The organism is Pseudomonas sp. Marseille-QA0892 (assembly GCF_054950135.1).
Map to the genome: position 1 here is coordinate 915935 of NZ_CM143104.1, position 57671 is coordinate 973605.

Genomic DNA, 57671 nt, shown 5'->3' on the forward strand with positions numbered 1-57671 from the left:
GTGGGGTCAAGCCAGCCTGCCGCGTCCCAGAGAATACGCTCGATCTCCTCGTAGACCCGTCTGATGCGAGGCGTTGGGTTCTGCGCGTGGGCGATGAGCCAGAGCGTCTCCGACATTCGCGCCTGCGTCGGGATTCGTACAAGGCCTTCGGCCAGAAAGCACGGCAATACGCCAATGCCGATGCCGGCTGCGATCGCCGCGCGCTGCGCCTCGAGTTGGGTCAGACGGATGTCGGGCTCTCGCCCGGCAAGCCGCTTTAGCCACCGGGCCGCCGGCAGATCGAACTCGTCGGTCCAGCCAATCAGACGCGCGCGTTCGAGGTCGGTTTCCATGCCAGCCGCGGCATAGAGTCCCAGCGCCATTGTCCCCACTCGCTTGCGCGTCAGTGCGCCCTGTTCCGGCGACACCGTGCGTAGCGCAATGTCGGCGTCCCCCCGGGCGATGCCTATGGTCCGCACGCCCGTCAACAGTTCCAGGCTCAGTGCCGGATGTTGTGCAAGGAACGGCTGGAGCGCAGGGAGGAGAATGTGGGTCGCGATCGTTTCAGGCGCGGCGACACGCACATTACCCGCCATGCCGGTGCCCTCCGCGGCGGTATGCGCACAGAAGGCATGGATCGCGATTTCGACTCGCTCAGCTTCGGCCTCGAGTCGGCGCGCGTCCTCGGTAGGGATATAGCCCGAGGCGTGGCGGACGAACAGCTGTGTATCGATTGCGGATTCCAGGGCTGCGATGCGCCGCGCGACTGTCTGCAGGCTGACTCCCAGGTGGCGCGCTGCACCGCCGAGCCCGCCGCAACGGATGACCGCCGTGAAATAGCGCAGATCGTTCCAGTCCAGTGGGGTCTTCATCGTTGGAAAACAGCCTTACAAGTTTGGTTATGGGTACGCCAGCGCCGGTCTGGCGATGATGGGCACCCCTACGAAGAGGAGACCATCATGACACACGACAGATACGCACTCGGTAAGGCGCGGCTGGCCGAAATAGACGGCGAGGCAGGCGAGCGGGTCATTGCATCGCTGGCCGATATCGCCCCGGACCTTGGCCGTTACATCATTGAATTCGCCTTCGGCGATGTGTATCAGCGTCCCGGTTTGGACCTCCGGACGCGCGAACTACTCACTGTCGCCGCACTGGTCGCCATGGGCAACGCGCGGCCTCAGCTCGAGGTACACCTGCAGGCAGCTAGAAACGTAGGCGTTACCCGCGAGGAACTCGTCGAAGCCATCATCCAGATGAGCGTATATGCGGGCTTCCCCGCTGCCTTGAATGGAATCGCGGCTTTGCGCGCCATGGAGGCCTGCGGCCATGAGTGAGGCGCTGAACGTCGTATCGCACTACCTGAAAGCGTTCGCAGACGGCAACATCGACAGTGCATTGGGGCTCATTCATCCCGACGCCGTCTGGCATGTGGATGGAGATCCGGCGGTGGTGACGGTGGGCATCATTCGAGGTCGCACAGCCATCCGCGACTGGCTGCTTCGGTTCCCTGACGGCTTCCGTCCCCTGAGCTTTTCGATCGACCACACCTGGGCGGCCGACAACGAGGTGGTGGTGGCCGGACGTTTCCGCCACCAGGTGATGCCTCATGCAAGCCTCGTGGACAGCGACTTCGTCATTCGCTTCACCCTGCGAAACGGGCTGATCGCGCGGTATCAGATCTTCGAGGACTCGCTGCTGATTTCCCAGGCACGCCACCACGCATCCCCATCACGTAGCGCGCGTATCAATGGCAGTCTGTACGGGTGGGATGACGTCGGGCAGGGCGCACCGGTGGTGTTCCTGCATGGCCTGTTTCTGGACAGGCAGTTCTGGCGCGAGACGGTCGACGGTCTTGCAGCGAGTCAACGCTGTGTAGCCTTCGACATGCCCGGACACGGTGTCAGCGAATGGCGTGAGGGACTGTCTCTGGACGCGATCGCCGAGGACCTGGCGTTGTGGTTGGTCGAGCATGGGGCGAGCGGCGCCACCCTGGTAGGCCATAGTCAGGGCGGAATGATCGCGCTGAGGCTGGCGGCGAAGTACCCGGATCTCGTCGGGCGGCTCGTTCTCGTTAATACCAGCGCGCGAGCAGAAGATTTGGAGCGGCTGCCCATCTGGAGGCAGCGTCGCGCGGCGCTGTTGGGCGACGCCAATCTGCGCAAGACCGTCTTCGATGAGATCCAGCGGTTCACTACTGCCCCGGGTTGGCATGATGCCCATCCGGCAACCAGCCGGCAGGAGCAGCAAATCATGATGAGTCATGATCTGGCTGCCTTGACCCAAGCCTTGGACGCGGCAATTTTCGAGCGTCGTGACGTCCGCGGATTGCTGCGCGATATCACTGTACCCGTGACTGTGGTCTCCGGAGCGCTCGACCGAGCCACTCCGCCGGCGTTGGGTGAAGAGATCGCGGCGGGTGTTCCCAGGGGCCGCGCAACGACCGTCGAAGCGGTGGGGCATCACCTGCCAAAGGAGGCACCAGTCGCGATGATCAATGCCATCCTGGGTGCCTGATTGGCAGGAGCCGTAGCGTCCCGTCACACGCTTGCGCGAACGCGGGCACCCTTGCGTCAGTCTGTGAAAGAGATCATTGGTAGATGGGCTGGAGTCGCGTGGCCAGGCACGTACGCAATGTAGTTATCGGTATAGGCCTGCTAATCGCCGGGTTGCCGCTGGCCTATCTTGGCTGGCCAGCCCGCCAGCCATTGGAGGTGCCGTCTGCACAACGCCCCGTCGACGGCCGCTTCGAACTGGTGGATTCGCTCGGTCGCACAGTGACCGACGAGAGCTTCCGCGGTCGGTGGTTGCTAGTCTTCTTCGGCTTTACGTATTGCCCGGACGTATGCCCGACGACATTAGTCGACGTTTCAGCCGTGCTCGAACGGCTCGGCGAGGACGCCGACCAGGTTCAGCCCCTGTTCATTACAGTGGACCCGCAGCGGGATACCCCCGACGTGCTGGCGCGCTACACCGCCTTTTTCGATCCGCGGATTACCGGGCTGACCGGCACAGAGGCGCAGGTCACGCAGGCCATGAAAGCCTATGGTGTACGGGCCGAGCGTGTGCCGATCGAGGACAGCTATTTGGTGGACCACAGTACGCGGCTCTACCTTATGAGCCCCAACGGAGATTTCGTTACCGCGTATTCACCCGCGGATGGGCGTGGTGCCATCGCGGCCAGCATCGAGGCGCGACTCCATGAGCGCTAGGTACGACGCTAAACCAATCGCAAGCGAACAGTCTCATGTCTGACGCCCGCAGAAATCCTTGGCCGCTGTGGGCGGGCTTGCTGATACTGGCCCTGCTTTGGCTTGGCCCGTTGCCGGCGATGAGTCGGACCGCGTTCTCGGCTCACATGATTTTGCATCTGGGCGTTGTCGCGCTGGCCGCCCCGCTATTGGCGATAGGGCTTGTCCAGGCAGGCATCCGCCTGGATAGCACGATGCACCTTCGGCGCTGGATGGTCGTCTCGTTCGTCTGCGAGATGGTGGTCGTGTGGGGGTGGCATGCCCCTTACCTGCATGAGGCCGCGGCCCGTCATGTTGGTGTATTCATGCTTCAGCAGATCAGCTTCCTGATGGTGGGGCTTTCCCTTTGGCTGCTCGGGTTCGCGGCAAGGGCGAAGGCAGCCGTCGGCGCCGCGCTGATTCTCTTCGTACTGACGCTGATGCACATGACCATGCTGGGTACGCTTCTGATCTTCGCGCCCCGCCTGATCTATGCACCGGAGTTCTGCCTGGGCGCGTTCGGCCTGCAGCCGCTGGACGATCAGCGCTTCGGCGGAATACTCATGGCGACGTGGAGCGGTATCGTCTACCTGGCTGCAGGCATAGCGCTGGGGTATCGGCTGCTCGCCGAGCCAAGGCAAGAGGACTGATCAGGCTTCCTCGCTCATTCGCCTGTCCAGTCTGATCTCTTTCGAGGGTCGGTGGCCAAAGTAGGCGGCATAGCACTTGCTGAAATGGCTGGGTGAGACGAAACCACAGGCGACGCCGACCTCCATGATCGAAAGTGACGAGTGCTGCAGCAGCCGCCTGGCTTCGGTGACGCGCAGCTCAAGGTAATGCCGCTGGGGCGTCGTACCGAGCTGATCATTGAACAGGCGCTCGATCTGGCGACGCGACCGTCCTGCATAGCGCGCAAGCTCGTCGATGGGCAGCGGGTCTTCCAGGTTCGCCTCCATGAGCGCGACCACTTCCTGTATGGGTGTGGCGACATTGCGATAGCGCGACTGGCTGGCCGCTCGAACGCGAGACATATCGAAGGCAAGGATGTCCACGACGCCATTCACCAGCTCACTGTCGTATTGCGTGCCCATCCACTCCAGCAGCATGTAGAAGGCCCCGTTTGGACTGGCAGCCGTCAGGCGGTCCCGGTCGACCATGTGGGTCACGTTCATCACCTGAATACCACGGCCCATCTCGGCGAGCCCCAGCCGTTGCTCAGGATGGATGGCGCAGCGATAGCCGTTCAGCAGCCCCGCCTCAGCGAGAAACCATGCGCCATTCCACAGTCCCCCGAGCCATATGCCCGTATTTGCTGCGGATTTTAGAACGCCGGAAAGCCGTTTGGTCGTATTGCACGGTGTGCGCAGTCCGCCACAAACGATCAGGAGGTCGAGCGTTTCGGGGTCCAACGCGTCGAGTGACTGGCCTGCGCGGATAGGAATGCCGAGATCGCTGACGACGTCACTTTCGTCGAGGCTATAGGTGGTGTAGACGAACGCATCCGGTCGGATGAGATTCGCTGTGACGAGTGTATCCAGCGATTGGGTGAAGGCGGGCAGCGAGAAGTTTCGAAGCAGCACGAACCCGACGTGCAAAGCGGTATTGGCGGTGGCCGAGGCCGACTGGCGATTTCGGGCCTGAAGGCTGTTACTGAAGGTACGTTCGGGCATGGCAGGTGTCCGGTTTCCAGGCCATAGAACACCATGAAAGGGCCTGCGGTGGTAGGGCAGGGCACGGCCAGACGGGGGCTGCGTCGCGTCGAGACAGCTCGCGGTCGCAGTGAGTACCGTTGCGGCAGGTGGAGGCGGGTCCGGCGGCCGCAGCCAGGGCCATGGCGAGCCGGATGGGATGGGTCGATCAGCGCTGTTCGAGCGCGCCCTGGAGTGCGTCCAGTGCGGCTTCGTGCGTGCGCTCGAATTTCAGGGGCGTCACGCTGATGTGGCCCGACTCGATGGCGCCGGTTTCGCTGCCTTGCGCATCTTGATTGGCCGCTCGCCGCAGGCGTAGCCAGTGGTAGGCGAGCTCCCGTGGGTCCTGCCCGGAAATGACTTCGACGCCCTGCAGCAGACCTGCACCCTGACGTGTCGCCTGCAGCGGTCGGACCTCGTCAACCGGCACCGCAGGGAAGTTGATGTTGAGGATCGCATCGCGTGCCCACCCGGCTGCCAGAAGCGTACGAATGGTGTCGGGCGCATGCTGGCGCGCGACGTCCCAGGGGACGTTTGCCCGGTCGCGGTAGGCCTGGCTCAAGGCCAGTGACGGGATGCCCAACAGCATGCCGGTCATCGCTGCGCCGACGGTGCCGGAAAAGACGGTCTCAGTGCCCAGGTTGGCCCCGCGGTTGATGCCGGAGAGGATCAGGTCGGGCAGTGCGCCGCCCATGAGCTCGCCGATGGCAAGTGCAACGCAGTCTCCAGGGGTACCGCGAACGGAAAAGCGCCGCTCGCCGTGCTTCTTCGCGCGAAGCGGGGCATGCAGGCTGATGGAGTGCGAGGTGCCGCTCTGGTCTTCGGCGGGCGCGACCACCCAGACCTCGTCGGCAAGCGATTCGGCGACCGACTCGAGTACGGCCAGGCCGGGCGCGTCGATCCCGTCATCATTGGTGATCAGAATACGTTGGACGAGTGGAGCGTTCGACATTGGTGTTCCCATTTGGATTGGTCGGTGTGCAGGGTGATACCGCCGGCACCGCCAGCCACGTCCAACCCGCAGATGAGGCTGACGCCGCGCCGTGTGGTCTCCCCTGGGGAATGACGACAATACAGCCATCGTGTCAGTCCTGTATGACAACGCATCATTCCAATTGCCGCACCCGGGACCGAAAAGTCTGATAAGCCGGCGTGCCCATGAATGCCATGGCCGACTGGCGCGAGCCGTAGATGCTCAGATGCCCGGAGGTGTCGAGGCCGAACGGGACGTTATCCGCTGTGACATCCGAGGGCTTGCCGTCGATGTTGAACAGCGATGCGCGAGACAGGAACAACACGTTTGGATACCGGCTCGCCAGGCGCTCCAGTTTCTGGTTCGCCGCACGGCTAGCCCTGTCTCGCTCCTTGCCGAATCGTGAGATGTCGAACGGCAGGCCGAAGAGCAGTGTTCGCGCGTAGCGATCGGCGATGTTCACGTCGAAGTTCGTTGGCGCCGGCATTACCACGACCAGTGGCGCTTTACCTGCTGTGTCTGCTATCGCCTCGAATACACCGTCCATTTTGTGCTGCGTGTCGATCACTCCCCAAGAGCCGCCGAAGATGACGAGGTCGTACTTGCTGGCATTCACACGCAAAAATTCCCGGTTCTTCAGGCATTGGGTATAGCCCCGGCCCGTCTTCGGCCCAGTAAATTCGTCTGTCGTTGACGGGAAGCACCAGTCGCTCGAAACCGAGTGGATACTGAGCGATGCCCGTTTACCGACGTCATCCCAGAACGGACCGTAGTGACCGGCAAACGAATCTCCGATGAGCAAGGCATTGCGACGGCCCTTGAAGTCGCCCAGATGGCACGCTTGCCCGCGCGGGCCGATAGGCAGCGTCTCTATGCTCTCGACGCTGTAGAAACACCAGCCATTGGTCACCGATGGCATCGCGAGCTGGTAAGTCGCTGCCCGTAATTCCGGCGGCAGGCGTCCAGGGACTCCGTTGGTCGTGATGACGAGCATGCCAGCGGCGAGGATCGCGAAGGCGCCGCCAATCTTGATGGTCGGTGCGCTGCGGCGGATGAAACCAGCCGGATTCAGCGCGGGGAGCTCCACGAAGCGATAGGACAGGTAGCCCAGCACGATTGAGGCAATGACGAAACTACCAATCCAGGCGGGATCATGCTCGACGCTAAGGTAGGTTAGCCAGGCGGCAAAGGGCCAATGCCATAGATAAATGGAGTACGACGTTTTGCCGAGAAACTGGGCCAATGCGTTCTGCACGAGCCAGCAACGTTCGCTTTGCGCTGCGATAAACAGCGCGGCGCCGAAGACGGGGAGCAGGGCCATGTAGCCTGGCCAGGGCATGCCAGGAGTCGCCGACACGGCTGCCAGACCGATCAGACCCAGTCCCGACCAGGCTAGCGGGCCGCGCCATCGGCCGGCAATGCGAGGGGGGAACAGAAACACGATGCCGCCCGCGAGCATCTCCCAGGCCCGAGTTGGCAACAGGTAGAACGCGCCGTTTTGCCAAAGGTACGAGGCGACCAGGGATAGGCCGAATGAAAGCAGGGCCGCGAACACGACGAGCCAGCGCCACCGCTGAACCGGCAGGTAGCGTGCCAGCACCATCAACGCAATCGGATAGAGCAGGTAGAACTGCCATTCGACCGACAACGACCAGGTGTGCAGTAGCCAGAGATCGTGGGCGTCCTGCTGGAAATAACCGGTATCCCGCCAGAACAGCACATTGGATGTGAACGTCAGGCTTGTGATGACCTGGCTGCCCAGCGACATGAAGTCCCGGGGCATCATGACCAACCCGCCGACGACGAGCAGTACCACACACACCACCATGAGCGCCGGGATGATGCGGCGGCAGCGGTCCGTGTAGAAATCAATCAGTTTGAGACGGCCCTGTTCCTGTCTCGACACGATGATTCGCGTCATCAGGTAGCCCGAGATCACGAAGAAGACGTCCACGCCGATGAAACCACCGGTCAGCCCCGGCAGGCCGAAATGAAAAAGCACCACTAGCGTGACGGCAAGGGCTCTCAGCCCATTGATGTCGGTTCGAAAACCGGACGACGCTTCTTTTTGCTGTGCGCTTGGTTGAGGTGCATGGGCAGAGGGTTGGGTAGCGTTGAGTCTGGCTCTTTTAAACATATTCTTGTCTTCCTTCCTTGTTACCAGACGGGCAGTGCCCCGGTGAGTGTATGGGTAGGAAAACGACGCTACGGTGGGCGAAAGTCCGAACGAATCCCATAGCGATAGGGACGGATCGGGCGTGCGGGCAGACGGACCATGTCGAGCCTCTTCGGCGATCGTAAACGGTGCGCACGCCTCCAGAATGAACGAAGCGTTAGGGGCGCGGACGATGAAACCGTTTCGATGAAAATACGAAGACCGTCGCGCGTTTTCTAACGTCACGACGAGGGGGTGGCATCAGCTCAGGCGCGAAAAGGCCCGATGTGCCGAGGAGGCGGGTGCGCTATGGCGGCGTAACAGCCGAGGCGGTGCAGCGGAGCATGACAGGACCTGACGATCGAGTGATTTAACCGATGCATAAACCGACCGGGCGGCGCGGAGCAAAGTTCCGGTGGTCGGCATGGACAGACTGGGTCCCATGCGCAATGCACCAGGGCGGAAAGTCGGAGTTCGTAGCTTAATGGCAGCAAGAACCGTGGGAGATCGCATTTATGGCCGACACTATAAATGCATAAGGAGCCCGAAGGCTCCTTATGCATAAAGCGCAGATATGCGATGCAGATCACACCTTGAAGCGTTGCACCATCCGGTTCATATCCACCGCAAGACGAGAGACTTCGCCAGCGGCTACCGCGGTCTGGTTGGCACCGGCGGACGTCTGGATCGACAGATCGCGAATACTCACCAGGTTCTGGTCCACCGAGCGCGCCACTTGGGCCTGCTCTTCCGATGCAGTGGCAATGAGGAAGTTGCGCTCGTTGATATCCGTGATTGCACGAGCAATCTCCTCCAGTGCTTCGCCCGCTTCGCTGGCAATGCGCAGGGTAGAGGTCGCTTCGTTACGGCTGCGCTGCATCGCATCCACGGCGCCTTCGGAGCCGGACTGAATCCCGCCGATCATCTGCTCGATTTCGCGCGTCGACTCCTGCGTACGGTGGGCCAGGGCACGTACCTCATCGGCTACCACGGCGAAGCCTCGGCCCTGTTCGCCGGCACGGGCGGCTTCGATCGCAGCGTTCAGTGCCAGGAGGTTGGTCTGCTCAGCGATCGCACGGATCACGTCGACGACCTTGGCAATACCCTGCGCCTGCGCGGCGAGGCCTTCGACCTGCTCGCTGGTACGCGAAACGGTTTCGGCCAGGCTCTGGATCGCACTGACAGTCTGGTTTACACGCGACGCGCCTACGCCTGTGGATTGCTCGGACTGCTGTGCGGAGGCCGAGGCCGAAGCCGCGTTGCGGGCAACTTCTTCCACGGCCGCGGTCATTTCGTTTACGGCAGTGGCGGCCTGTTCGACTTCGCCGTTTTGCTGCTGCAGGCCCATGCTGGCTTCTTCAGTAACCGCATTCATCTCTTCCGCGGCCGAGGCAAGCTGGGTCGAGGCGTCACCGATATGGCGAATGGTGTCGCGCAGCGTGCGCTGCATTTGCGCGGTTGCGTTCATCAGATCAGTCATTTCGTCGCGCCCACTTGGCGCGATTTCGGCGCGGAGGTCGCCATCAGCAATGCGCTGGTTGACGTGCAGCACCTGCTTGAGCGGCGTGACGATGCTGCGGGTATATAGGATTGCTAGGACGATCGTCAGCACAGCCGAGAGCACCGAAATGCCAATCAACAGGGCAATGTTCGTTGCATAGGTGCTGGTCGCAGCATCGCCTGCGGCAGCGGCGCCCTTCGTGTTCCAGTCTTCGAGCACGCCAATCTTTTCGCTCAGGTCATTGGTCAGCGGACGGATATGGGTGTTGATGTACTTGATGCCTTCATTTGCGGGACGCGTCTGGGCAATGGTTACGATCTCGTTCAGCCGGGCGTCGTAGGCATTGATGCCAGCCGCGACATTATTTGCCAGCTCCTGCTCGTGCGGGCCGGCAACCAGACGCATGTAATCCTTAATGGCTTCCTGCATGGCAGGCCGGTTCTTAGCGATGGCGTCCACAGAAAGCTGTTTGATCTGCGGATCTTCCGTCGCAACGGCGCGCAGGGTATCCAGGCGCAGACGGTAAATCGTAGCGTTGAGCTTTGCTGTCTGGCTGATGCTCGCCATCCAGTTGAGCTCGACGTCCTGCTCGGCGTCACGCATTTTGGTGAGGCCCCAGGCGGCAATCCCTGCCAGTATGAAGAGAAGTGCCAGGATGGCGGCGAAGCAAAATGCCGAACGGGCAGAGAGTTTTAGGTTGCGCATGGCAAATACCCGGTGAGTGAATACTCCCGTGTATCGGCGTGCTGCTAAGGGCCTTTAGGGTGGCCTAGTGATACTGTCAAGTCGACCAGTTACCATTTGCGTAGATTGGCTCGCCATGAAATAACAGACCAGGCGAGCCATCCACTTGTTACCAGGCGAGGGGTTGCTGCTCGAAGTCAACGAAGTGGCAGCCGCCGCGGCCGTGGTATGCATCGAGCGTCTGGATCAGCCCGGCAGCGCTTTGCTCGACGGTCACCGGCGCACTGTCGCCGCCCATATCGGTCCTCACCCAGCCAGGGTGTAACGCAAGCACGGTGGCTTGTGGCGCATCATCGGAATGCGTCCAGCTTTGCAGCAGACTATTCAGTGCCGCCTTGCTGGCGCCGTAGAGCGGCATGCTCGCCGACCGGGCGAGGGCGACACTGCCCATCTGGGAGCTGGTGAAAGCCAGAATGCCGTCGGCTTTCAGTCGGTGCTGGATGGCACGCGCAATACGGATAGGCGCGACGGTGTTAGTCATGAACAAATCGGTGATCTCTTCGACCGTGGCGCTATCGATTTCCTTCGGCCCGGAAACGCCAGCATTGAGCAGGATAACGTCAAGGTCATGCCCAACCCCCGCTGCAATCTTGGTGGCGGCATCATCTGCCCTCAGGTCGCTGATGATTTGCTCAAGGCGCCCTGTATGCTCGCTGGCGAGGCGGTCCAGCGCTTCGTTCCCAGGTTTGCGCACAACGACTGTCACGTGATCGCCGCGCTTCAGGAAGCCCTGCGCCAATGCCAGGCCGATGCCACGGGACGCGCCCGCAATGAGAATGTGCTGCATAGTGGAGTCTCCTGAGAGGAATAGGTTGTAAGGAAGACCGGTCATTCAGTGCACGGCCAGGCTGCCGGGCGGGTCGACTTGGACGGTAACGTGGGTCAGCTTGTGACGGGCCTGAAGGTGTGCCGTAACGCGCGCGGGCAGCTGGAGCGGATCGGCGCCAGGCTTGGGCGTCACGTGTACGGTCGCGATGGTCCGATCGTCCGTAAGTGTCCAGGCATGAAAGTGGCCGGCGTCGTCGACGCCCTCCAGCCGCTTCAGCTCCTTCTGGATCACACTTGGATCGAGGCCCGCGGGCGTCGTTTGCAGCAGGACCTGGATCGACTCCGTTACAAGACGCCAGGCGGAACGAACCACAAGCAGCGCTACGCCGATGGACAGAAGCGGGTCGAGTATCGTCCACCCTGTCCACATGATGCCGAGGGCCGCGGCGATAGCGCCGACCGAGCCCAGCAAGTCGCCTACGACATGGAGCAAGGCGCCGCGCAGGTTGCTGTCGCCTCTGTTGCCCGAACTGAGCACCACGGCGCCGACGATGTTCACGACCAGCCCAATCACCGCCACGATCAGCATCGGCATGGCCATGACCTCTACGGGCTGCTGGAACCGCGAGATCGCTTCCCAGATGATCCAGGCAACCAGAAGCAAAAGCATTGCACCATTAGCCAGCGCAGCCAGCACCCGTACCCGGTCGAAGCCGTATGTCCGCCGCTTGTCCGGTGCGCGCGCTGCGAATCGGTAGGCCACCAGCGCCAGTGCCAACGCAGCGGCATCCGAGATCATGTGGCCGGAGTCCGCGATCAGCGCCAGCGAGCCCGCAAGCCATCCACCGACGGCTTGGACGACCGCGTATGTCGCCGTTAGCAGTAATACAAGGCGGATTCTCCGTTCATTGCCCGCAGTGACGGAAGGCGAGTGATCGCCATGCCCATGTCCGTGGTGGTCATGGGCATGGCGATGGTCGTGCGAATGATCGTGACTATGGCCCATCGAAGGTATCCGGCAGACGTGTTGGGTAGCCCGGCACGCAACGTTCCGTGAGGTTCATGTCGCATGTCGATCAATGCCACACCATAAACGTTCCCGGGCCAGGAGTGCCAACCGCTTCGCTTGCCTATGGCATTGCGGCGACGGAAGCAGAGCCGATAGGACGCCCGGACGGCCGAAGCCCCGGTCTTGAATCCAGGGTACGCGGCGCGTCAGCTATACCCAGCCTCAGCGCTTATAGGTTGGGGTCGCCGTTTTCACTGAGATCGGTGACCGATAGAGGCTTCTCGGCGTCGCTCTCAGGCACGCAAGCAGAGGAAGCTCAATTTTCGGCGCAGGTGACTCGGAGCGTTCGACTCCAGGCGCCCCGCCGGGTCAGGTCGCACCTGCAATCAGATCTCGTAGTTCGCCAATTCCCGAGCGATAAGGAGCCGCTGGATCTCACTCGTCCCTTCGTAGATCTGCGTAATGCGCATGTCGCGGTAATACTTCTCGACTGGATAGTCCTCCAGGTAGCCATAGCCCCCGTGGATCTGGATGGCTTTCGAACAGACATACTCGCCGATCTCGGACGCATACAGCTTGGCTTGCGAGGCTTCGCTCAGGCAGGGTTTGCCGGCGCTGCGCAGACGGGCCGCGTGCAGGATCATCAGGCGGGCGGCGTTGATGCGGGTATGCATGTCCGCCAGCATGTTCGCCACGCTCTGGTGCTCGATGATGGCCTTGTCGAATTGAATACGGTCGCGTGCATAGTTCAGCGCGGCTTCGAATGCCGCTCGGGCGATCCCCAGCGCCTGCGCCGCGATGCCGATGCGGCCACCCTCGAGGTTCGAGAGTGCGATGGCCAGGCCCTTTCCCCTCAACCCGAGCAGATTGGCTTCCGGAATGCGGCAGTTGTCGAGCGAAATGGCGCACGTATCGGATGCACGAATGCCCATCTTGTGCTCCGTCTTCTCGACGTTGAAGCCGGGCGTGTCAGTAGGCACGAGGAAAGCCGACAAGCCTTTCTTGCCCAGCTCCGGGTCGGTTACGGCAAAGACGATGGCAAGGCCGGCGCGCTTGCCGTTGGTCACGAACTGCTTGGCGCCATTGAGCACCCATTCGCCGTTCTCCATGGTCGCGCGCGTACGCAGGTTGTTGGCTTCCGAGCCGGCTTGCGGTTCAGTCAGGCAGAAGCAGCCGATGATCTCGCCGCTCGCCAGGCCCGGCAACCAGGCCTGTTGCTGTTCCGGCGTGCCGTACTTGAGCAGGGGACCGCACCCGACCGAACTGTGGACGCTCATCAGCGCACCGAGTGCGCCATCAGCTGCCGAAATTTCCTCGACGGCGAGCGCGTAGGCGACATAGTCGATGTAGCTGCCGCCGAAGTCTTCCGGGACGATCATTCCCAGCAAACCCAGTTGGCCCATTTGCGCGACGATCTCGTCATCGATCCACCCCGCGTCCTCCCATGCACGCGAGCGGGGCGCGATCTCGCCCTTGGCGAATTCCCGCGCCATGTCGCGAATCATGCGTTGGTCTTCGGTCAGTTCGAGGTCTTGCATGGGGTACTCCTGGTTGTTCTTGTTTTGCGAGCCAAAGAGGTTACGGATCGAGTCGAACATGGCGACGGTATGTCACGTGGGCTCGGGCTATCGGATCAGAAGGACCGTAGGTTGGAATCCCCATCGGGACTTCCACCGGAACCGCGAGCTTCTTCAAATCCATGCTCCCGTTTGTGCAAGTTGACGAACAAGCCGCGTGTTCCAGCCGCCCGTATCTGGTTATCCAGCGTGTTTGGGAGTGAAACCCTCAAAAAGCGCACCGACCTTTTGCTGATCGACCTCTTCGAAGCGAGCCGGTTTCCACTTGGGCTGTTTGTCCTTGTCGACGATAAGGGCACGGACGCCTTCCATAAGGTCACCGACTTCGAACCATTGGCGGATCAGGTGCGCCTCGAGATCGAATGCCTGGTGCTGGTCTAGCGACCGCCCTCGTGTGAGTTCTTCGAATGCCACGTTGACGGCCAGCGGCGAACGGCTTCGAATCGTCTCGAGGGTCGTTTGTGCCCAGCCCTGATAAGCCGGGTCGGTTTCGCCCTCCAGCGACTGCATGATGTCCTCGACGGAGCCTTGGGCGAAATGGCGTTCGATAGCCGGATAGAGCGTTTGCAGTTCCTGGCCGGAGAGTGACCGTGCGCCGTGTGCTTGAAGGAGCGTCTGCAGGTTACGCTCGGTGTCCTGCCATGCGATGCCGTCCAGGGCATCGAGCAGCGCGCCGAACTTCGCGTGTGGTACGTACCAGTCGGCCAAGCCAAGAGACAGGGCGTCTCCAGCGGAAATCTGATTGCCGGTGAGGCCCATGTAGAGGCCAGCGTTATGGGACAGCTGAGACAGGAAGTGGCTGGCGCCGACATCCGGGAAATAGCCAATGGCCGTTTCCGGCATCGCCATACGCACCCGCTCGCTGACGACGCGGATCGATGCGCCCTGGGCGAGTCCCATTCCGCCCCCGAGTACGTAGCCATCCATCAACGCCAGCAGCGGCTTGCGGTAATCGTGCAGATGGCGGTCGAGGGCAAACTCCTCCTCGAAGTAAACGAGGTGCAAGCCGTCCTGCGCCTTGTAGCTGTCGTACAACGCGCGGATGTCACCGCCGGCGCAGAAGGCTTTCTCCCCATTGGCGCGCAGTACGACGGCGCGGATGCCGTCGTCGTCCTCCCACGCGGTCAGGTGCTGCTGAAGCGTGCGAATCATTTCCATGGAGAGGGCATTGAGCCCCGCTGGGCGATTCAGGATCAGGTGACCGATCTGGTTACGAACCTCGACCAGTACGGTGGCTTCACTCATATGTCGTGCTCCGGTAGATAGCCTTTGATGATCGCCGAGAAGTCTAGCCCGCCATTGCCGTCGCTGCTGAAACGCTGATAGAGCTGTTGGGCCAGCGCCCCCATGATCACAGGCTGGCGAATGGCGCGCGCGGCATCTGTTGCTAGTCCCAGATCCTTGAGCATGAGATCCGTGCCAAAGCCGCCACTGTAGCCGCGAGACGCAGGCGCATTCTCCAGTACGCCGGGGAACGGATTGTTCGTGTCGGAGCTCCAGCAGCGCCCGCTGGACGTATTGATGATGCCGGCAAGCACCTTTGCATCCATTCCCAGGCGGGTACCAAGCGCCATCGCCTCGGCTACACCGATCATGGAAATGCCCAGGAGCATGTTGTTGGCGACTTTCGCAACCTGGCCGTTGCCGCTGTCCCCGCAGTGAACGATGTTCTTCCCCATGCACGCCAGGATGGGGCGAGCCTTCTCGAAGTCGGCCTCGCTGCCGCCTACCATGAAAGTCAGCGTGCCGGCTGCGGCGCCCCCGGTACCGCCCGAGACAGGCGCGTCGAGCAGCGCGTTGCCATGGTCGGCCGCCGCCTTGGCGACCTCCCGTGCGCTGATCGGGTCAATGGTCGAAGAGTCGATGAGCAGCACACCCGGGCGGACTTTTGAGAGCAGACCGTCCTTGCCGAGATAAACGGCTTTCACATGGGCAGAGGCGGGCAGCATCGTGATGATCACTTCGACGTTTGCCGAGGCGATGTCGGCAGGTGCGTCAGCGCCCGTGGCGCCTGCATCGACCAGGCCGGCGACCGCAGGAGCCGAGAGATCAAAGACGGTAAGTTGATGGCCCGCCTTGATCAGGTTGTGGGCCATCGGGCCGCCCATGTTGCCCAGGCCGATAAATCCGATATTCATGGTGGTTGCCTCTCGTATGCCGTATGGAAGCTCTGAGCTGTAGATGTCGCCCAGTCCGTTTCCAGGCTTGAGGCGACGTTCTTGTTTGCTACGGATGAATCAGCGTTCTCGGCGATCGAAGCGACTGATTGCGACCGCTACGCAGTCATCTCCTACCGTTAGCGATGCTTGAACTCCGCCTGGCGCTTGTCGACGAATGCGTTCATACCTTCCTTTTGATCCTGCGTCGCGAACACCGAATGGAACATGCGTCGCTCGAAGCGAACACCTTCGCTGAGGCCGATTTCATCCACGCGGTTGATGCACTCCTTGACCATCATCGTGGCGGGAAGCGACCGCTCGGCGACGGTTGCCGCGGCCTTGAGGGTTTCCTCGATCAGTTGGGCAGCGGGGAACACCCGCGCTACCAATCCGGCGCGTTCGGCTTCTTCTGCGCCCATCTGGCGAGCGGTCAGGCACATTTCCATGGCCTTGGCGCGACCTAGCAGGCGGGTGAGACGTTGCGTGCCGCCAATGCCCGGCAACACGCCCAGCGTGATCTCAGGCAGGCCGAACCTGGCCGTTTCAGAGGCATAGATGAAGTCGCACATCAGTGCCAACTCACAGCCGCCCCCCAGCGCGTAGCCGGAAACGGCAGCAATGAGGGGCTTGCGGCGGCGAGCGATGCGATCCGCCTTGGCAAAGAAATCGTCCAGATAGATTTGCGGATAGCTCAGCGGCGCCATTTCCTTAATGTCGGCGCCCGCGGCGAACGCCTTCTCGGATCCCGTGATGACCATGCAGCCGATTTCCGGATTGGCATCCAGGTGGTCCAGCGCCAGGTTCAGCTCATCGATGAGCAGTGCGTTGAGCGCGTTGAGCGCCTTGGGGCGGTTGAGTGTGATCAGACCTACACGCCCCCGGGTCTCCAGCAGCAGTGTTTCGAATTCCATGGTTTCTCCTTTCGTCAGCGACGCCGGATCGCGGCGCCGCGGGCGTGCATCACTTCAGATTGATCGTCGTGTTGACGCCGCCGACTTCGTTTTCGTCGAACCAGCGCTCGGTGACGGTCTTGGTCTGGGTGTAGAACTGCACGACCTGTTTGCCGTACGGCCCCAGGTCGCCGAGCTTGGAGGCCCGCGAACCGGTAAAGGAGAAGATTGGAACCGGTACCGGGATCGGCACATTAATGCCCACCTGGCCCACGTCGATTTCTTCCTGAAAATGGCGTGCGGCGGCGCCGGAGCGCGTGAAAATGGCCACACCATTCCCGTTGGGGTTGGCGTTGATCAGCTTGATGGCATCGTCCAGGGTCTGGACATGTACGACGCACAGCACGGGGCCGAAGATTTCTTCCTTGTAGATGGTCATCTCCGTGGAGACGCCATCGAAAATGGTCGGGCCAACGAAGTTGCCGTTTCCATAGCCCCCTACGTCCGGGTTGCGGCCATCGAGTGCCAGGGTGGCGCCTTCGCTCACGCCGCGTTCGATCAGACTGCTGACCCGGTCCAGTGCCGCGCAGGAAATCAGCGGGCCCACGTCGGTGCCATTTTCGTGGCCCGCGCTTACTTTCAGGCCTTTTGCCTTGGCGACGAGATCCGGCAGCCATTCGTGGGCTTCACCCACGAGGATGGCCACCGATACCGCCATGCACCGCTGGCCGGCTGCGCCGAACGCGGCGCCGGCCAGGTTGTTGAGCGTCTGCTCCTTGTTGGCATCAGGGAGGACGATGGCGTGATTCTTGGCGCCCATCATGCACTGCACCCGCTTTCCGGCCTGGCTGGCGCGGTGATAGACATGCGTGCCGACCCGCGTCGAGCCGACGAAGGAAACGGCCTTGATGTCCGGGTGATCGCAAATCGCGTTGACCACATCAGGGCCGCCGTGCACGACATTCAGCACACCGGGTGGCACGCCTGCCTCGAGCGCGAGTTCGCACAGGCGCATGGTGACCATCGGGTCCTGTTCGGAAGGCTTGAGGACGAAGGTGTTGCCGGTGGCTATCGCCATCGGGAACATCCATAGCGGGATCATGGCCGGGAAGTTGAACGGGGTGATGCCCGCGCATACGCCAAGCGGCTGGAGCAAGGTATAGGTGTCGACGCCGCTGGCGACATTGTTCGCCAGTTCGCCGAGCTGAAGGTTGCCGATACCGGCCGCGTGCTCGACAACTTCCAGGCCTCGGAATACGTCACCTTCGGCGTCGGCCAGCGTCTTGCCCTGTTCGGCGGTGAGGATGGCCGCCAGCTCCTTCATGTTTTCGCGGATCAGCTGCTGGTATTTCAAGAAGACCCGCGAGCGGGCGCCAATAGGTGTCTTGCGCCAGGTCTTGAAGGCTTCGGCAGCGCCCGCAACGGCGCGATTGACTTCATCGGATGTAGCAAAGGGGACGCGCGCCAGCACTTCCTGGGTCGCGGGATTGATGACGTCGCGCCATTCTGTCGTCTGTGATTCGACGAATTCGCCATTGATAAGCAGTTTTACGGTGGTGGTCATGGCTGCGCCTTTTGTAGTTATTGAAGCAGTTGTCCGTTGTTCGTGCCTTGAGAGCGACTGTCAGGAGCCCCGTCAGTAGCGCTGCATGGTCGGTGACATGGGTGCGCCGGGCGGCGATCAGGTACTGCGGCGCCACTGTGGAGGCATCGCAAGGTCAAGGTCTTGCTCTGTACCCCTGTTTCAGCCCGCCGCTTTCAGGTTCGGAAAATCCTCTTCGCAGTAGTCGTGCTGCAGTCGCGTCTCCGCGTTGCGCCGCTCGATTTCCAGCAGCCGCAACTCCACGCGCCGGATCTTTCCGGACAACGTTTTGGGCAGTTCACTGACGAATTCCAGCCGGCGCACCCGCTTGTAGGCGGCAAGGTTCGTGCGGGCGAAACCCAGCAACTCGGCGGCGAGCGCAGGGGAGGGTTCGTAACCGTGCGACAGGATCAGGAAGGCTTTGGGCACGGCCAGCCGGACGGGGTCGGGACTGGGCACGATCGCGACCTCCATGACCGCGTCGTGCTCGATAAGCGCGCTTTCCAGCTCGAAGGGGCTGATGCGGTAATCGGACGCCTTGAAGACATCATCTGCCCGGCCGACGAAGGTGATATAGCCGTCTTCATCGATGGCAGCCGTATCGCCGGTGCGGTAGTGATCGTCGCGCATGACTTCGGCGGTTTTCTCGGGGCTGTCTTCATAGCCAATCATCAGGCCGAGCGGACGTGGCGAGGTTTGCAGGGCGACTTCACCCTCGCTCGCCGGCTTACCGTCCGGGTCCAGAAGGTCGATCCGGTAGCCGGGTAGCGGTCGGCCCATCGAGCCCGGCTTTAGCCGCTGGCCCGGGGTATTGCCCACGACGGCGGTGGTTTCGGATTGGCCGAAGCCGTCGCGCAACGTCAGCCCCCAGGTTTCCTCGATCGTATCGATGATTTCCGGATTGAGCGGCTCGCCTGCGCCAATGACCTCACGCAGCGTCAGCCGATCGTGGTACGCAGCCAGGTCTTCCTGGATCAGCATTCGCCACACGGTGGGTGGCGCGCAGAGGCTCGTCACGGGATAGTTCGCCAGGCTTTCGAGCAGGCCCTTGGCGTTGAAGCGTGCCGTGTTGTGAATGAATACGCAGGCACCGGCGTTCCAGGGAGCAAAGAAGCAGCTCCAGGCATGTTTTGCCCAGCCGGGCGATGAGATGTTCAGATGAACGTCGCCAGGCTTGAGCCCGATCCAGTACATGGTGGACAGATGCCCGACCGGATAGCTCTCGTGGCTATGCAGCACCAGCTTGGGTTTCGACGTCGTCCCAGAGGTGAAATACAGCAGCAGCGGGTCACTGGCGCGTGTTGGCCCGTCCGCTTCGAACACGGCCGAGTAGCGCTCGGCATCGGTGTGCGCCTGCCAGCCTTCGGGGGCTTCGCCGACGCATACACGGGTGAACGTGCCCGGCATATCGTTGAATTTCTCGGTGTGACCTGCGCCGACGACCACATGTTCGACGCGACCGCGTTCGAGGCGATCCTTGAGATCGTCTCCCGTTAACAGGGCAGTGGCAGGAATGACGACTGCGCCGAGCTTGAAGGCGGCGAGCATGGTCTCCCAGAGCGCCACTTCGTTACCGAGCATCAGGAGCAATCGTTGGCCCCGGCGAACCCCTAGATCGCGTAGATGGTTGGCCACCCGATTGGAGCGCACGCGCAGTTCGTCGAACGAGTAGCGCTGGTCTCCATCCTGTTCGCACACCAGCCAGAGCGCCGGCTGGTGGTTGCCGTTCGCCATGGCGTCGAAGTAATCCAGTGCCCAGTTGAAGTGATCGAGCTTGGGCCATTCGAACCCCGCATAGGCGGTGGCGTAATCGCTGCGGTGTTGCAGCAGGAAATCTCGCGCGGCTATGAACGGCTGGGCAGACGTATTCACGTAGGGCCTCCTTCTTGTTGTTATTCGAAGTCGAGGTGGAACGTGTTGCTGGCGGAGGCCGAATGTCGGGCTGGCACCGCCGGGTCGATCCGAGTATAGATGTGCAAACTTTCCGTCAATAAGAACAAATAAACCGGTTCGTTATGCAGAAAACTCCCAATACGGCGAGCGAGATGAACTGGGATGACCTCAAGTTTTTCCTAGAGGTTGCCCGCACTCGTACCGCCAGCAGCGCAGCGCGGCGGCTCAACGTCGACTACACCACCGTATCCCGTCGTATCGGTGCATTGGAAAAAGCGCTGGGTGCGCTGCTCTTCGAGCGTTCCCGCACCAGCGGCTTCGTGCTGACCCCTGAAGGTTCGCACCTGCTGGGCTACGCCGAATCGCTGGAAAGCACCTTGCAGGCGGCTTGCGAAGAGGTGTCCGGTGCCAGCCTTGCGTTGTCGGGGCATATCCGTATCGGTTCGACGGAAGGCTTTGGCTGTTTCTTCATCGCACCGCAGCTGAGCGCGTTCCAGGATCGTTATCCGAATATCTCGGTTGATCTGTTGCCGGTGCCACACTTCATCAACCTGTCGCGTCGAGAGGCGGACATTGCCGTGACGCTGGAGCGCCCCGAGCGGGGGCCCTACGTGTGCTCAAAGCTTTGCGACTACCGACTCAAGCTGTACGCGACCCAGGGATACCTTGCAGCGAACCCGGCCATCGCCACGGTAGACGACCTCTCGAAGCACAGCTTCATTACGTATGTGGACGATCTGGCGTTCAGTCCGGAGTTGCTGTATCTGGAGCGCACCGTGCCGAGTGCCACCAGCATGTTTCGTAGTACCAGCGTGATCGCGCAATACACGGCTGCGCTGCAGGGGCGTTCATTGGCCATCCTGCCGTGTTTCATCGCAGCAACCGATGACCGCCTTCAGGAAGTGTTGCCTGACGAAATCCAGGTTACGCGGCAATTCTGGATCTATTACCGGGAGGACCTGCGAACGCTGCGGCGCATCACGCTGCTGGTCGACTTCCTCAAGACGTGTACCGAAACCAATCGCGCGTTTCTGATGGGCGAGACGCGTCTATTGGCGGTCTAGTGGGCAAAGAAAAGGGGCAACGGTGTCTACCGTTGCCCCCTAGCTCGCGCGTATCTGGTCAGGCTGCGCTGAGAGCCTTGGCAATGGCCTCGTTGAACGCTGGGATATCGTTCGGATTGCGCGAGGTGATCAGCGTGTAGCCATTGGCGGGGCAGGTCATGACCTCCTGATCAACCCAGTCCGCAGCCTTGGCATTGAGCAGATCGGTCTTCACGCTTGGGTAGGACGTGAGGGTCTTGCCTTCCACAACACCTGAATCGATCAACACCCATGGGCCGTGACAGATCGCGGCGACCGGTTTGCCTGCCTGGGCAAATGCCTTGACCAGGCGCTGGGCGTCCTCGTCCTGACGCAGCGTGTCGCCGTTGACCGTGCCACCTGGGATCACGATAGCGTCGAATTCTTCAGCGTTAACGCTGGAAATCTGTGTATCTGATTCAACGGTGCGATCCTTCTCGGTGTCCTGTTGAAAGGTCTGAGTGGTGCCGCCTTCGCAGGATGCGTGAACGACTTTCGCACCCATGCCACTCAATGCTTCAACGGGCTTGAGCAGCTCATCGCGCTCGATACCGGTGTTGGACGTGATGAAAAGGATCTTCTTGCCTTCGAGGCGGTTACTCATGATTCGACTCCTGACTGAACAGTGATTGAAATGCCTGGCGGCTACTAGAACGGAGGGTATCGAGCAGCCAGAAGTTCAGGTCGAAAGGCGAGCGGAGCATCTACCGGGCGGCTCCGCGTCGGTTACCGCGGGGCGATATTGATCGGCAGGCTCAGAGAGATCACGACCTGTTCACCCTCGTTGGCGAACGTGGCGTAACCGCCGAAGCTTTCGCTCAATGCCTTGACGATCGGCAGGCCAAGGCCCCACCCGCGCTTTTCGCTTCGGGTAGAAATGAAGTAAGGCGTTGCGAGGTTGGCAAGCACGTCTGCAGGGAGCTGGCCGTGGTTGCGGACCTCCAGCAGCAGGCGGTCACCGTCTAGCGTCTGCTTGACGTTGATAGGCGTATCTGGCGCGCCATGCTTGGCAGCATTGAGTACCAGGTTATCGAAGATGCGTAGAAAGGCCTGCCGATCCCAGAACAGGGCCAGCTCGGGTGTGTCCAGCGTTACATCGAGGGTGTTGGCGAACTGCAGACGTAGACTGTCGGCGGCGTCTTCTACCAGCGGGCCCAGCGTTACAGGCTCGCCGTTGAGCTGCACGCCGCCGCCGAGGCTCATATGGGAAATGTCCAGAACATTGGTGATCATCTGGTTCATGCGGTGCAGGTTGTCCTGCAGCGTCTGCAATAGCTCTTCCGTGCGCCGTGCCGGATTCTTCTGCATCAGGTTCACAATCATGGTCGCTGCGGTGAGCGGCGAGCGCAGATCATGGTTCAGCGAACGCATGAAGCGTTCGAGCATCACCTTTTCCGCCTGAAGGTTTTCACTACGGGCAATTGCCGAATCGAGTTGGCGCTCCATCCGACCCACGCGAGAGCTGGTCTTTAGCAGTGACCCGATCGTGGCAACCACCTCGTCGGGATTGATCGGGTGGGTGAGGTAAGCCTGTGCGCCCGTATTGAGTCCCTGCGCCTTGTCGCGTCCCGTGATAAAGGTAGCCGAGATATTGATAATGGCCGGAAGGCGGTGGCGACCACGCTTCTTTTCAATCGCGTGGATCAGCTCAAAGCCGGTCATGTCCGGCAGGTTGATGTCGATGATGACGAGTTCGACGCTGTCGTCGATCAACGCGAGCCCAGCACCACCGCTCGCTGCCTCGAGGATCTGCAGGTTCGGCTGTGCCTCGAGGATCTTGCGCAGGACATAGCGGTTGGCGTCGGTGTCGTCGATGATGACGATTCGGTGCGGCGGCCTAGACATGGCTCAGGCTCCTTGCCAGAGCGCATGTCTCGTTCAACAGACGTTCGGCGTGATCGGGTTGGTTCTTGAAGAGCACCGCGTGGCATTTGCTCCGCAGGTTGGCCAGCGATCGCTCGTCCAGGGGATGAGCAGTATTGATCAGCACGCGTTGATGCATGCTCCAGTCCATGCTTTCAAGGAGATCCTCGCCGCTGATGTCGGGAAGGTCCAGATCCAGCAGGATGATGTCCGGTCGAACGGCATTGAGCCGGTCAAGGCTGGCGCGAGCACTGTCGGCTTCGATGAGAACGGGGTTGCAGGGCTCGAGCACGCGGCGCACCAGATAACGGTCGGCTTCGCTGTCGTCGATAACCAGCACTGTCGTGCCGCTCAGGTCGGGCAGGGGGCTGCTGCGCGCCGGCTCGTACTGTCTGGGAATGCGCGTAGTGAATCGGCTGCCGCGGCCTTCTTCGCTCTCCAGTGTCAGTTCACCCTTGAGCAGCAGGGCGAGCCGCTGAGCAAGCGGAAGACCCAGGCCCGTCCCCTCGATATGAGTCAGGTGAGGCGACTTGATCCGACCGAACTCCTCGAAGATGCGATCCTGGTTTGCCTTGGCGATACCGAGGCCGGTGTCCTCGACCATGAATTCGAGCGTGGCGTCGTCAGTCTGGAAAACCTGAATGCGCACGTGCCCTTGCGGCGTGTACTTGAACGCGTTGGAAATCAGGTTGCGCAGAATCTGGAATAGTCGGCTTTCGTCGGTCTCTACCACGATTGGCATGCCCGGCGGGATCACTTCGAAGGTGACACCCGGGTAGCGGGGCGCCAAGGCAGACGCAAATTCCTGCAGGCGCGCCATGAAGGCACTCAGCTGAAAAGGCTGCGCGACAATGGTGAGGCGTCCAGACTGCACCTCAGAGAGCGCGAGCAGCTCGCTGACGAGATTGGACAGCTCCATGGCCGCGTTGCTGATGAAGCGAACCTGACGCATCTGTTCGGGGTTCAATGCACCATCCACTCCGCTTGCGAGCAGCTTCGAGACGTTCTCGATAATGTTTATCGGCGTCCTGAATTCGTGGGTCATGTTCGAGAAGAACCGGCTTTTTGCCGTGCTCGCCTCTTGCAGTTCCTGAGCCGTCTTCTCGAGTTCGGAATAGAGGGCCACAACACCCTGGTTAGTGTCCTCGAGCTCTTTGTTGGTGGCTTCGAGTTCTTGCTGCTTGCTTTGCAGCTCTGTGTTGGTAATCAGCAGCTCTTCGCTTTGCTGCTGAATCTGCTGATAAGGGTCGGGTGCCGGAGTGCCAGTCAGTTCCGAGATGAGCGCTGCGAGCGCGGCGTCGGACGGCATGGGGCGGGGCGTATGATACTTGTGCGCCTGGATCCGCGTGCCTTGGGGTGATGACTCGATGTCGAAGTCATCGAGCAGCTTCTGTGCGCCGTGCAGACCCACGCCCATGCCCGTGCGGGATCGATAAGTCCCACTTCGGATCGCATCGAGTTGGCGAATGCCAGGCCCTTGGTCCTCGGCCAGGATCGCGATTCCCGTCAGCCGGCCGTTGCGGTCGACGACCATGCTGAACGAAAAACTGCCGCTACCTGCGTATTGATAGATGTTGCGCGCCAGCTCCGAGACGGCGGTGGCCAGGCGAATCTGGTCGAGTTGCCCCCAGTCGAATGCTGCGGCTAGACGCTTCGCTATCTGGCGACAGTGAACGATGTCCTGTTCGAGATTGATGGGTAGCGTCAGCAGGGGCCGAACATCAGGCATGTTTAAGCACCAATACGGTCGCATCGTCGTTGTGACGGCGATAGTCCCGGTGTAGGAGCGCTGCGATCACGGCCGGGTGGCGTGCGACACTGCCCGGATGGTTTTGCAGTCCAAGTTTACTGGTAAGGCCGTCCGAATTGACGATCAACGACGCGCCAGGCGTCCACGGATAAGTGAATGTCTGGACGCGGCCGATTTTGTAACCCACCGTTCCGTTGTTCGAAATCAAACTTCGGGTTTCCGTTCCCATTAGACGACCTGCAACATTGCCGATGCCGCAGAAGCTGACCTGCCGGCGCTCGGTATCCAGTTCCGCGAGCGAAATGGCGGCGCCACGCGTACTCATCAGTGCATGGTGAAGGTTGTCCATCAACGTATTGAGGGGGTAGCGGTCCGCTCCGGCGAGGAAGACCTCACGCGCTCGCAGGCTTGCCGCCTCCGCATGAGGACCATGTCCGAGCCCATCGCAAACCATCAGGCGATTACCGAGAACCGCCCAGCCGTCACCGCACATTTCCTCGTGGGGATGCGGAGTACAGACGGCACCGCAAGTGAGTGTCGGACGGACATCTGAGCGGGCGTCGAGGTGAAAGCGGGCCAGTACGACCGTGCCATCGCCAGGCCGCGAGTAGATATCGAAGACGTCCGATTGGCGACGGATGGCACCCAGCCCGGCACCCAGCGTGCCGCTGGTGCTGTAGTTGTCGCTCAGGCAGCGATCGATGTTGCTCATGCCGGGACCGCTGTCCACCGCCAGCACGTCCAGGACATTCGCGTCGAGGGTGCACAGTAGTTGGCCGTGCCCCGCATGCCGCACCAGATTGAATGCCATCTCCTGTACGACGATGGTGATCCGCCCCAGAAGGGTTTTATCTCCCGTACGCGTTTCGGCGAGTCGCACGACCATGCGGCGCGCGCCGTCGACGTGCGCCTCTTCCGCAACCGCAACCACCCGCGTCGCAAGGAATGCTGTCATCGCCACTTCCACAATTCGATCGTCGTACCTTCACCAGGCCGGCTGTCGATCAGGAATTCGTCAACGAGCCGTTTCGACCCGGACAGGCCGAGGCCCAGGCCATTGCCCGAGGTGTAGCCGTCGACCATTGCCCGCTCGATGTCCGCGATACCTGGGCCGTTGTCCTTGATCACCAACCGCAGGGCTGGCTTGCCTGCGCGCAAGGTTTGTTCGATGAGGCATTCGCCGCCGCCGCCATAGATCAAGCCGTTGCGTGCAATTTCGCTCGCGGCCGTCACGATCTTGGTCTGCGAGATGATACCGAGACGGATGGCCTCGGCCGCCTTGCGAACCTGCTGACGGATGAGGACAACGTCAGTCTCCTGATGGAGAGGAAGCGTCTGTGTCTTCGCCACCGTCTGACTCCAAAGCCGCGTCGTTCTCGGCGACCAACTGTTCCAGTCGGCGCATGCCTTTCTCGGTATTGAGTGCCGTGGCGATCCCATCCAGGGAGAGCCCCAATTCCACCAGCGTGATAGCCACTGCTGGCTGCATGCCTACAACGATGACCTGTGCATCGAGAATGCGGGACACGTTCGCAATGTGCGAAAGCATCCGCCCGATGAATGAATCGACGATCTCCAGCGCCGAGATATCAATGAGCACACCCTTGGCGCGGTGCTTGACGATCTGGTGGGTGAGGTCTTCCTGCAGCTCCATGGCCAATTGGTCGTGCATGTCGACCTGGATGCTCAGCAGCAGGAAACGCCCCATCTTCAGGATGGGAATCTTTTCAACCATCGCAGTGCTTCCTAACGGTTAGCGGGCCGGGACAGGGTGGCTCCCTGCTGGCGGAGTGCAAGGCGGAAGGCATCGGCGAGCGAGGCCTTGGTGATCACGTCGCCCAATTCGACGCCCAGATGGACAATGGTGGCGGCAATCTGCGGACGGATACCACTGATTATGCACTGCGCACCCATGAGGCGCGCCGCAGTGACTGTCTTGAGCAGATGCTGGGCAACCATGGTATCGACGGTCGGAACGCCGGTAATGTCGATGATCGCGATGTCGGATTCGGTCTCGACGATTTTCTCGAGTAGCGATTCCATGACGATCTGGGTCCGGTTGCTATCCAACGCACCGATCAGCGGGATGGCGAGAATGCCGTCCCAGAGTTCGACTACCGGGGTGGATAGCTCGAGCATGCTTTCCTGTTGCTCGCGAATGACATGCTCGCGGCCAGACATATAGCACTCGACGCTGTATAGGCCGAGTTGGTCCAGCAGCCGGGTTGCGCTCCAGATTGTCTCGACCGGATCCGCAGCGTGCTGCTGAACGAGCTCAAAGATCGGTTCCTTGAGCGAAAAGATGAAGGTCGCCGTGTCCGACGGGCTGACACCGGCCCGGCTCTGTGAGAACGAAAACTGCTCGAGCAACGCCTTCACCGGCTGCCAGTGGCTGGCGTCCAGGTCGTCGGCGCCTTGTCCGGCAGCGATCGTAAGCGCGCGGAGGAAGTCACGCGAGTGCGTGATGATCGTCGACTGGTCGACTGCATTCAGTGAGCCGCCAGCCTTGCGTTGAACCTGCAACCAGGCGTCAAGGAGAGTAGCTTCGTGCGTGCGCAGCAGTTCGGCGATGGCAATACCGGGCATGGCAAATCCTTGGTTATCGATAATTGGACGCTATGTGAAGCGTGCTCGGCAGCATCTGGCGGTGCCGAGCGCGAGACGCCCTGGCAGGCATCGAACGCGCTGCTTCAGCGGGCTGGGTACGGGGCGCGGGCCGGTCATCCATGGCCTGCGATTACGGCGCTGAGCATACGTGAGACTTCTTCGGCCGAGTATGGTTTTCTAAGAAATTCAAAACCCTCGTGGCCTTCCCGGACCAGCACGTCGCTGTAGCCGGAGGTAAGAACAATGGGCATGTCCCGGTATCGACGCCGCAGCTCGCGCGCGAGGGCAAGGCCACCGATGCCTGGCATCATCACGTCGGAGAACACCGCGTCGAAGCGCGTGCCATTGCGGTCGATCCAGTCCAGCGCTTCCTCTGCACTCTTTGCCCAGACCATCTCGTAGCCAAGATCCGCCAGGATCTGCGATGCGAATTCGCCTACCTCCAGATTGTCCTCGACGATAAGGATGCGCTGTCCGGCGTTCTGGGCGGGACGCGCAACGGTCGGTCGGACGGTCTCGGCTGTGCGTACAGGTTCCAGGCTGGTTTCTGGAAGGTAAAGCGTAAAGGTGGACCCGGTGTTGAGGATCGAGGCGACATCGACGTCGCCCCCGGACTGTTTGGCAAATCCGTAAACCTGGGACAAACCGAGGCCCGTGCCTTTGCCGACACCCTTGGTCGTGAAGAAGGGTTCGAAGACATGCGCGACATGATCACTCGTTATGCCGGTGCCGCTGTCAGTCACCTCTATGGCAATGAAAGGCCCACTGGCCCCGGCGTGTCCGCGTATGGTTGGCTTCTCGACACCGCACTGAACAGCGAACCGCAGTGTCCCGCCGCCCGGCATGGCATCCAGTGCATTGGACACAAGGTTGGCCAGCGCGATTTCGAACTGGGCCGGGTCGATCTTGGCGTAGCAGGGAAATGAGGGTAATTCCGGCTTTATCTCGATACGGGGCGCGATGCTTTGCGAGAGGGAATCCGCCATCACGGCCAGTACGCCGGTGACTTCTACGACTTCAGGCCTTAGCGCCTGTCGGCGCGCAAACGCCAGCAACTGGCTTGTCAGTTTTGCTGCGCGGTCCACCGTTTCGGAGACGGTTCGCAAATAGCGTTCCTGTTTTTCACGGTTCAGTTCGGGTCGTTTCAGAAGGTCAATGGAGGATCGGATGATGGTCAGAAGGTTATTGAAGTCGTGTGCGATGCCTCCTGTCAGCTGGCCGACCGCTTCGAGCTTCTGTGACTGACGCAAGGCGGACTCCGCGGTGAGCAACTGTTGGGTGCGATCAGTTACCTGCTTTTCCAGGGTTGCGTTAAGGGCCGCCAGCGCGCCGGCAGCTTCGCGTACGCGGGCATCGGCCCGTACCCGCTCGATATGCGCCCAGGACCGCTCGGTGACTTCGCGAATCAGCGCGAGCGCATTCTGATCCCAGATGCGCGGCACGTTGTCGTGCATTGCCATCAGTGCGGTCAGCCTACCGTCCTTGACCAGCGGCATGCAGACGGTGGCGGTGATCCCGATGGACTGGAAGGTCTCGGCTTCGGATGCCGGCAGTTCGGTGAGATTGTCATTGATGACGAGCGGTACGCCGGCTCTCAGGTGCCTCACAGCGCGTTCGCCGAAAGCTGCAAGGCTGTAGTGGCCAACGATCGAGGGTGAGCCTTCGCGGAACCAGTCGCCCCGGATGGTAAAGCCATCCTCGTCGAGGTCCATGTCGGCGTAAGCACAATTGGACAGCGCCATATGTTCGCCCACCATGCGCGTCGTAGTACTCATGATGGCGTCTGGATGGGTGGCATCGGCTACGGCGCGCCCAGGCTGGTCGAGGAACTCCAAGCGCTGGTTGGCGATTACGGTTTCCGTCGTCTCGGTTACCGTATCGAGCATGCCCACGACATTGCCCTGCGGATCACGGATCGGGCTGTAGCAGAATGTGAAATATCCAATTTCGGGCGCGCCGCCACGCTCGACCGGGAGCGGAAAATTCTCGATGTAGGTAGCCTGGCCCTTGAAGGCTCGATCCGCCATCGGCTCGATATCGCTCCAGGCTTCACTCCAGACGTCGCTGAACGGTGCACCGAGAGCTCCTGCCTTGTTGCCGAGAATCCGAGCGAAGGCGTCGTTATACAGCGTGACCAGTCCCGGCCCCCAGACGATGGCCTGGGGAAAACGTGAGGCCAGGATGAGTACTACTGTCGTTTTGAGCACGTCGGGCCAATTGCCGAGTGGCCCCAAAGGCGTACGCTCCCAGTCGTAGGAGCGAATCCGCTGTGCCATCTCCGTGTCGCCTTGCAACCAATCCACGCTTTTACCAACTCTTCTACAATGTCATCCGAACGTGCGTCCCGCACGCCATGCCCAACCTCTATTGATCACATTCAGGTCACAAAAGGTCCGTAGCGACGATCAAGAGTTTCATCTTTGTGATGATCCACCGCACCTCATCGGCTGAATCAAGCCCAAGCAGGCTGGAACGTGAACAGGCTGTTACACATTAGCCTGCCACGACCAAGCGAGACGACCAAATGATGTCGTTTAGGCATTACGTCATTGATAGCATGCGCGCCCTATTACGTGAGGACGTTCAATGAGGCGCGTTGGAAATATCAGGACGCGGTTGGCCACTTTGGTGATTGCCATGCTCGCCGGCTGCTTGGCCATTGGCCTTTTGGGGATCAGTTCACTGCGATCTACTGTTGCGGGTCTCGATTCAGTCTATCTCGATCGGGTGGTGCCCCTTCGAGACCTGAAAACGATTTCCGATTTGTATGCCGTCAATATCGTCGATGCCAGCCATAAGTCGCTTAGCGGAGAAATGGCACCTGCCGAAGCCGCGACGTTGATGACCGAGTCGAAAGAGCAAATCGGTCGGCTCTGGAGCAGCTACCTCGCGACCAAACTGATCGACGACGAGAAACGAATCATTGCCCGGATCGAACCGCTGATGCGGGCGGCAGAGCAACCGCTGCGCTCCCTGGTTCGTTCGCTTGAGCGGAACCAGAGCGCCGAGGTTGCCGACTTCGTAGACAATCAGCTGTATGAACTTATTGATCCTCTCTCTGGCGCGTTCCATGATCTGATCGAAGTGCAGCTGGACGTTTCCAAACAGGAATACGAGGCGGGCCTGGCACGTTACGAACAAAGTGTACGCCTCACGTTCGGCCTGGTATTGCTCGTCGCACTGATCGGAGGCGGGTTTGCCTTCGCTACCGTCCGGAGCATTACGCGCCCGCTTGATGAGCTGCGGGATGCTTCTGCCCGTGTCGCAAGCGGCGACCTCACGCAGGACCTGATTCTGAATGGCCGGGACGAGATCACTGATGTACAGCAGTCCCTGATTCACATGCAGGCGAATCTGCGCGAAACGCTGACAGACATACACGGTTCAGCTACCCAGCTGGCGGCGGCAGCAGAAGAGCTGACGGCGGTTACGGAGCACTCTGCACAAACCATCCAACAGCAGGATGGACAGGTGCAGCTGGCCGCCACGGCGGTGACCGAGATGTCAGCTGCGGTTGATGAAGTGGCGCGCACAGCCGTGGATACGTCTGCCGCGTCCAGCAGTGCTGCGTCTTTGACCTCAGGCAGTCGAACCCAAGTCAGTAATACGCGGCACACGATCGATCTGCTGGGTGACAAGCTCGGTGAAACCGAAACGACGGTCGCGCGCCTGATCGAAGAGACAAATCGTATCGTCCAGGTGCTGGATGTGATCCAGGCGATTGCTGGGCAGACGAACCTATTGGCTCTGAATGCAGCCATTGAGGCCGCACGTGCTGGCGAAGCGGGGCGAGGCTTTGCCGTCGTGGCTGACGAGGTCCGAAGCCTCGCACAGCGAACCCAGGCGTCGACTGCCGAAATCGAGCGGATGATTGGGTCCATTCAACAGGCGAGCGAAGAAGCCGCGGAGCACATGCGCGAGAGCAGCGATTTTGCCAGACGGACCCAGGAAATGGCTGGCTTGGCAGATGGTTCGCTTGGGCAGGTGTCGGATCAAGTCGCGCATATCAATGACATGAACCTGGTGATTGCAAGTGCTGCGGAAGAGCAGGCCCAGGTGGCTCGCTCCGTCGATCAGAATCTAATCGCGATCGGCGATCTTTCACGCCAGAGCGCCGCAAGCGCAGAGCAGACGTCAGCCGCGAGCGAGGCGCTCGCTCAGCTTGCCGTCCAGCTCAATAACCGGGTCGGGCAGTTCCGGCTGTAGCGTGGGGTGAGCGCATCAGTCGGCAAACAGCTCGACCATCAATTGCCGAAGCCAACGGTTCGCCGGGTTCTGGTGCTGTTTGGCGTGCCAGAACAGATTGATATCGATTTCCGGAAGCCGGATGGGGTGGGGGAGGCTGGCCAAACCAAAGGGCTCGGCACATGACTCGGCATAGCGCTCTGGGACAGTGGCGAGCAGGTCGGTCCGCTGAAGAATGTGCCCCACGGCTACGAAGTGTGGTACCTCCACCCGGATATTGCGCTGAATGCCAAGGCGAGTCATATGCGTATCGACCTCGCCATGCCCCGTGGAAGCGGCAACGACACGGATGTGTCCATAAGCGCAAAAGCTCTCTGCAGATAGCACCTGCTGAGTAATGGGGTGATCCTTCCGGCAAAGGCAGACATAGCGGTGGCGAAACAGTCGACGAGTCCGGAACCCCGCCTGGAGGTCAGGCAGCAGGCCCACGGCCAGGTCGAGCGTTCCATCTTGTAGGGCCTCGTTCAGTGAAATCGACGTGTTGCGTACGGTGCTTATCCGGCAGCCAGGTGCCAGACGCGTCAGCGCGTCCATCAGTCTCGGTGTGAAATAGATCTCTCCGATATCCGTCATCGCGATCGTGAAGCGCCGGTCGCTCGTGTGTGGATCGAACGCGTCTGGCTCATTGAGCGCATCACGAAGGGTATCAATCGCGGCCATGACCGGTCCTGCAAGTCGTTCTGCGTAAGGCGTGGGCTGCATTCCGCTATGAGTCCGTACGAACAGATCGTCTTTCAGCGCCGTCCGCAGGCGTCTCAATGCGTTACTCACCGTCGGCTGGGTCAGCTCCAGATTGTCAGCAGCTGTAGATACCCGTCGATCTAGCAGTAGCTGGTTGAAGACGATCAGCAGGTTCAGATCCAGCTCGCGGATATCCATAAGGTGCCCATTCCAGAAGCGTTATTCAGCGGAAGAATAATGCGTATTCGACCTCATGTATTTATCAATACTGCTTCGGAACGCAGGATGGGCGCACTCCAAAAACAAACAGGCTCGAATCATGACTACTGGACGTTCCTTGCGCATTGGCATCGTTGGTGGCGGTATCTCTGGTGTTGCGCTTGCCCTTAACCTTTGCCGGCACCCCCATCTGAACGTGCAGCTGTTCGAGTCGGCGCCGGCGTTCGGCGAAGTGGGCGCAGGTGTATCGTTCGGTGCAAACGCGGTACGCGCAATAGATGGGCTTGGCCTTGGTGGCCCTTATGCACATGTAGCGGACCGTACGCCGGAGCCGTGGCAGGACGTCTGGTTCGAATGGCGGCGAAGTGAGGATGCCGGCTATCTGGGTGCCAGCATCGCTCTAGGCGTAGGGCAGTCCTCGGTGCACCGTGCCGATTTCCTGGATGTGCTTGCGAGCCGGCTACCGGACCATGTTGCTCGTTTCAACAAGCGTGCGGCGGGCGTGGAGCAGACCGACGATGTAAAGGTGACCTTCACCGATGGCACCGAGTATCACGGCGATCTGCTGATTGCCGCCGATGGCATCAAGTCGGGCATTCGTAACCACGTGCTGGAAGGCGAGGGCGCGCCCAGCGCCGCGCCTCGGTTCAGCGGTACATGCGCCTATCGCGGCATGATTGAGAGCGAATGCCTGCGGCACGCCTATCGGTGTAAAGGTATCGATGAACACTTAATCGACGTACCACAGATGTACCTCGGACTGGACGGCCATATCCTTACGTTTCCGGTCAAGAAGGGGAAACTCATCAATGTGGTCGCGTTTGTCTCTGACCGAAGCCAGGCGAACCCGCTTTGGCCGGAGGGGCAGCCTTGGGTAAGAGCGTGTACTCAACGGGAAATGCTTGGTGCTTTCGATGGTTGGTGTGACGCCGCCAGGACGTTACTCGAATGCATACCCAAACCAACGCTGTGGGCACTTCACGAACTCGAAGAACTACCGACCTATGTCCATCGAAACGTCGCGCTGATCGGTGATGCGGCGCACGCCATGCTGCCTCACCAGGGCGCCGGTGCCGGGCAAGGCCTGGAGGACGCCTATTTCCTCGCGAGCTTGCTGGCAAATCCCAAAGTCCTTGACGTGCGGGTCAATCAACTTCTCTGCATCTATGACGCGCTGCGCCGTCCGCGTGCCTGTGCGGTTCAAAGAACGTCCTGGGAGGCAGGGGAGCTGTATGAGATGCGCGATCCGCAAATAGGGCGCGAAGAGTCCTTGCTAGGTACGACCCTGGCGAGCCGATTCGACTGGATCTGGAACCATGATCTCGATGCAGACCTGTCGCTAGCGTTTCAGCGGCTCGGCTGGCCTGCCGTGAGCCATTGCTTGTAGCGGCAACTCGATCCGGCGCGGATCTTTCCGCGCCGGCTCAATAACAATCATAAGAAGAGCAAAGCCATGCGTACATTCAATGCGTCCGAGTTGCTGGACGAAGTCGCGTTCAACCGATTTCACGTTCGCGTGCTGTTCTGGTGCGCCCTGATCATCATCTTTGACGGCTACGATCTCGTCATTTACGGGGTTGTGCTTCCATCCTTGATGGATGAATGGGCGCTGACTGCGCTACAGGCCGGTCTTTTGGGTAGTTGCGCGTTGGTTGGCATGATGTTCGGCGCGCTTTTCTTCGGGTCGTTATCGGACAGAGTCGGCCGCAAAAGTACTATCACAACTTGCGTCCTTCTTTTCAGTGGCTTCACGGTCATCAATGGATTCGCGCGGACGCCGGAGGAGTTTGCCCTATGCCGGTTCCTTGCCGGACTGGGAATTGGGGGCGTCATGCCGAATGTCGTAGCCCTCATGAACGAGTATTCACCCAGGAAGATGCGCAGCACACTGATTGCGATCATGTTCAGCGGCTATTCGTTGGGGGGAATGTTGTCCGCGGGGTTGGGCATGGTGCTGATCCCCGTCTGGGGATGGCAGGCAGTCTTTTTCGTCGCTGCTATACCGCTCTTGCTCTTGCCGTTGATCATCCGGCAGCTACCTGAATCCGTCGACTTTCTGATCCGCCATGGTCGGCCTGAGCAGGCCAAGGAATTGCTGAGACAAGCGGTGCCGGCATGGAAGCCTACCCAGGATGATCGGCTCGAAGTCGTCACCAGCTCGGCCGTCAAGGCATCCGTGTCGAGCCTGTTCCACGGAGGGCGCACGGTTAGCACCCTGATGTTATGGATAGCCTTCTTCTGCTGCCTTTTGATGGTTTACGCTCTCGGCTCCTGGTTGCCCAAGTTGATGAACACGGCTGGTTATGGGCTTAGCTCGAGTATCGCCTTTCTCCTGGTATTGAACCTGGGTGCCATCTTCGGGGCGATCGGAGGTGGATGGATAGCGGACCGTGTGGGTGTAGCCCGATTGCTCGTCGCGTTCTTCTCGGTCGGGACGGTGGCGCTGGCACTACTGGCATTGAAATCGCCGCTGCCCGTGCTTTATCTGCTGATCGCGATCGCAGGCGCGTGCACGATCGGGACGCAGATTCTGGCGAATGCTTGTGCGGTACAGTTTTATCCAGCGCCGATTCGCTCCACGGGCCTGGGCTGGGCGATGGGGGTAGGGCGATTGGGCGCCATTATCGGCCCGCTTCTCGGTGCATCGCTTCATGCGGCATCCCTTCCACTGGAGGCAAGCCTTCTGGCATTCGCGCTGCCAGGGCTAATCGGAGCGTTGGCTATCGCTGTGTTTCTGTACCGCAGCCCCGGGAAAGAACGGCCAGGGGGGCAAGGATCAAGAATGGCTTCGGTATCCTGACAGTGTCGCCTTGATCGCTCGCGGGCTGAGCGTACGCAGAACAACGCGCTGGCTGGCCGAATTCGCACAAATCCGGGATGTAAAAAGCCCCTCGAGGCATGGCCAACGAGGGGCTTTGGTGTCCTGCTGTCAGGGCGTGCGACCCGGATCAGACGTTAGACGGTAAGTCATCTTTTTTAGGCCTGTAAATACGGCACATTAGGCAATTTCTCATTTTTCGATACCCGGTTTCGTACCCGGTTATGTCGTTTTCACTATGAACGCTACGTGCTCAAGCATGCGCCGACGTCGGCTGCTGCGAGAGCATTCGCTAAATGTAGCTGGTGTAGAGAGTCGGGTAGGGATAGGCCATTGCTGGCCCATCCCCCCCTAAGAACCGTACGTGCGGCTTTCACCGCATACGGCTCAAGCTTACGAAAAACCAAATAGCTTGGCCGGCAGCGTACGGAGGTGCGTCGGATTCTACAGCTATAAACCACTAAACCGTAGAGGTGTATCTTTTTGCCGACTATGAGCCAGCGCATGGCAGTTGGGATGAAGCAGTGTGCGATTACGTAAAGTATCCGAGCCGCCGTCCACACGCCTGATGACGTGGTGATCGTGCCAGCCCGTTTCCTTACTCACCGCTTGCCCGCAAAGGGCACAAAGCCCCTTTTGTCTGCGGAAGATACTGAGTATTTGCCCCCGATAACGCAGCTTGTGCTGCATCCGTTGAACCCTCAGTGCCTCCCACTTCAGCTCGTGTGCCGCATCGTAGGGTGTGTAACTCCCCGGCAGACGCTTGTGACGCACGATTGCGGTGCCCGCCAGTTGGTATAACCGACGATGCTGCCGTTCCCCCTTACCATTCTTGTAGGGGTACGCGAACACCCAGCTCTGCCCGCCTATGGATCGGAAGTATTTATTCCTGATCCAATCAGCCGACTTCCTTGGATGCCTGCGTTTCGCCCACCTCCAGATTCGCCAAAAGATCAGATGATCCAGCCTGCTGAAGGTTTGTTTTGCCACGACCGGGGAGTGGTATTGTGCCCACCCCTTCAGTACCGGGTTCAGTTGGCCGATCAACGCTTCCTGCGTCAGTGCCCCACTACTTTTGATGATCTCGCGCACCTTCCGATACAACGCCGAGGCGTTCTTCTTCGAGGGCTTGATCAGCAGCTTGGCCTTCCTGCGTGGTGACTTCGGCACGTACTTCCTGAAATTCCACCCCAAGAAATCGAATCCCTGGTGAATGTGCGTGATGCGCGTTTTCTCCCGAGATAACTCAACCCCTCGTACTGACAGGAATTGCTCTACCCAGGGCTTGACCTCTTCCTCCAGCAGCTCTTTCGAGGCCGCCAGGATCACGAAGTCGTCCGCATACCGTACACACTGCACCTTGGTCTTCTCGGCCTTCTTGATTCCCAGCTTCTTCGCCAGATGACGTTTCAGCTGAGTTTCCAGACCGTTCAGAGTGGCATTGGCCAGACAGGGCGAAATAATTCCACCCTGCGGCGTCCCGGCTTCCGTTGCCATGAGTTGTCGCCGGTCGATAACCCCGGCTTTTAACCACTTGCGCAGTACCTTGGTGTCCATCGGGACATTCCGACACAGCCATTCGTGGTTGATGTTGTCGAAGAAGCCCTTGATGTCGCCTTCCAGAATCCAGACCGGCGCCGTTTGGGGCGACAGCAGGTGGAAAAGCTCAACCATTGCGTCAGCAGTCGAACGATCCGGGCGAAATCCATAGGACTTCGGATCGCTGGTGCTTTCTATTACAGGCTCCAACGCTTGCAGATACAGCGCCTGCATGGCCCGATCCAACATCGTCGGGATGCCCAGCGGGCGCCTCTCATGCTTACCGGGTTTCGGTATCCAGACCCGCCGTAGCGGTTTGGGCCGATAACCCCGTTGTTTCGACAGACTTCCCACAGCACGGAGCTTGGCCTGGGGCGATCCCCAGGTTTCTCCATCGACGCCCGGAGTCTTACGACCCCGGTTCTCCGTGACTCGTCGTACAGCCAAACAGCGGCCGTAAAACGAATAGGTCAGCATCCGTTGCAGGCGTTTAACCCTGCGCCAGTTACCTTCCTGTGTTGCCTGCGCAATCTTTAGCTGCGTTTTCCGAACGGCTTGCTGAACGGTGGCCCAATCGAGATCGTGCCAATTCATCACTCCGCCAGAGGGCGCAGACGCGACCGGTGTTGCTGGTTGCGTTTTCATACAGTCCTCCTGAGATGAACGACATTCAGGACGGACTACTCCCCTATGGGCAGTAGTCGCCCATAGGGTCGTTTGGTTATCGCTGGAATCAGCGGCTCTTCTTGCGCTCGTAAACCAGATGCACGTCAGCCAGGGTTGCCCCTGCCGGTGATGTTTCGACCGGTATGCTACCCATTACAGGCAGCCATTCGCTTCTTGCATCCTCCCATTCCCCACACCCATCAGCGCCCCTTGCGGTTTGCCTGCCTGACCATGTTGTTGCTGGTCAGGCGAGTGGTCGGGATTGCCACGTTCCCCGAGTCGCATCTATTCCCCGTTTAGGCTTCGTCTTTCCCCCGGTAGTCGTATTGGTACCGCAACGCATCATCCCACTGCGCTGTCCGACTACATGCCGATTTTGGCTAAGGCCAATAATTGCCGTAGGCCTATTCGTAGTTACGAAGGTTCAGGCGACGATTCACATGCGTTAGCCATGCGGGTTGGGTCATTAGCCTCGTTACGTCCGTGCAATTCGGACGTATAGCGTTCTCCGTCACCGGATAACACCCTCATAAGAGCGAGACATTGTTAATCGAGCTTCACACCCCAGGGTTGGCCCCTGACGCATGCCGATCTAATGAACTGGCAGGTACATGCCAGGCTCGGTACTTCCTATACAAGCGAAGTTGAGCAATGCGATTCGGAGCTTTTCGCTCCGTGCTTGGTTCAACATCCCCCCAACGTCTCACGACGGTGAATTGGCTCACTGCCAGACGTGCGAGGATGAGTTCTGCCCGGAGGGCAAATTCACCCTCGGGTCAGACATTTTTAGTAACAATTCGATGATAGCTGAACGTTACTATCCTGTTTCTGTAACCGCTCATTGACCCATTTTAGGGTGTGAACAGATACAGCTTTTGTTATCCATCCCCGCCAAAACGAAGCGTTTCCAGGGTGTGGATTAACCAGGCTGAGCCGGTTTGTTGACTGCTTTTCTGGCTTAAACCCCCTGATAGCAAGGGATTAAGGTGCCTAGGCGCATTAACCAAACCAAGCACGACCCGTTCAACGTGTCGCACAGATGCAAGGATTATAGAGCGCCGTACTGTTTAATTCAGCCCTGGAGTGCCTGTTGCTGGACCTTCGCTGCCCGTTCGCTGTCGTTTTTCGTGGGTCGCAATCGTCCCAGCCAATATGACGGAATCGGAAAACTTTATGACCGGGCCATCCACACTCAATATCTCTGCCCCAGCCAGTTGATGCGTGGGCACCTTCAGTTCGAATCGCCCGTAAAAGATAGAGGTGGTTTTACTGTCAGCGTGTTCGCCGTGTACGGAAGCGGTCACCAGGGCCACGGTCAGGGCCAGTACGATCTTTTTCAACATAGGAGTCTCACCAGACCAGGGGGAAGGAGCAAAGATACGAGAACGCTCCAATGCTGCAAGAAAACGAGGCCCAGCCTGCCAAGCCGTTCATGTTCCAGTGAAATAGGGAATATACGGTATCCAGCAACAGCACCAAAAACAGGCACCCAGCCAGCCTCAGTCTCGAGCAGTCCGCCACCCTGTCACACAGCCATCCGGCCCGATACTCACAATCTGGTCACCCGCAGGATGCCAGTACTCCCATTCATCATCACCAGGGTGCGCGCGACGCACCCGCGTCGGCTCGCCCCAACTGCGCTTCACATCCGCCGCCTTCATCCCGACCCGGATGGTCTTCTGAATAATGGCCTGGCGCAACTCACTACTGGTAAAGGAGCGGCACTCGGCAGCAACCAACGTCGGCATACCTGCCAATACAAACGCAACCGCAACTGCATACAGCTTGAGGCTGTGCATGGTAGTTCCTCCTCACGTCCCTACCCCCCAACCCTGGGGAACAGCCCACCATCCTGCGTCAGCATCTTCAGAATCACCAACGCAAAGGCCCGGCTCTTGACCTCATTGTCCAGCACTTCCAGCGACAGCTTCTCATGGTCGGTCATGGCGTCCAGCACGGTATCCAGCACCCGTTTGGGGAACAGGCCGTGCATCACCTGATCTACCGAGTGATTCTTTACCTGCGCCATGACGTCTTCCTGCCGGCTGATGCGGCTAGCGATGCCCGTAAGAAACTGCAGCTGGTCTTCATCGCTCACCTCGGCACCGAAGATCTCGTTCAGGGCTTCGATGATTTCCGAGAGGCGTTTCTTCTCCGGATCGTGGGCCTTGCCGCTACCTACGGCGGTTGCCGGGTCCAGCGTGTAGTCTCCGCCTTCCTCATCCAGCCGCAGCTTATGTTCGGCGCGCTTGGTCAACCGGTAGTGAGTCAGCTGCAGCTCACCGACGTCCACGTCGTCTTCCTGCAGCCGATCAGCGCGCAGCAGCGGGTGCAAGTGTTTTGCATACACGCAGAGCTGTTCCAGCTCCCGGTCTTCATAGGGAATGATCTGGGAGAGAAACTCATACAGTCGCACAAAGCTCTGCAGGTTCTTGCGGAACAGGTCAAGCTGGTCGATCTGCTCACCCGCTTCCTTCAGTGCATGTTCGGCGTTCTTCAGGCCTGCGCTGTCGCCGTTGGCTTCGGCGGTGCGCTTGTATTCCAACGCCTGCTGTCGGGCCTCGACGCTGAACGCGTAGCGCTTGGCAAACCGCTCCCTGGCCGGGGCGCAGTAGTAGCTGAGTTTGCTGGCCGGGGCCTTGGGATCGAAGAATGCCAGGGCAAAGGCCTCTACCTCTGACCAGTAGTAGATGCCCTCGGCATCCAGCTTCTTCTGCAGATCGTAGATCAGCTGCGGGTCGGTGACATCGGTCAGCTCGGCCTTGGTGTAGTACGGCAGGAAGGCATCGAGAATATCCTGCGGCTCATTGAAGAAGTCGAGAATAAAGGTCTGCTTGCCCGGGAACAGGCGGTTCAGCCGCGACAGGGTCTGCACGCAGTCCACGCCCTGCAGCTTCTTGTCCACGTACATGGCGCACAGCTTGGGTTGATCGAAGCCGGTCTGGTATTTGTTGGCGGCGATCATCACGTTGAAGTCCTGGGTGTCGAAGGCGTCCGCCAGATCCCGCCCGTTCAGCCCGGCATTGAGCAGGCTGCTGTTCTCGGTCACCTCTTCGGGAATTACCTCATCGGACAGCACGCTGCCGGAGAAGGCTACCAGCGGATGCACGTCGGTGTACCCCATCTCCTTGACGTAGGCGATCATCGCCAATTGGTAGCGCACCGCTTCCTGCCGACTGCTGGTAACCACCATGGCCTTGGCCTGGCCGTCGAGCAGGTGGCGGATGTTGGCGCGGAAGTGCTCGACGATCACCTCAACCTTCTGGCTGATGTTGTACGGATGCAGGCGCACCCAGCGGGCGAGTTTCTGCCGTGCCTTCTTCGAGTCCACCTCCTCGTCGCCGCCGTCCGGGTGTGCGATCTTCCAGGCGGTGCTGTAGGTGGTGTAGTTCTGCAGCACATCGAGAATGAAACCCTCCTCGATGGCCTGGCGCATGGAGTACAGATGAAATGCCTCGGGCTTGTTGTCAGGGCCGCGATACCGAAGAACAGCCCCAGCGGCAGCAGATCCAGCACCATGGCCGACAGCGCAAAAGGCAGGCGGCGCAGGGCCTTGACCTCGGACTCCACAGGTGCGGCAACGCCGGAATGGGTATCCTCCGGCACCGCCTCCTGCGGATTGATCAAGACCGACGGTGGTTCTATCGGGACCGCCTCGACCTGCTCCAGACCATCGCGCTGGGTCTGCACCAGGGCAGTACTCTCATCCGTCGGGTCCAGTGCTGCCTTCACCACCGGATCGGCAACCTGGGTCGGCGCCGCGTCTGGCGGCGCCTGAACATCCGCCTGCCGGGCATTGTGCAGCAGGCTCTGCATGGAACGGCGCAGCAGCCTACGCAGCAGCCACTCCAGACACAGGCCCACACCCAGCACCAGCGCCATATCGGCAAGCGCCTGCAGCAGCAACAGGCGCCCCTGCTCATTGAAAAAGGTGGTCTGGAACCAGTTGGGCAGCTCGCCCAGCGCCTGGGTCACGCGCATCAGCTGGACCCGCAGCCCCGCTGCCCAGTCCCCTACCTGATCCAGGGTGCGGGCAATAAGCCCATCGGCCTCCAGCGGCACGATCGCACTCAGCGGCGTCTCCTCCTCCACCGCCACCTCGGACTCCTCTGCAGACTCCTCGGCCGCCCTCTCCTCCAGCGCGCGCAGCACCTCCTCCCGGCTCTCGTCGTCCTGCAGGGCATCAAGCACTTCCCGGGCCTGCTCGGGCGTTACTTCCTCAATGACCGAGGACTGCGCCTGGACCAGCGGCACAACAAGCAGAATCCAGAACAGTGCAAGAAGGGCAGATATTGGCTTGAGGAACATGCGGTTCATCCCGTTGAAGTCGAATTCCGGCGTTGTGAGGTTGCGTCCTGCTCATTCGAGTCGCAGGCAGCGCTCCGGTTCGATGGGTGTCGAGCCCGGGCCTGCCAGACACACATGATACGCGTCGGGGCAGCCCAGCGGCATCCGCGGGTACCCGAGCGCTTTACTCACTCGTCATCAGTTGGACCAGCTCCCTGCGCCCCTGCAGGTTCGGCTCGTCCTGATTGCGTCCGGTCAGGCATTTCTCCAGTGCCGGCACGGACACACCGGCATACCGGGCATACCGCCCCTCCTGCGTACCGTAATGCATCAGATTGGCGGCGATTACCACGTCGACATAATCGGGCAGCAGGCGGCCGCTGTCCCGCAGGACGGTCTCGTGCCAGCGGGCCATCTGTATCAGATCCTCCGGCATATCCCAGTGCCGCAGCAGCATGGCTCCGACCAAGGGGTGCAACATCAGCTCGAATCTGAGCCGCTCTATCCCGCTCAGCTCGGGCTGCTGACGCAGAAACTCGCGCAGCGGCAGCTTGCCGATGTCATGCAGCAGCCCGCCGAGGGCGGCCAGCTCCGCATCCAGATAGGGGAAGGACTCGGCCAGATCGCGGCACAGGGCACTGATATGCAGCCCGCCCTCGACAAAACCGCGCAGGCGCCCGGGGTCCCCGCCAGCCCGACCCATGGTCTGCAACAGCGCCAGCTGCGTCACCATCGAGCGCACCAATCTGAAACCCAGCAGCACAATGGCCTGGCGCACCGAAGACACCGGAACACCTCGACGCATGATCGAACTGTTGGCAACCTTGACCAGACGCGCAGCAATGGCCGGATCCCGCGAAATCTCCCGCTCCAGCTCCTCCACCGAGCAGTTGCCGGACTCGGTCAGCGCCCGCACCCGGATCACCACCTCCGGCAGCGAAGGCAGCACCAGCTGGTTGGCCGCAATAGCCGCCTCCAGCCGCCGCAGCAGCTCCCTTGCCCGCTGTTTCATGTCCATATCCCTACTCCTTGCGGTCCGCCCTTGTGACCAGCCAACAGCATTACACACAGGGCGCGTAGCAGCTCTGAGTGATTATTACACGGACCGAAGGTCATTATGGCGCTCGCGCAATTGTTCAACAGCCTGCTGGACAATTTCGGCATCCGGCTTGGTGAGGACGAGAACCGGCACCTGAAAAAATGGCGTGGCCGGTGATAGAATGGAGCCTGCTGCTGGACGCTGATACATCATTCCCGATAAACAACACGCTCAAACCGTGCAATTCGTTTTTCTGCAATCCGCTCAACATCGCTCACTCCCATAAACCCAAGAATCTCATCACGAGAGAAGCCCTCCGGAAACAGCATGAGCAATTGCTACGGCTCAGCAGCGCGAGTAGCGAATATCAGGCATGAGGGAGGGGGGGGGCGGTAATCAGGATGGCCGGCGATAGCGCCACCAGGCCAATACGCCGAACACGACAATCAGCACCAGCAGGTTCGCCATTTCCCACGCCGCCTCGGCAAAGCTGGCGCCCAGCTGGTTGAACTTGACCATGATGTTGATGCCCGGTGTCGATGGCAGAAGTTTGGCCAGCCACAGCAGCCATTGCGGTGTCGATGTGGCTGGCCAGGAGAGGTTGGACAGGAAGAAGAACGGCAGGGAGGTGACCAGAATAAGCTGGTAGGCCCGCTCGCGGGTGCGGAAGAAACTGGCAATGAACATGCCCAGGGCCACCACCGCGCCAACGAATAACAGACCGCCGACCAGCATGCCCGGGAAGTTTCCACCTCGCGGGTAATCCTGGTACCAGAACATGAACCCGGCGTAGTAGAGCATGTTGATGAAGCCGATCAGCAGGCAGGCGCTGGCAATGCCGATCAGCTGGGTGCCGCTGAAAAACAGTTGTCCCCTCCGTTCGCGGCGGGTTCCCGCCATCACCGCAATGCCCATCAACAGGGTTTGCTGCACGATCAGTTCGGCCACACCGGTGACCAGCGCACTGCCGTAACCTTCCCGCGTGTTGAACAGGGGCCGCTGCACCAGGTGCAAGGGCGGCTGTGCTGCGGCCCCGGCGAAGGCGGCCTGCCTGACCGCCGCTTCGCGAGCAAAACCGGTGATGGCGTCGCCCAGCCCGGTGAGCACGGTATTGGCCCGCCCGAGCCAGGCGCCGTTGGCATAGATGGCAACTTCCCCCTGGTCGCCACGCAGGATATCCCGCTCGAAGCCCCTGGGAATGACCACGAAACCCTCGGCCCTCATGGCGCTCACCTGAGCGATGGCTTCCGTCTCGCTGGCCACCAGCGCCGTCACCTGCACGGCGCTGACACGCTCGATATGGCGTATCAGATCCCGGCTGAGGGCGGTGCGATCCTGATCGACAATCACTACCGGTTGTTCGCTGGCCACCTGTTGCTGGTAGCCCGTGGGATAGAAGAACGAGTACAGGATAACGGCGCCCACCATCACCATGACCACGGCGCGATCGGTAAAAACAGCGCGAAAGGTGCTGGCAAAGGCCTCCACAAAAGCAGCGTGATAATTCTGCATGGCCGTGCGGGTCATCGTTGCCCCCAGGTGGAAGGATCAAGGACCGCCCGGCGATAGGCGTGATAACCGATGGCTCCCGGTATCAGGATAAACAGCACCAGCGCCCCCAGATGGGTGAAGGTCACTGTCGCTGGTGCTGCCAGATAGCGTTCCGCCGCATCCAGTTTCACGTAGCTGGTAAAGGGCAGGAGGTAGTGCCAGGTGCGGGCGAACAGGGAGGCACCGTCGATGGGAAAGTTGGCGCCGCAGAAAGCCAGCGAGGTACCGGCGTACAGGCCGACGCCCGACAAGGCGGTACCCATATTGCGTATCACGCCGGACAGCAGCAAGCCGATGGCGGCGTAGGCGGTGTACAGCAATACCTGGCCTGCCAGCAGCGCCATCAGTGAGCCGGCAATACCATCGCCGCGGATGACACTCACCCACAGCACCGCCGCAAAACCGTAGAGGGAGAATATCGGGATATAGATCAGCCATTTACCGAGAATGGCGCCCGGCAGGCTGCCGCCGCACTGTTCCAGCCAGCGTCCGGCAGTGCCATCGCGCAGTTCCCGGCAACAGGCACTGGTGACGGCCACGCACAGCATCAAATGCAGAACCGCGGGCAGCAGTAATCCCAGCAGGAACTGTTCAAAGCTGCGCGCCGGGTTGAACAACACGGTTACCTGGACGCTGACAGGGGGGGGTTTCAGTTTGTCCACGCCCTGTTGTAATGCGGTGTGCTCCAACACAATCCGGCCGGAGAGGTTCTTTACCGCCGCATCGATATCGCGAAAGGCAGTGGCACCTGCGGTGGTGAGGGCGGCGTTATAGAACGCGAACACCGTTGCCGGTTGACCACGCTGGATCTGGTCGTCGGTATCGGCGGGGATATGTATTACCGCGTCCACCTGCATGGCACGGACCAATGGCCAGGCCTGATGCAGGTCCAGCGGATGCGAGCGTACATCCAGTGCCGGGGCTGCATCCAGCGCGCGAATCAATTCGCGGCTGACAGGACCGCGGCTGTCATCCACCACGGCCACCGGCAGCGTACGGGGCACGGCGCTGTAGAACATCGCCGCGAACAGGATCATGCCCAGCCAGGGAATCCAGCTGATCAAGGCCATGTCCCAGGGCGAGTGACAGAGAAATTGCCATTCGCGTCGCGCCGAACTGCGCAGCGATGCACGAAAGCCGGTGGCGGCTCCGTTCAGGGTTGTGGCCACGGAAACAGCACACTCATGCCCGGGCGAAAGTTGGCAACCGGCTGCACCGGTCGGGCGCGTACTTCAAAGCTTTTCACATCGTAGCCCGCTGATTGCCGGGTGGCCCGCCAGGTAGCGAAATCGCCCGCCGGGCTGATGAAGTACACCTCAAAATCAACCCCGCTCAACGCCAAGGCGGGAATGTCGCCCTTGAGTGTGTGCCCCATGCTCACAGCACCAAACTGATCTTCCCGCAGGGTGAGGGACACCCACATGTTGTCGATATCCACCAGGGTGAACACCGGATAACCGGCAGGTACCAGCTCGCCCACGTCGGCCAGGCGCTTGCTGACTTCGCCAGCGGCTGGCGCCAGTCCCAGGGCTTCATTGCGGGCAGCGGTAACCTCGGCGACCGCTGCCTCAGCCTGGCGTACCTGGGCGTCGGCCGCATCCCTGTCTTCGCGGCGGGCACCGGCCAGGGCCTCGTCGTATTGCGCGCGTGCAGCCCTGGTCAGCGCTTCGGCAGCGCTGGCCTGGGCCAGGGCCTCATCGCGCTGCTGTCGGGTGACCACGCCTTCACTGTGCAGGCGATCGAGACGCACGGCCGTCGTCCGCGCCAGGTCCGAGGCGGCTTTTGCACGCTGCCAGTTGGCCTCGGCGGCACTGATCTGCTCTACGCGGGCGCCTTCGCTGGCCTTTGCCGCCTGGGCGCGGGCTGCATCCAGCACCGCGGTGGCCTGGCGGAACTTGGCTTCCACTTCAGGGCTGTCGAGGGTGAACAGATGCTGCCCGGCACTGACGCGCTCACCTTCGCGCACATGCAGTTCGGCGATCCGCGCCGGGATCTTTGCCGACACCTTGACCGAGTCGGCATCGGCCATGCCCTGTACCACTCCGGGGGCGGTGCGAAAAGCCAGCCAGAGCCCGACGATGACGACGGCCAGCGCCAGGAAAACAGCCAGCAATAACAGCAGGCGAGGGAGGGCAGAGCGGGTATTGGTCATGGTGAAAGCACTATGTCGGCTTGGCGAAGGTAATCGCTATAACGGTTGGTCTGTCCGCTGACATCCAGCAGCTGAATCAAGGCAAGATCGAACTCCCAGGCCGCCAGGGCACGATCAGTACGGGTTTTGCCCAACTGGAGGCGGGCATCGATCACATCGAGGGAGGTTGCCTGCCCCTCCTGGAACGACAAGCCCTGCAGGCGCAGGTTTTCTTCGGCGCTGGCCAGCGCACTCTCCAGCAGGGTGAACTGCTGGCGCGCGCTGTCGACTGCCAGCCAGGCGCGCGCCACACCGATTTCCAGCTTGACGGCGGTATCGCGCAAGCCGTGCTCCACCTGCAACTGCTGACTGCGCGCCGCGCCCACCTGGCGATGGCGATCGGTATTGGAAAAGAGCGTGTAACTCACCCCGACACCAAAGGCCCAATCGGACTCGGTGAGCAGCGCATCCCCGCGTTTCAGGTCATATTGGCCGAACAGATATACGCGCGGTTTCCAGTTGGCCTGTTCCGCCAGAACCTTTTGCCGGGCCTGCTCGCCCACCGCGCGCAATTGCTCCAGGCCGGGGTGCTGGCGCACCGCAGTCTCGACAAAGTATTCAACAGGTTCAAGGGGTGCCTGTACTACAAACAGCGGCGACAGGGGTTGGATGGGAACGTCACTGCGCAACAAACCGGCCAGTGCCGCTTGAGCTCCGCGCAGGTCATTGACTGCCTTGGCGTATTCGCGCTCGGCATTATCCAGTGCCACCTGCGCCTGCAACAGCTGGGCGCGAGTGGCAAAACCCTCCTGTTCCAGTTTGCGCGCATGTTCGTAATGCTCCTGCAGACCGTTGCGGACCTCCAGTCGCACCGCGACAACCTGTTGCGCCAACTGCTGCCCGAAGTAGGCCTCCACCAGTTGCACGGTTTCATCCTGGCCAGCGCGGGCCAGCAGGGCATCGGCTTCGTCCGCTGCTGCATTGGCGGCGGCCTTGGCAGCGCTGATTTGCCCGCCAGTCCAGACCGGCATCGTCGCCGTCACGATCGGCCGGGTGCGCCAATCCTTTTCTGCGAACTCCAGCGGACTGGAGATATCGAAAGCCTCGGCTACCGGCTCCAGCGAGCCCAGTGGCAGCTTAAGGTTTTTCTGGAAGTGCAGGCGGCGGATATCAATGGACACATCCGGGTAGGACAAACTGCGGCTGGCCTCAGCCAACTGGCGACGACTCTCCACCTGGCTGCGGGAGCTGGCCAGGGCATCGGAGATATGCAAGAGGCGCTCTTGTGCTTCTTCAAAATGCAGGGCCAGCGGTTGCGCCTGTGCACCAAGAGAGACGAATGCGGTAAGGGAACTCAGTGTCACCAGCGCCAGCAGCCTGCGACCAGGGGATAGCGGCATGTTGTCTCCTTTCATTCCTGGCAAGCAGTCGGGTAGGGATAGGCCATTGCTGGCCCATCCCCCCCTAAGAACCGTACGTGCGGCTTTCACCGCATACGGCTCAAGCTTACGAAAAACCAAGTAGCTTGGCCGGCAACGCACGGAGTGTTGCGTCGGATTCTACAGCTATAAACCACTAAACCGTAGAGGTGTATCTTTTTGCCGACTATGAGCCAGCGCATGGCAGTTGGGATGAAGCAGTGTGCGATTACGTAAAGTATCCGAGCCGCCGTCCACACGCCTGATGACGTGGTGATCGTGCCAGCCCGTTTCCTTACTCACCGCTTGCCCGCAAAGGGCACAAAGCCCCTTTTGTCTGCGGAAGATACTGAGTATTTGCCCCCGATAACGCAGCTTGTGCTGCATCCGTTGAACCCTCAGTGCCTCCCACTTCAGCTCGTGTGCCGCATCGTAGGGTGTGTAACTCCCCGGCAGACGCTTGTGACGCACGATTGCGGTGCCCGCCAGTTGGTATAACCGACGATGCTGCCGTTCCCCCTTACCATTCTTGTAGGGGTACGCGAACACCCAGCTCTGCCCGCCTATGGATCGGAAGTATTTATTCCTGATCCAATCAGCCGACTTCCTTGGATGCCTGCGTTTCGCCCACCTCCAGATTCGCCAAAAGATCAGATGATCCAGCCTGCTGAAGGTTTGTTTTGCCACGACCGGGGAGTGGTATTGTGCCCACCCCTTCAGTACCGGGTTCAGTTGGCCGATCAACGCTTCCTGCGTCAGTGCCCCACTACTTTTGATGATCTCGCGCACCTTCCGATACAACGCCGAGGCGTTCTTCTTCGAGGGCTTGATCAGCAGCTTGGCCTTCCTGCGTGGTGACTTCGGCACGTACTTCCTGAAATTCCACCCCAAGAAATCGAATCCCTGGTGAATGTGCGTGATGCGCGTTTTCTCCCGAGATAACTCAACCCCTCGTACTGACAGGAATTGCTCTACCCAGGGCTTGACCTCTTCCTCCAGCAGCTCTTTCGAGGCCGCCAGGATCACGAAGTCGTCCGCATACCGTACACACTGCACCTTGGTCTTCTCGGCCTTCTTGATTCCCAGCTTCTTCGCCAGATGACGTTTCAGCTGAGTTTCCAGACCGTTCAGAGTGGCATTGGCCAGACAGGGCGAAATAATTCCACCCTGCGGCGTCCCGGCTTCCGTTGCCATGAGTTGTCGCCGGTCGATAACCCCGGCTTTTAACCACTTGCGCAGTACCTTGGTGTCCATCGGGACATTCCGACACAGCCATTCGTGGTTGATGTTGTCGAAGAAGCCCTTGATGTCGCCTTCCAGAATCCAGACCGGCGCCGTTTGGGGCGACAGCAGGTGGAAAAGCTCAACCATTGCGTCAGCAGTCGAACGATCCGGGCGAAATCCATAGGACTTCGGATCGCTGGTGCTTTCTATTACAGGCTCCAACGCTTGCAGATACAGCGCCTGCATGGCCCGATCCAACATCGTCGGGATGCCCAGCGGGCGCCTCTCATGCTTACCGGGTTTCGGTATCCAGACCCGCCGTAGCGGTTTGGGCCGATAACCCCGTTGTTTCGACAGACTTCCCACAGCACGGAGCTTGGCCTGGGGCGATCCCCAGGTTTCTCCATCGACGCCCGGAGTCTTACGACCCCGGTTCTCCGTGACTCGTCGTACAGCCAAACAGCGGCCGTAAAACGAATAGGTCAGCATCCGTTGCAGGCGTTTAACCCTGCGCCAGTTACCTTCCTGTGTTGCCTGCGCAATCTTTAGCTGCGTTTTCCGAACGGCTTGCTGAACGGTGGCCCAATCGAGATCGTGCCAATTCATCACTCCGCCAGAGGGCGCAGACGCGACCGGTGTTGCTGGTTGCGTTTTCATACAGTCCTCCTGAGATGAACGACATTCAGGACGGACTACTCCCCTATGGGCAGTAGTCGCCCATAGGGTCGTTTGGTTATCGCTGGAATCAGCGGCTCTTCTTGCGCTCGTAAACCAGATGCACGTCAGCCAGGGTTGCCCCTGCCGGTGATGTTTCGACCGGTATGCTACCCATTACAGGCAGCCATTCGCTTCTTGCATCCTCCCATTCCCCACACCCATCAGCGCCCCTTGCGGTTTGCCTGCCTGACCATGTTGTTGCTGGTCAGGCGAGTGGTCGGGATTGCCACGTTCCCCGAGTCGCATCTATTCCCCGTTTAGGCTTCGTCTTTCCCCCGGTAGTCGTATTGGTACCGCAACGCATCATCCCACTGCGCTGTCCGACTACATGCCGATTTTGGCTAAGGCCAATAATTGCCGTAGGCCTATTCGTAGTTACGAAGGTTCAGGCGACGATTCACATGCGTTAGCCATGCGGGTTGGGTCATTAGCCTCGTTACGTCCGTGCAATTCGGACGTATAGCGTTCTCCGTCACCGGATAACACCCTCATAAGAGCGAGACATTGTTAATCGAGCTTCACACCCCAGGGTTGGCCCCTGACGCATGCCGATCTAATGAACTGGCAGGTACATGCCAGGCTCGGTACTTCCTATACAAGCGAAGTTGAGCAATGCGATTCGGAGCTTTTCGCTCCGTGCTTGGTTCAACACCCTACAACGTCTCACCACGGTGAATTGGCTCACTGCCAGGCGTGCGAGGGTGAGTTATGCCCGGAGGGCAAATTCACCCTCGGGCCAGACATTTTTAGTAACAATTCGATGATAGCTGAAGGTTACTAACCTGTTTCTGTAACCGCTCATTGACCCATTTTAGGGTTTGAACAGATACAGCTTTTGTTATCCATCCCCGCCAAAACGAAGCGTTTCCAGGGTGTGGAATTAACCAGGCTGAGCCGGTTTGTTGAATGCTTTTTCGGGCTTCAAACCCCCTGATAGCAAGGGGTTAAGGTGCCTAGGCGCATTAACCAAACCAAGCACGACACGGTCATACGTGTCGCACGGGTATGGCTACGATACAAGGGCAGCTTGGTCAATCGCCCCCTTGTCGACCATCAGCTAACAGCTGGTAGCAGTTTGAGCTGCCTGTGGCTAATACTCGGCCCACGTGGCCAGCAGCAGATGCAGGCCAGTCGCCAGGCGTGTCAGCGCGAAGCGCAAGCTGTTGCCTGGAAATGAGCGTTTCAAGTTGGCGGCTCACTTGCTGCTCAGTATGAAAATACCCACCTGCGATGCTTCAATTCGTTTGAAGTGTTGCACTTAGTTCATGCAGCTGCCAAGAAAATCAGCCATCGACTACAAGCCGGGCGCAGTTCGCGATTCAGGTAGTTGACCAGTAAAACCGCCTGCGTTGTTATTCGTCGATGTTAGGGGAGACCTCAACAGGGCCGGATACATCCATGTCCTCTACTGTGACTATTCTCTCCAGCATCCCATTTGGAACGATGTAAGTTTTCCTGTTTCTTTTGATTTCATTTATATTTTCAGAACGGCTTTTAATAGGCTTGCAAGTTTTTTCCTGCGATTCGACAAAGTCGTCATTTGAGTTGGATAAGGTATCCGCGGCTTTTGTATCTTCAGTTGAGCTGCTTTTATGCTCTGGGAGATTCGGTGGCGAACTTGTCTGAGGGGGATTGTTTTTATAATTTTCTTTGTAGCCCCTCAATGTGTCGCTACGGTTACCCTGTGGTTTTTTTGCTAGCCGTACGCGTGGCTGCTTCGCTTGCTTTTTGGTATGGGTTTGGTATGCCTTTTTTATCAATATTTCTAATAGTGCTGTTGCGCTTATATTCAGCTCGCTGGCCATTTTTTTCAGGTTTTTTTTGGTCTCCCCATTTAATGTAAAACTACAGACTAAATGACCTTCCTGCTTTTTGTTATTCCTGTTCCTCTGCTGTCGCCAAGCATCTTTCATGTCTTTCAGAAGTTCTCGCGCGCCAGCGCTTTGCTCAATTTTTTTGCCTGCATGTAGCATTTGTTCATGTGAAGGCAGCTCGTCTGGACAAATTTTTTGCTGATAATAAAAAAGCTCTTGGTAGCCCTTTGCCGACAAATATTCTATTGCCCAATAACGTTGATCTATATCTCGTGGATCGAGCCATTCCAGACCGATTGCTCTTTTTCGTCCCAAGGGTTTGAGTCCGTGTTGTAGGGGGAGACCATCCTAGCGGCCACAGCGGGTCCGAACAATACGTTATCAGATAACGCTATTGCGTAACGATAATCTTTAGGATAGGGTCCGATTTGGATATAAAACCGGTAGTCATATGTGTTTCTTACGTCTATGCGGGGCCAGTAGCGCGGGTCTTTCCCCTGAAGAGCGGCTGGTCCTGGCCTCGTTCGCGATGCATTTTGGGGGCCGTGGCCCCGTGAAGATGACCCTTCGAGAGTTGTCCGGGCGCTTAGGAATATCTGTTCGTGTCGTTGCGCGGGCAGTTTCGAGATTGTCGGCTGAGGCACATCTTGTTGTTAATAAGGTGTCTATTGGTAGAGGGCGTCCTTCAAGCGCGTATGAGTTATCAGCGATGATGCAGGCTCGCTTAAGCGAGGGGCGGGGAGACATTTGTCCACCCGTTTGTAAGCGGGTTATTAAAAATCTCCTCTCTGCTAATAATGAGCAAAGCGGTAAGGGCTGCGATGGCGTTGTTCAGAGCAACAGTATCGGCTTCAAGAAGCCCCCGCGCAGAAGCGATACCGATTCGCCTAGTGCTAGCGCTAGATGGCTTCTAGCTGTGCTGTTCAGTTATTCGGATGACCTTGGTGTCGTTCGTGGCGTAACGACGTTAGAGCTTCGGCAGGCAACCGGTATGGGCAAGGCGAAACTTAAATCGCAGTTAATGGGTCTTGTAGATAGAGGGTTGATAAGAAGTTATGTTCCGGGGGCGTCGAACACGTTATTTGTTGGAGCCAAGGTCAGTACGACCTACTTTCTTAATTTGAACCACCCGTTCCTTGGGGTCGGTAGAGATGTCAGTGCGGTTCTGGCGCTTAAGGAGTATGGTTGCGATCGACGCGAACTTGCGTGTATCACTGCTCGACCTATCGTGGAGCGTTTTCTTCGCGGGATTGAGGACCAAGCCTTCGAGATTTTCTGCTTGCGGGTGGACGGATATGCATCATTTTTACTCACCCGTCGCTGGGTTGAACTTTCAAACCCAAGGTGTCCTGAATTAACTCAATCGGTAGAGGATATGGTCTCGGCTGATTTCCAGAGGCCTAATGGAAGCGCAGTCGGTGGGGCGGGTGTAGATGTGGCCGATTGGGTAGTGGTGGTCGAGCATATTGCTTGGTTGGCGGTAGAGCGCGCTAGATGGATCCGAAAACTAGTTATGCGCATGCCTTCAGGTGGGGCTGATAGCACGCACATTCAAATTATTCCTGCTCCGAAGCATGATAGTGAAATTCGCGTTACCGTGCTTTTAATGGGGAGCCCCCCTATACCCCACGTCAATTGCTTGGTTATCAACTATACCCTCCCTCGTGTTTGTAGTTTGTATGAGGAAGAGGCTGAAATTCCTATTGATGAGCGCTACAGCTTTGGCTTGCTGACTCGGCCAAAAGATTAGGTTCAAGTCATTTTTTACACCCACTGCACATCCTCTGAGCCACAGAGGAGCCTGCTCATGCGAATCATCCGTCTGAAAGAAGTAATCGATTCCACCGGCTTGGCCCGGTCGACCATCTACAAATACATCGGGGAGGGCACCTTCCCGAAACCAGTCTCGCTGGGCGATCGCTGCGTCGGCTGGGTTGATAGCGAGGTCCATGATTGGATCCTGGCAAAAATTGAGGAACGGGATCTGGCTGAAGGCGCACCCGCGTGCTCAAGCGGCCATCTGAGCGTGGCCTGCTAGGGAGAAATGACCATTACGCCATGACCAGCCACGGCTGGTCATGGCGTTTATGCCGCAGCTCAGTGTGCTGCGCTCCCAGCTAACTCTCCCTGAATGCAATGTGAAAGATCGCCGGCAGGCTTGGCAATGTTGCTCCCCATTGCCCCGCCTAGCCGGGATGCTTGTTAGCTGACACCACTGCATCTATTTATATAGCTATTAGCTATATACCCAACACTCTACCGACCGATACTAATCACCACTACCCATCACCACTGACTACCTGAGGGAAAGAAGACCAGTAAAAAGAAACACACCCACGTACTTGGTATGCGACATCACCAACTAGGTACTGAACCATGAACAACCGCAAGCTCAACACCTACCTCTCCCAATCCGACATAGCCCTACAGATCGAGTCACTCGTCCACGCTATCGAGCATAGCGACACACCTGCATTCCGAATCACGCACAAGCGCTCAGGCTATGAGCGTGTTGAAGAGACCAGGCTCTCCCGCTACTTCACCAACATTCGGCAGATGTACGACCTGTTCGATGACCGATTGCCCTACGACTACAGCGAGCACCTATTAGCGTTCCGGGAAGCGTGCCATGACATCGGCCTTGAGCTTGCACCCGATGGTCCTAGGTGCTTGAGCAGGGGGCTCAGCCATCCGCAGAGCATGAACTTACTCACTGAGCGCATCCGCGAGTTGACCCGTCAGCAGTGGTATCGGCGCAGGGGCGGGGACCGCCGAGAATTGGCCAAGCAGCAAGAGAGGGAGATCACTGCGTACACGGATGCGGTGCTGAGTCGCTACTCACGCACGACAGTCGTCAGGCTTGATCTTTACTACCGGTCTGAAGCGCAGACCAGGCTACGAATCGAGCAGGTTTTTGACGATCTGGATGCTCTGATTTCCAAGCACAGCCGGCATCCGGCTTTCGAGCACCTCACCGGATATATCTGCGCGATAGAACAGGGGGATCGTAATGACGGAAGGGGCTACCACATCCATGCTGCCTACTTCTTCAATGGCAATGTGGTGTGCCGGGATGTCTGGAAGGCGATTGAGATCACCGAGCTGTGGGAGGCGATCACGCGTGGCCAGGGCTATGCGCATAGCTGCAACCACGACAAGGAACAGTATGGTGACGAGTGCGGCATCGGCCAGATCCACAGGGCAGATCAGTCGATACGGCCTCATACGCACAAGGCGATGAAATACCTGGTCAAGGATGGTCAACACTTGCGCTTGAAGCCTGCAGGGGCTCGCTGCCTGCGTAAAGGCACGCTGAGCCGTGTGCGCCGGGGCTGGCACAGTACTACTGAGCCCGTCGCTGGTTCTTCAGTCGGTAGCTCTCACCGCTGATTTGTCGAGGAAGCCGGCAAAACTGCCTTCGCCATTGCCATTGCCATTGCCATTGCCATTGCCATGGCTAGGGCCGCAGAACCTGGCGCTCCTCGGCCAGGCGGACGGCCGGCTTCACCCCCAAAAGTCCGCTGCGCTAGGTACGCTGTGAGGGTCTGCATCCCGCCGCTCCAGCTGATATAAAATCAGTTCCGAGCCGGCCATTGACTCCTGCGAAATGGCCAGTTTTTGCGCAAGCATACGTTGCACCGGTGGCAACTGGAGCGTATTCAGCCACTCTCTTGCAGCCTGTTGGTTCGCGAAGTCAGCCGGTTTGTCCAGGCCGGTGGAAGTTATGCGGTGGATGGCTTCATCCGTAGGTAGCACCATCGCACAGGCACGGCGCTGGGTTAGGCAGTTCATCAGCCCCTGTGGGTCATAGTCAGCGAAGCAGACCACCTCATGGACGCCTGCGAGCGCCTTGGTCACCGCTGCCGGTGTGAACTGAGGGCTGCCACGAAACAGCATCGGAATTTCGACGATGTCTTGAGGCCAACGATAGCGCGCCAAGTGGTACATCACTGGCAGGTTCTCAATCAGCACCACCCGATGAGTTCCGTGCAATTCTTCCGCCGGCACATTCAAAGTCGACCCGGGCGGCAGCTGGTAGGTGCCGGACGCTAGCGTTAGCGCATGGGTGGGTGACCCGACCATAACGATACCGGCGGAAACCGTCTGGCTGGATAATTTCTCGTTGCGGGTCTTGAGGGCGAGCTCCATCCGGTCCCCCTTCAGCTCAGCCGTGGTTTGCTTCAGAGGGTCGAAGGATGTATGGCGCTTGATTAAGGCGCGGAGTGTCGAGTGATCTTGCTCGGAAAGCTTCAGGCTGGCCCCGGAGCTGGACGGAGTGCCAATTCCGTAGCTTTGGTGCAGGCAATACCAGGTCTTTGTTAAGTTGACCTTGCGGTCGCAGCGGCGCAAAGCATTGGTGATTGTCTCGATAGTCCGGGCATTGAACTCAAGCATCCTATTTTTACCCTGCGCGCTGAGAGCGAACCAGCTTGAGATCCAAAACCAGCCGGTTGGCTGAGGTCGGAGGGAAGGGCGCGAATTCGGCCTCTAGCCGATAATTCAGACGTTTCCCCAGCTTCTTGCTCATCGCCTCCTGCAGCTGGATGTAGTTGTCCAGCGCATACAGCCAAATTCGCAAATCCACTTCCGTGTCGCCATGAGCTTTCCAGTAGGCGGTGGCCGACTGAGATTGGCGGGTGTCGATCAGCTGGCGAAGCATGACCCCGAGGTGGCGGCGGGCGAAGGGGGTTTCCATCGCCTCAGTTGTCTGCTCCTGCACCGGGACCACCACCGACTCACGGGGTTTGCCGCTCTCGATAGGAGCCACTCGCTCCTTGGGCTGCGGCAGGCTGGCCATCAGCTGCTCTATCGCCTCGAAACCCTCCTCGGAGCTGCCATGGGTGTAGGGGCTCCCGCTGATCGTCAGCGGCTGGGCTGGCAGGCAGGCCAGGGCATCGGCCTGCTCCAGCAGTGGATCGAGATTAATTGGGTTGCCCGCCAGCAAGAAGGCATCCACTGCGTGCACCACCTGGCGAAGCCGGCTGCGTTTGCGCACCGTCAGGCTCAGCTTGTCGAGCCGATTGATCAGCTCGTCCAGCTCGCTTCTATTGCGCATCACGGCGCTGTGCAGGGAGCCCTGGATCTCGCTGGTCAGCAGGCGAACCAGGGTGCGGTCGCGGCCGGTGAGCCTGTGCAGGCTGCGGAAAGAGAACAGTTTCAGCTTGTCGTGCAACCGGCGCAGGCGGCCCATCGCATTCTGGATGTCACGCAAGCGGTCGGAGAGGCGGGTGGAGTAGCCGTAGCCGCCCTCGATGAAGTTGCGCGCCAGCAGGTACTCATCGCGTAGGTGACTGATCACCTGGCGCGTAGTGTGTGACAAGCGCTTGAGATGACGCTCCATGTCCTCAGGCGAGTTGTCGGCCTTTGCCGCGTGGTAGGACTCGCAATGCTGCTGGATCGAGATCAGCGTTTCCTTGAGGTCGGGCGCGGCGCGTTCGAAGCCCTGGATGGAGACCTGGGCGCCGATATCCAGCAGCAGACTGCTGAGGTGCAGCATGTGGTTATCGCTGTCGATCAGCCCCTTGCTCACCAGCCAGGCGGCCGTCTTGTTTTGCCGATCCGGTTCGGGAATGCCAGTGTCGTCGGCGGAGGCCAGCTCCTCGAGCAACTCGGCGTTGTCCATCAATGCTTTGCCGAGGGTCTTCCAGTCTTCAGCTTTCACAGAAGGCCCCTTTGCGCCAGCACCTGCGGGTCATCCACGACGTTGTTTAGAGACAACCGGTGGTGGTCAGCCAGCCAGCCGAGGATGTGGTGCAGATAGCCCATCCGGCCGGTGATGATGTAGTTGGACGACTCGCTGCTGCGCTTGACGAGATATTCAGCATCGGCCATGGCCTTGAGCACCCTGCCCAGCTTGTCCTTGGTGTCCTTA

The 57671-nt window shown here is 59.7% G+C and carries 45 protein-coding genes and 3 pseudogenes (2 of these 48 running past the window's edge); 12 read left to right on the forward strand and 36 right to left on the reverse strand.

The window, feature by feature from the left end; genetic code table 11:
• On the reverse strand, positions 1–851 hold the 5' portion of the coding sequence (locus ACY8D3_RS04130; protein ID WP_462381878.1) for a LysR family transcriptional regulator. 43 nt of this gene lie to the left of the window's left edge; the window shows 851 of its 894 coding nt (coding positions 1–851); the start codon lies at positions 849–851; the stop codon falls past the left edge of the window.
• Between the two features lie 84 nt (positions 852–935).
• Here ACY8D3_RS04130 and ACY8D3_RS04135 point away from each other — a divergent pair, with 84 nt between their 5' ends.
• The 4 genes from ACY8D3_RS04135 (at position 936) to ACY8D3_RS04150 (ending at position 3859) form a co-directional block, all read left to right on the forward strand.
• On the forward strand, positions 936–1316 hold the full coding sequence (locus ACY8D3_RS04135; RefSeq protein ID WP_462384240.1) for a carboxymuconolactone decarboxylase family protein: 381 nt from the start codon (positions 936–938) through the stop codon (positions 1314–1316).
• The gene (locus ACY8D3_RS04140; RefSeq protein WP_462381880.1) at positions 1309–2496 is read left to right on the forward strand and encodes an alpha/beta fold hydrolase; all 1188 of its coding nucleotides are present in this window, start codon (positions 1309–1311) and stop codon (positions 2494–2496) included. The genes ACY8D3_RS04135 and ACY8D3_RS04140 overlap by 8 nt, the downstream gene beginning before the upstream one ends.
• A gap of 83 nt (positions 2497–2579) precedes the next feature.
• A complete protein-coding gene (locus ACY8D3_RS04145) occupies positions 2580–3191 on the forward strand; it encodes an SCO family protein (RefSeq protein WP_462381882.1) in 612 nt (203 codons plus the stop codon).
• Between the two features lie 35 nt (positions 3192–3226).
• The gene (locus ACY8D3_RS04150) at positions 3227–3859 is read left to right on the forward strand and encodes a cytochrome c oxidase assembly protein (RefSeq protein ID WP_462381884.1); all 633 of its coding nucleotides are present in this window, start codon (positions 3227–3229) and stop codon (positions 3857–3859) included.
• Here ACY8D3_RS04150 and ACY8D3_RS04155 read toward each other — a convergent pair whose 3' ends face one another.
• The 12 genes from ACY8D3_RS04155 to ACY8D3_RS04210 form a co-directional block, all read right to left on the reverse strand.
• Positions 3860–4879: a GlxA family transcriptional regulator gene (locus tag ACY8D3_RS04155; RefSeq protein ID WP_462381886.1), complete on the reverse strand. Its 1020-nt coding sequence runs from the start codon at positions 4877–4879 to the stop codon at positions 3860–3862. It lies immediately after the preceding gene.
• Positions 4880–5066: 187 nt separating this feature from the next.
• On the reverse strand, positions 5067–5849 hold the full coding sequence (gene surE, locus ACY8D3_RS04160; RefSeq protein WP_462381887.1) for a 5'/3'-nucleotidase SurE: 783 nt from the start codon (positions 5847–5849) through the stop codon (positions 5067–5069).
• A gap of 154 nt (positions 5850–6003) precedes the next feature.
• On the reverse strand, positions 6004–8007 hold the full coding sequence (locus ACY8D3_RS04165) for an acyltransferase family protein (RefSeq protein WP_462381889.1): 2004 nt from the start codon (positions 8005–8007) through the stop codon (positions 6004–6006).
• A gap of 604 nt (positions 8008–8611) precedes the next feature.
• Positions 8612–10231: a methyl-accepting chemotaxis protein gene (locus tag ACY8D3_RS04170; RefSeq protein ID WP_462381891.1), complete on the reverse strand. Its 1620-nt coding sequence runs from the start codon at positions 10229–10231 to the stop codon at positions 8612–8614.
• A gap of 148 nt (positions 10232–10379) precedes the next feature.
• The gene (locus ACY8D3_RS04175) at positions 10380–11057 is read right to left on the reverse strand and encodes an SDR family oxidoreductase (RefSeq protein ID WP_462381892.1); all 678 of its coding nucleotides are present in this window, start codon (positions 11055–11057) and stop codon (positions 10380–10382) included.
• A 45-nt stretch (positions 11058–11102) separates the two neighbouring features.
• A complete protein-coding gene (locus tag ACY8D3_RS04180; protein WP_462381894.1) occupies positions 11103–12044 on the reverse strand; it encodes a cation diffusion facilitator family transporter in 942 nt (313 codons plus the stop codon).
• Between the two features lie 389 nt (positions 12045–12433).
• On the reverse strand, positions 12434–13585 hold the full coding sequence (locus ACY8D3_RS04185) for an acyl-CoA dehydrogenase family protein (RefSeq protein ID WP_462381895.1): 1152 nt from the start codon (positions 13583–13585) through the stop codon (positions 12434–12436).
• Positions 13586–13804: 219 nt separating this feature from the next.
• Entirely contained in the window at positions 13805–14869 is a 1065-nt protein-coding gene (locus ACY8D3_RS04190) for an enoyl-CoA hydratase/isomerase family protein (RefSeq protein ID WP_462381897.1), read from the reverse strand.
• Positions 14866–15762 carry a 3-hydroxyisobutyrate dehydrogenase gene (gene mmsB, locus ACY8D3_RS04195; protein WP_462381899.1) on the reverse strand — a complete coding sequence of 299 codons (897 nt, stop codon included), beginning with the start codon at positions 15760–15762 and terminating at the stop codon, positions 14866–14868. The genes ACY8D3_RS04190 and mmsB overlap by 4 nt, the downstream gene beginning before the upstream one ends.
• 158 nt (positions 15763–15920) lie before the next feature.
• Positions 15921–16694 (reverse strand): enoyl-CoA hydratase, encoded by a 774-nt coding sequence (locus ACY8D3_RS04200; protein ID WP_462381900.1) that lies wholly within the window; start codon positions 16692–16694, stop codon positions 15921–15923.
• Between the two features lie 49 nt (positions 16695–16743).
• On the reverse strand, positions 16744–18237 hold the full coding sequence (locus ACY8D3_RS04205; RefSeq protein ID WP_462381902.1) for a CoA-acylating methylmalonate-semialdehyde dehydrogenase: 1494 nt from the start codon (positions 18235–18237) through the stop codon (positions 16744–16746).
• 180 nt (positions 18238–18417) lie between these two features.
• Entirely contained in the window at positions 18418–20127 is a 1710-nt protein-coding gene (locus tag ACY8D3_RS04210) for an AMP-binding protein (RefSeq protein ID WP_462381904.1), read from the reverse strand.
• Positions 20128–20270: 143 nt separating this feature from the next.
• Between ACY8D3_RS04210 and ACY8D3_RS04215 the strand changes: the two genes are divergently transcribed.
• Positions 20271–21212, forward strand: coding sequence for a LysR family transcriptional regulator (locus tag ACY8D3_RS04215; RefSeq protein WP_462381906.1), 942 nt, complete (start codon positions 20271–20273; stop codon positions 21210–21212).
• A gap of 58 nt (positions 21213–21270) precedes the next feature.
• Here ACY8D3_RS04215 and ACY8D3_RS04220 read toward each other — a convergent pair whose 3' ends face one another.
• From ACY8D3_RS04220 to ACY8D3_RS04255, 8 genes are all read right to left on the reverse strand, one after another.
• Positions 21271–21834, reverse strand: coding sequence for a type 1 glutamine amidotransferase domain-containing protein (locus ACY8D3_RS04220; RefSeq protein WP_462381908.1), 564 nt, complete (start codon positions 21832–21834; stop codon positions 21271–21273).
• Positions 21835–21956: 122 nt separating this feature from the next.
• A complete protein-coding gene (locus ACY8D3_RS04225; RefSeq protein WP_462381910.1) occupies positions 21957–23075 on the reverse strand; it encodes an ATP-binding response regulator in 1119 nt (372 codons plus the stop codon).
• Positions 23068–24822 carry an ATP-binding protein gene (locus ACY8D3_RS04230; protein WP_462381912.1) on the reverse strand — a complete coding sequence of 585 codons (1755 nt, stop codon included), beginning with the start codon at positions 24820–24822 and terminating at the stop codon, positions 23068–23070. The genes ACY8D3_RS04225 and ACY8D3_RS04230 overlap by 8 nt, the downstream gene beginning before the upstream one ends.
• Positions 24815–25798 (reverse strand): SpoIIE family protein phosphatase, encoded by a 984-nt coding sequence (locus ACY8D3_RS04235; protein WP_462381914.1) that lies wholly within the window; start codon positions 25796–25798, stop codon positions 24815–24817. Before ACY8D3_RS04235 ends, ACY8D3_RS04230 begins: the two co-directional genes overlap by 8 nt.
• Positions 25795–26193 carry an ATP-binding protein gene (locus tag ACY8D3_RS04240; RefSeq protein ID WP_462381916.1) on the reverse strand — a complete coding sequence of 133 codons (399 nt, stop codon included), beginning with the start codon at positions 26191–26193 and terminating at the stop codon, positions 25795–25797. The genes ACY8D3_RS04235 and ACY8D3_RS04240 overlap by 4 nt, the downstream gene beginning before the upstream one ends.
• Positions 26153–26578, reverse strand: coding sequence for an STAS domain-containing protein (locus tag ACY8D3_RS04245; protein WP_462381918.1), 426 nt, complete (start codon positions 26576–26578; stop codon positions 26153–26155). Before ACY8D3_RS04245 ends, ACY8D3_RS04240 begins: the two co-directional genes overlap by 41 nt.
• 11 nt (positions 26579–26589) lie before the next feature.
• The gene (locus ACY8D3_RS04250) at positions 26590–27429 is read right to left on the reverse strand and encodes an STAS domain-containing protein (RefSeq protein ID WP_462381920.1); all 840 of its coding nucleotides are present in this window, start codon (positions 27427–27429) and stop codon (positions 26590–26592) included.
• Between the two features lie 134 nt (positions 27430–27563).
• Entirely contained in the window at positions 27564–29726 is a 2163-nt protein-coding gene (locus ACY8D3_RS04255; protein ID WP_462384242.1) for a GAF domain-containing hybrid sensor histidine kinase/response regulator, read from the reverse strand.
• Between the two features lie 361 nt (positions 29727–30087).
• Here ACY8D3_RS04255 and ACY8D3_RS04260 point away from each other — a divergent pair.
• Both ACY8D3_RS04260 and ACY8D3_RS04265 read left to right on the forward strand, forming a co-directional pair.
• Positions 30088–30753: pseudogene (locus ACY8D3_RS04260) on the forward strand (MCP four helix bundle domain-containing protein); the annotation flags it as partial.
• A 348-nt stretch (positions 30754–31101) separates the two neighbouring features.
• Positions 31102–31656, forward strand: a pseudogene (locus ACY8D3_RS04265) (methyl-accepting chemotaxis protein); the annotation flags it as partial.
• Between the two features lie 15 nt (positions 31657–31671).
• On the opposite strand, the gene ACY8D3_RS04270 reads toward ACY8D3_RS04265, so the two are convergent.
• Positions 31672–32574, reverse strand: a complete 903-nt coding sequence (locus ACY8D3_RS04270; protein WP_462381922.1) for a LysR family transcriptional regulator — start codon at positions 32572–32574, stop codon at positions 31672–31674.
• Positions 32575–32695: 121 nt separating this feature from the next.
• Between ACY8D3_RS04270 and salA the strand changes: the two genes are divergently transcribed.
• The gene (gene salA, locus ACY8D3_RS04275; protein WP_462381924.1) at positions 32696–33982 is read left to right on the forward strand and encodes a salicylate 1-monooxygenase; all 1287 of its coding nucleotides are present in this window, start codon (positions 32696–32698) and stop codon (positions 33980–33982) included.
• 66 nt (positions 33983–34048) lie between these two features.
• The gene (locus ACY8D3_RS04280; RefSeq protein WP_462381926.1) at positions 34049–35395 is read left to right on the forward strand and encodes an MFS transporter; all 1347 of its coding nucleotides are present in this window, start codon (positions 34049–34051) and stop codon (positions 35393–35395) included.
• 468 nt (positions 35396–35863) lie between these two features.
• On the opposite strand, the gene ltrA (ACY8D3_RS04285) is transcribed toward ACY8D3_RS04280, so the two are convergent.
• The 11 genes and pseudogenes from ltrA (ACY8D3_RS04285) to ACY8D3_RS04335 all read right to left on the reverse strand — a co-directional run bounded on the left by ltrA (ACY8D3_RS04285) (position 35864) and on the right by ACY8D3_RS04335 (position 52114).
• Positions 35864–37597, reverse strand: coding sequence for a group II intron reverse transcriptase/maturase (gene ltrA, locus ACY8D3_RS04285; RefSeq protein WP_462381928.1), 1734 nt, complete (start codon positions 37595–37597; stop codon positions 35864–35866).
• A 1088-nt stretch (positions 37598–38685) separates the two neighbouring features.
• Positions 38686–38961, reverse strand: a complete 276-nt coding sequence (locus ACY8D3_RS04290; protein ID WP_462381930.1) for a hypothetical protein — start codon at positions 38959–38961, stop codon at positions 38686–38688.
• A 156-nt stretch (positions 38962–39117) separates the two neighbouring features.
• Complete coding sequence (locus ACY8D3_RS04295; RefSeq protein WP_462381932.1) at positions 39118–39417, reverse strand: hypothetical protein; 300 nt, start codon at positions 39415–39417, stop codon at positions 39118–39120.
• Positions 39418–39437: 20 nt separating this feature from the next.
• Positions 39438–41087 (reverse strand): annotated as a pseudogene (locus ACY8D3_RS04300) (type I restriction enzyme subunit R domain-containing protein); the annotation flags it as partial.
• A 1002-nt stretch (positions 41088–42089) separates the two neighbouring features.
• Complete coding sequence (locus ACY8D3_RS04305; RefSeq protein ID WP_462381934.1) at positions 42090–42923, reverse strand: HDOD domain-containing protein; 834 nt, start codon at positions 42921–42923, stop codon at positions 42090–42092.
• Between the two features lie 417 nt (positions 42924–43340).
• Positions 43341–44471 (reverse strand): ABC transporter permease, encoded by a 1131-nt coding sequence (locus ACY8D3_RS04310; RefSeq protein ID WP_462381936.1) that lies wholly within the window; start codon positions 44469–44471, stop codon positions 43341–43343.
• The gene (locus ACY8D3_RS04315; protein WP_462381938.1) at positions 44468–45664 is read right to left on the reverse strand and encodes an ABC transporter permease; all 1197 of its coding nucleotides are present in this window, start codon (positions 45662–45664) and stop codon (positions 44468–44470) included. Before ACY8D3_RS04315 ends, ACY8D3_RS04310 begins: the two co-directional genes overlap by 4 nt.
• Positions 45649–46647, reverse strand: a complete 999-nt coding sequence (locus tag ACY8D3_RS04320) for an HlyD family secretion protein (protein WP_462381940.1) — start codon at positions 46645–46647, stop codon at positions 45649–45651. Before ACY8D3_RS04320 ends, ACY8D3_RS04315 begins: the two co-directional genes overlap by 16 nt.
• The gene (locus tag ACY8D3_RS04325; protein WP_462381941.1) at positions 46644–48026 is read right to left on the reverse strand and encodes a TolC family protein; all 1383 of its coding nucleotides are present in this window, start codon (positions 48024–48026) and stop codon (positions 46644–46646) included. Before ACY8D3_RS04325 ends, ACY8D3_RS04320 begins: the two co-directional genes overlap by 4 nt.
• A 165-nt stretch (positions 48027–48191) precedes the next feature.
• On the reverse strand, positions 48192–49925 hold the full coding sequence (gene ltrA, locus ACY8D3_RS04330; protein WP_462381928.1) for a group II intron reverse transcriptase/maturase: 1734 nt from the start codon (positions 49923–49925) through the stop codon (positions 48192–48194).
• Positions 49926–51337: 1412 nt separating this feature from the next.
• Positions 51338–52114, reverse strand: coding sequence for a hypothetical protein (locus tag ACY8D3_RS04335; RefSeq protein ID WP_462381943.1), 777 nt, complete (start codon positions 52112–52114; stop codon positions 51338–51340).
• 601 nt (positions 52115–52715) lie between these two features.
• On the opposite strand from ACY8D3_RS04335, the gene ACY8D3_RS04340 reads away from it, so the two are divergent.
• From ACY8D3_RS04340 to ACY8D3_RS04350, 3 genes are all read left to right on the forward strand, one after another.
• Entirely contained in the window at positions 52716–53549 is an 834-nt protein-coding gene (locus ACY8D3_RS04340; protein WP_462381944.1) for a hypothetical protein, read from the forward strand.
• A 57-nt stretch (positions 53550–53606) separates the two neighbouring features.
• Entirely contained in the window at positions 53607–53837 is a 231-nt protein-coding gene (locus tag ACY8D3_RS04345; RefSeq protein WP_462381945.1) for a helix-turn-helix transcriptional regulator, read from the forward strand.
• 338 nt (positions 53838–54175) lie between these two features.
• Positions 54176–55189 carry a YagK/YfjJ domain-containing protein gene (locus ACY8D3_RS04350; RefSeq protein WP_462381946.1) on the forward strand — a complete coding sequence of 338 codons (1014 nt, stop codon included), beginning with the start codon at positions 54176–54178 and terminating at the stop codon, positions 55187–55189.
• Positions 55190–55303: 114 nt separating this feature from the next.
• Here ACY8D3_RS04350 and ACY8D3_RS04355 read toward each other — a convergent pair whose 3' ends face one another.
• The 3 genes in view from ACY8D3_RS04355 to ACY8D3_RS04365 are tightly spaced (at most 35 nt apart) and all read right to left on the reverse strand, a layout consistent with a single transcriptional unit that may run on beyond the window.
• A complete protein-coding gene (locus ACY8D3_RS04355) occupies positions 55304–56194 on the reverse strand; it encodes a DUF7281 domain-containing protein (RefSeq protein WP_462381947.1) in 891 nt (296 codons plus the stop codon).
• A 7-nt stretch (positions 56195–56201) separates the two neighbouring features.
• On the reverse strand, positions 56202–57422 hold the full coding sequence (locus tag ACY8D3_RS04360) for a hypothetical protein (RefSeq protein WP_462381949.1): 1221 nt from the start codon (positions 57420–57422) through the stop codon (positions 56202–56204).
• A gap of 35 nt (positions 57423–57457) precedes the next feature.
• Positions 57458–57671 carry the final stretch of a hypothetical protein gene (locus ACY8D3_RS04365; RefSeq protein ID WP_045633490.1) on the reverse strand. It continues 461 nt past the right edge of the window, so only the last 214 of its 675 coding nucleotides appear in the window; the start codon falls outside the window, past its right edge — the gene reads right to left on this strand; it ends in the stop codon at positions 57458–57460.

Excerpts from the sequence above, each read along its gene's own strand:
- ACY8D3_RS04140 (WP_462381880.1), top strand. The coding sequence starts at position 1,309 with ATGAGTGAGGCGCTGAACGTCGTATCGCACTACCTGAAAGCGTTCGCA.
- ACY8D3_RS04145 (WP_462381882.1), top strand. The coding sequence starts at position 2,580 with ATGGGCTGGAGTCGCGTGGCCAGGCACGTACGCAATGTAGTTATCGGT.
- ACY8D3_RS04150 (WP_462381884.1), top strand. The coding sequence starts at position 3,227 with ATGTCTGACGCCCGCAGAAATCCTTGGCCGCTGTGGGCGGGCTTGCTG.
- ACY8D3_RS04155 (WP_462381886.1), bottom strand. The coding sequence starts at position 4,879 with ATGCCCGAACGTACCTTCAGTAACAGCCTTCAGGCCCGAAATCGCCAG.
- surE (WP_462381887.1), bottom strand. The coding sequence starts at position 5,849 with ATGTCGAACGCTCCACTCGTCCAACGTATTCTGATCACCAATGATGAC.
- ACY8D3_RS04165 (WP_462381889.1), bottom strand. The coding sequence starts at position 8,007 with ATGTTTAAAAGAGCCAGACTCAACGCTACCCAACCCTCTGCCCATGCA.
- ACY8D3_RS04170 (WP_462381891.1), bottom strand. The coding sequence starts at position 10,231 with ATGCGCAACCTAAAACTCTCTGCCCGTTCGGCATTTTGCTTCGCCGCC.
- ACY8D3_RS04175 (WP_462381892.1), bottom strand. The coding sequence starts at position 11,057 with ATGCAGCACATTCTCATTGCGGGCGCGTCCCGTGGCATCGGCCTGGCA.
- ACY8D3_RS04180 (WP_462381894.1), bottom strand. The coding sequence starts at position 12,044 with ATGGGCCATAGTCACGATCATTCGCACGACCATCGCCATGCCCATGAC.
- ACY8D3_RS04185 (WP_462381895.1), bottom strand. The coding sequence starts at position 13,585 with ATGCAAGACCTCGAACTGACCGAAGACCAACGCATGATTCGCGACATG.
- ACY8D3_RS04190 (WP_462381897.1), bottom strand. The coding sequence starts at position 14,869 with ATGAGTGAAGCCACCGTACTGGTCGAGGTTCGTAACCAGATCGGTCAC.
- mmsB (WP_462381899.1), bottom strand. The coding sequence starts at position 15,762 with ATGAATATCGGATTTATCGGCCTGGGCAACATGGGCGGCCCGATGGCC.
- ACY8D3_RS04200 (WP_462381900.1), bottom strand. The coding sequence starts at position 16,694 with ATGGAATTCGAAACACTGCTGCTGGAGACCCGGGGGCGTGTAGGTCTG.
- ACY8D3_RS04205 (WP_462381902.1), bottom strand. The coding sequence starts at position 18,237 with ATGACCACCACCGTAAAACTGCTTATCAATGGCGAATTCGTCGAATCA.
- ACY8D3_RS04215 (WP_462381906.1), top strand. The coding sequence starts at position 20,271 with ATGCAGAAAACTCCCAATACGGCGAGCGAGATGAACTGGGATGACCTC.
- ACY8D3_RS04220 (WP_462381908.1), bottom strand. The coding sequence starts at position 21,834 with ATGAGTAACCGCCTCGAAGGCAAGAAGATCCTTTTCATCACGTCCAAC.
- ACY8D3_RS04225 (WP_462381910.1), bottom strand. The coding sequence starts at position 23,075 with ATGTCTAGGCCGCCGCACCGAATCGTCATCATCGACGACACCGACGCC.
- ACY8D3_RS04230 (WP_462381912.1), bottom strand. The coding sequence starts at position 24,822 with ATGCCTGATGTTCGGCCCCTGCTGACGCTACCCATCAATCTCGAACAG.
- ACY8D3_RS04235 (WP_462381914.1), bottom strand. The coding sequence starts at position 25,798 with ATGACAGCATTCCTTGCGACGCGGGTGGTTGCGGTTGCGGAAGAGGCG.
- ACY8D3_RS04245 (WP_462381918.1), bottom strand. The coding sequence starts at position 26,578 with ATGGTTGAAAAGATTCCCATCCTGAAGATGGGGCGTTTCCTGCTGCTG.
- ACY8D3_RS04250 (WP_462381920.1), bottom strand. The coding sequence starts at position 27,429 with ATGCCCGGTATTGCCATCGCCGAACTGCTGCGCACGCACGAAGCTACT.
- ACY8D3_RS04255 (WP_462384242.1), bottom strand. The coding sequence starts at position 29,726 with ATGGCACAGCGGATTCGCTCCTACGACTGGGAGCGTACGCCTTTGGGG.
- ACY8D3_RS04270 (WP_462381922.1), bottom strand. The coding sequence starts at position 32,574 with ATGGATATCCGCGAGCTGGATCTGAACCTGCTGATCGTCTTCAACCAG.
- salA (WP_462381924.1), top strand. The coding sequence starts at position 32,696 with ATGACTACTGGACGTTCCTTGCGCATTGGCATCGTTGGTGGCGGTATC.
- ACY8D3_RS04280 (WP_462381926.1), top strand. The coding sequence starts at position 34,049 with ATGCGTACATTCAATGCGTCCGAGTTGCTGGACGAAGTCGCGTTCAAC.
- ltrA (WP_462381928.1), bottom strand. The coding sequence starts at position 37,597 with ATGAAAACGCAACCAGCAACACCGGTCGCGTCTGCGCCCTCTGGCGGA.
- ACY8D3_RS04290 (WP_462381930.1), bottom strand. The coding sequence starts at position 38,961 with ATGTTGAAAAAGATCGTACTGGCCCTGACCGTGGCCCTGGTGACCGCT.
- ACY8D3_RS04295 (WP_462381932.1), bottom strand. The coding sequence starts at position 39,417 with ATGCACAGCCTCAAGCTGTATGCAGTTGCGGTTGCGTTTGTATTGGCA.
- ACY8D3_RS04305 (WP_462381934.1), bottom strand. The coding sequence starts at position 42,923 with ATGGACATGAAACAGCGGGCAAGGGAGCTGCTGCGGCGGCTGGAGGCG.
- ACY8D3_RS04310 (WP_462381936.1), bottom strand. The coding sequence starts at position 44,471 with ATGACCCGCACGGCCATGCAGAATTATCACGCTGCTTTTGTGGAGGCC.
- ACY8D3_RS04320 (WP_462381940.1), bottom strand. The coding sequence starts at position 46,647 with ATGACCAATACCCGCTCTGCCCTCCCTCGCCTGCTGTTATTGCTGGCT.
- ACY8D3_RS04325 (WP_462381941.1), bottom strand. The coding sequence starts at position 48,026 with ATGCCGCTATCCCCTGGTCGCAGGCTGCTGGCGCTGGTGACACTGAGT.
- ltrA (WP_462381928.1), bottom strand. The coding sequence starts at position 49,925 with ATGAAAACGCAACCAGCAACACCGGTCGCGTCTGCGCCCTCTGGCGGA.
- ACY8D3_RS04345 (WP_462381945.1), top strand. The coding sequence starts at position 53,607 with ATGCGAATCATCCGTCTGAAAGAAGTAATCGATTCCACCGGCTTGGCC.
- ACY8D3_RS04350 (WP_462381946.1), top strand. The coding sequence starts at position 54,176 with ATGAACAACCGCAAGCTCAACACCTACCTCTCCCAATCCGACATAGCC.
- ACY8D3_RS04355 (WP_462381947.1), bottom strand. The coding sequence starts at position 56,194 with ATGCTTGAGTTCAATGCCCGGACTATCGAGACAATCACCAATGCTTTG.
- ACY8D3_RS04360 (WP_462381949.1), bottom strand. The coding sequence starts at position 57,422 with ATGGACAACGCCGAGTTGCTCGAGGAGCTGGCCTCCGCCGACGACACT.